At 45.0% G+C, this 57671-nt stretch carries 40 protein-coding genes and 1 pseudogene (2 of these 41 running past the window's edge); 12 read left to right on the top strand and 29 right to left on the bottom strand.

Annotated elements, in window-relative coordinates; translation table 11 throughout:
• A protein-coding gene (locus NX845_RS06895; protein WP_260256706.1) for a RidA family protein crosses the window boundary here: on the bottom strand, nt 1-385 show its 5' portion. 11 nt of this gene lie to the left of the window's left edge; only the first 385 of its 396 coding nucleotides appear in the window; it begins with the start codon at nt 383-385; its stop codon lies off the left edge, out of view.
• Nucleotides 385-693 carry an antibiotic biosynthesis monooxygenase family protein gene (locus tag NX845_RS06890; RefSeq protein WP_229648673.1) on the bottom strand — a complete coding sequence of 103 codons (309 nt, stop codon included), beginning with the start codon at nt 691-693 and terminating at the stop codon, nt 385-387. Before NX845_RS06890 ends, NX845_RS06895 begins: the two co-directional genes overlap by 1 nt.
• Nucleotides 694-807: 114 nt before the next feature.
• Here NX845_RS06890 and NX845_RS06885 point away from each other — a divergent pair, with 114 nt between their 5' ends.
• From NX845_RS06885 to NX845_RS06870, 4 genes are all read left to right on the top strand, one after another.
• Nucleotides 808-1710, top strand: coding sequence for a LysR family transcriptional regulator (locus NX845_RS06885; protein ID WP_260256705.1), 903 nt, complete (start codon nt 808-810; stop codon nt 1708-1710).
• 264 nt (nt 1711-1974) lie between these two features.
• Complete coding sequence (locus tag NX845_RS06880) at nt 1975-2892, top strand: DMT family transporter (RefSeq protein ID WP_260256704.1); 918 nt, start codon at nt 1975-1977, stop codon at nt 2890-2892.
• Between the two features lie 247 nt (nt 2893-3139).
• A complete protein-coding gene (locus NX845_RS06875) occupies nt 3140-3982 on the top strand; it encodes a helix-turn-helix domain-containing protein (protein ID WP_017096162.1) in 843 nt (280 codons plus the stop codon).
• Between the two features lie 101 nt (nt 3983-4083).
• Nucleotides 4084-5430, top strand: coding sequence for an MATE family efflux transporter (locus NX845_RS06870; protein ID WP_004732825.1), 1347 nt, complete (start codon nt 4084-4086; stop codon nt 5428-5430).
• A 110-nt stretch (nt 5431-5540) separates the two neighbouring features.
• Here the strand turns inward: NX845_RS06870 and NX845_RS06865 are convergent, their stop codons facing one another.
• From NX845_RS06865 to NX845_RS06855, 3 genes are read right to left on the bottom strand one after another with little or no spacing between them, the layout of a single operon-like run.
• Nucleotides 5541-6722, bottom strand: coding sequence for an MFS transporter (locus tag NX845_RS06865; RefSeq protein WP_260256702.1), 1182 nt, complete (start codon nt 6720-6722; stop codon nt 5541-5543).
• On the bottom strand, nt 6712-7887 hold the full coding sequence (locus NX845_RS06860) for a phosphotransferase (RefSeq protein WP_260256701.1): 1176 nt from the start codon (nt 7885-7887) through the stop codon (nt 6712-6714). Before NX845_RS06860 ends, NX845_RS06865 begins: the two co-directional genes overlap by 11 nt.
• A gap of 11 nt (nt 7888-7898) precedes the next feature.
• On the bottom strand, nt 7899-8183 hold the full coding sequence (locus tag NX845_RS06855; RefSeq protein ID WP_004732803.1) for a GNAT family N-acetyltransferase: 285 nt from the start codon (nt 8181-8183) through the stop codon (nt 7899-7901).
• A 274-nt stretch (nt 8184-8457) separates the two neighbouring features.
• Here NX845_RS06855 and NX845_RS06850 point away from each other — a divergent pair, with 274 nt between their 5' ends.
• Nucleotides 8458-9204 carry a flagellar brake protein gene (locus NX845_RS06850; protein WP_004732802.1) on the top strand — a complete coding sequence of 249 codons (747 nt, stop codon included), beginning with the start codon at nt 8458-8460 and terminating at the stop codon, nt 9202-9204.
• Between the two features lie 215 nt (nt 9205-9419).
• Here NX845_RS06850 and NX845_RS06845 read toward each other — a convergent pair whose 3' ends face one another.
• Nucleotides 9420-11780 (bottom strand): Lon protease family protein, encoded by a 2361-nt coding sequence (locus NX845_RS06845; protein WP_017077005.1) that lies wholly within the window; start codon nt 11778-11780, stop codon nt 9420-9422.
• Between the two features lie 240 nt (nt 11781-12020).
• On the opposite strand from NX845_RS06845, the gene NX845_RS06840 reads away from it, so the two are divergent.
• Nucleotides 12021-12515 carry a hypothetical protein gene (locus NX845_RS06840; protein ID WP_004732800.1) on the top strand — a complete coding sequence of 165 codons (495 nt, stop codon included), beginning with the start codon at nt 12021-12023 and terminating at the stop codon, nt 12513-12515.
• A gap of 12 nt (nt 12516-12527) precedes the next feature.
• A complete protein-coding gene (locus NX845_RS06835) occupies nt 12528-14156 on the top strand; it encodes an ABC transporter ATP-binding protein (protein WP_065681038.1) in 1629 nt (542 codons plus the stop codon).
• A 305-nt stretch (nt 14157-14461) separates the two neighbouring features.
• Here NX845_RS06835 and NX845_RS06830 read toward each other — a convergent pair whose 3' ends face one another.
• The 9 genes and pseudogenes from NX845_RS06830 to NX845_RS06790 form a co-directional block, all read right to left on the bottom strand.
• Complete coding sequence (locus NX845_RS06830; RefSeq protein WP_065681037.1) at nt 14462-16102, bottom strand: ABC transporter ATP-binding protein; 1641 nt, start codon at nt 16100-16102, stop codon at nt 14462-14464.
• The gene (locus NX845_RS06825; protein ID WP_065681036.1) at nt 16099-17709 is read right to left on the bottom strand and encodes an ABC transporter ATP-binding protein; all 1611 of its coding nucleotides are present in this window, start codon (nt 17707-17709) and stop codon (nt 16099-16101) included. The genes NX845_RS06830 and NX845_RS06825 overlap by 4 nt, the downstream gene beginning before the upstream one ends.
• A 729-nt stretch (nt 17710-18438) precedes the next feature.
• Nucleotides 18439-20619, bottom strand: coding sequence for a TonB-dependent receptor (locus tag NX845_RS06820; RefSeq protein WP_260256699.1), 2181 nt, complete (start codon nt 20617-20619; stop codon nt 18439-18441).
• 103 nt (nt 20620-20722) lie between these two features.
• A complete protein-coding gene (locus NX845_RS06815; protein WP_065681034.1) occupies nt 20723-21691 on the bottom strand; it encodes a siderophore ABC transporter substrate-binding protein in 969 nt (322 codons plus the stop codon).
• 53 nt (nt 21692-21744) lie between these two features.
• On the bottom strand, nt 21745-22698 hold the full coding sequence (locus tag NX845_RS06810) for an iron chelate uptake ABC transporter family permease subunit (protein ID WP_065681033.1): 954 nt from the start codon (nt 22696-22698) through the stop codon (nt 21745-21747).
• Nucleotides 22695-23639 (bottom strand): ABC transporter permease, encoded by a 945-nt coding sequence (locus tag NX845_RS06805; RefSeq protein WP_065681032.1) that lies wholly within the window; start codon nt 23637-23639, stop codon nt 22695-22697. Before NX845_RS06805 ends, NX845_RS06810 begins: the two co-directional genes overlap by 4 nt.
• Before the next feature lie 598 nt (nt 23640-24237).
• A pseudogene (locus NX845_RS06800) lies at nt 24238-25411 on the bottom strand (IS3 family transposase).
• Between the two features lie 367 nt (nt 25412-25778).
• A complete protein-coding gene (locus tag NX845_RS06795) occupies nt 25779-26792 on the bottom strand; it encodes a LacI family DNA-binding transcriptional regulator (protein ID WP_004732795.1) in 1014 nt (337 codons plus the stop codon).
• A gap of 97 nt (nt 26793-26889) precedes the next feature.
• Nucleotides 26890-29988, bottom strand: coding sequence for a non-lysosomal glucosylceramidase (locus NX845_RS06790; RefSeq protein WP_260256698.1), 3099 nt, complete (start codon nt 29986-29988; stop codon nt 26890-26892).
• A gap of 64 nt (nt 29989-30052) precedes the next feature.
• On the opposite strand from NX845_RS06790, the gene NX845_RS06785 reads away from it, so the two are divergent.
• On the top strand, nt 30053-31000 hold the full coding sequence (locus NX845_RS06785) for an aldose 1-epimerase (protein WP_260256697.1): 948 nt from the start codon (nt 30053-30055) through the stop codon (nt 30998-31000).
• A 128-nt stretch (nt 31001-31128) separates the two neighbouring features.
• Here the strand turns inward: NX845_RS06785 and NX845_RS06780 are convergent, their stop codons facing one another.
• From NX845_RS06780 to NX845_RS06740, 9 genes are all read right to left on the bottom strand, one after another.
• Complete coding sequence (locus NX845_RS06780) at nt 31129-33543, bottom strand: GH36-type glycosyl hydrolase domain-containing protein (protein ID WP_260256696.1); 2415 nt, start codon at nt 33541-33543, stop codon at nt 31129-31131.
• Between the two features lie 93 nt (nt 33544-33636).
• Complete coding sequence (locus NX845_RS06775) at nt 33637-34728, bottom strand: ABC transporter ATP-binding protein (protein WP_009846155.1); 1092 nt, start codon at nt 34726-34728, stop codon at nt 33637-33639.
• Nucleotides 34728-36077 carry a GH1 family beta-glucosidase gene (locus NX845_RS06770; protein WP_260256695.1) on the bottom strand — a complete coding sequence of 450 codons (1350 nt, stop codon included), beginning with the start codon at nt 36075-36077 and terminating at the stop codon, nt 34728-34730. Before NX845_RS06770 ends, NX845_RS06775 begins: the two co-directional genes overlap by 1 nt.
• 17 nt (nt 36078-36094) lie before the next feature.
• Complete coding sequence (locus NX845_RS06765; RefSeq protein WP_017077012.1) at nt 36095-36943, bottom strand: carbohydrate ABC transporter permease; 849 nt, start codon at nt 36941-36943, stop codon at nt 36095-36097.
• Nucleotides 36944-36989: 46 nt separating this feature from the next.
• The gene (locus tag NX845_RS06760; RefSeq protein WP_260256694.1) at nt 36990-37976 is read right to left on the bottom strand and encodes a carbohydrate ABC transporter permease; all 987 of its coding nucleotides are present in this window, start codon (nt 37974-37976) and stop codon (nt 36990-36992) included.
• A 66-nt stretch (nt 37977-38042) separates the two neighbouring features.
• Nucleotides 38043-39290, bottom strand: coding sequence for an ABC transporter substrate-binding protein (locus tag NX845_RS06755; RefSeq protein WP_017083012.1), 1248 nt, complete (start codon nt 39288-39290; stop codon nt 38043-38045).
• Between the two features lie 18 nt (nt 39291-39308).
• Nucleotides 39309-40316, bottom strand: a complete 1008-nt coding sequence (locus tag NX845_RS06750; protein ID WP_009846150.1) for a LacI family DNA-binding transcriptional regulator — start codon at nt 40314-40316, stop codon at nt 39309-39311.
• 446 nt (nt 40317-40762) lie between these two features.
• Nucleotides 40763-42781 (bottom strand): methyl-accepting chemotaxis protein, encoded by a 2019-nt coding sequence (locus NX845_RS06745; RefSeq protein WP_260256693.1) that lies wholly within the window; start codon nt 42779-42781, stop codon nt 40763-40765.
• A gap of 199 nt (nt 42782-42980) precedes the next feature.
• Entirely contained in the window at nt 42981-44321 is a 1341-nt protein-coding gene (locus NX845_RS06740) for a carbohydrate porin (protein WP_260256691.1), read from the bottom strand.
• Nucleotides 44322-44374: 53 nt separating this feature from the next.
• On the opposite strand from NX845_RS06740, the gene NX845_RS06735 reads away from it, so the two are divergent.
• Nucleotides 44375-44698 carry a hypothetical protein gene (locus tag NX845_RS06735; protein ID WP_260256690.1) on the top strand — a complete coding sequence of 108 codons (324 nt, stop codon included), beginning with the start codon at nt 44375-44377 and terminating at the stop codon, nt 44696-44698.
• On the opposite strand, the gene NX845_RS06730 is transcribed toward NX845_RS06735, so the two are convergent.
• Together NX845_RS06730 and NX845_RS06725 are read right to left on the bottom strand one after the other, a co-directional pair.
• Entirely contained in the window at nt 44695-46755 is a 2061-nt protein-coding gene (locus NX845_RS06730) for a prolyl oligopeptidase family protein (RefSeq protein WP_260256689.1), read from the bottom strand. The genes NX845_RS06735 and NX845_RS06730 overlap by 4 nt on opposite strands.
• An 11-nt stretch (nt 46756-46766) precedes the next feature.
• Nucleotides 46767-47684 (bottom strand): LysR family transcriptional regulator, encoded by a 918-nt coding sequence (locus NX845_RS06725; protein WP_017081288.1) that lies wholly within the window; start codon nt 47682-47684, stop codon nt 46767-46769.
• A gap of 247 nt (nt 47685-47931) precedes the next feature.
• Here NX845_RS06725 and NX845_RS06720 point away from each other — a divergent pair, with 247 nt between their 5' ends.
• The 3 genes from NX845_RS06720 (at nt 47932) to NX845_RS06710 (ending at nt 54394) form a co-directional block, all read left to right on the top strand.
• Nucleotides 47932-49626 (top strand): L-lactate permease, encoded by a 1695-nt coding sequence (locus NX845_RS06720; RefSeq protein WP_102572307.1) that lies wholly within the window; start codon nt 47932-47934, stop codon nt 49624-49626.
• 344 nt (nt 49627-49970) lie between these two features.
• Nucleotides 49971-51110 (top strand): FMN-dependent L-lactate dehydrogenase LldD, encoded by a 1140-nt coding sequence (gene lldD, locus NX845_RS06715; RefSeq protein WP_017083007.1) that lies wholly within the window; start codon nt 49971-49973, stop codon nt 51108-51110.
• Between the two features lie 428 nt (nt 51111-51538).
• The gene (locus tag NX845_RS06710; protein WP_260256688.1) at nt 51539-54394 is read left to right on the top strand and encodes an FAD-binding and (Fe-S)-binding domain-containing protein; all 2856 of its coding nucleotides are present in this window, start codon (nt 51539-51541) and stop codon (nt 54392-54394) included.
• A 130-nt stretch (nt 54395-54524) separates the two neighbouring features.
• Here the strand turns inward: NX845_RS06710 and NX845_RS06705 are convergent, their stop codons facing one another.
• The 3 genes from NX845_RS06705 to NX845_RS06695 form a co-directional block, all read right to left on the bottom strand.
• A complete protein-coding gene (locus NX845_RS06705) occupies nt 54525-54767 on the bottom strand; it encodes a hypothetical protein (RefSeq protein ID WP_260256687.1) in 243 nt (80 codons plus the stop codon).
• 160 nt (nt 54768-54927) lie between these two features.
• Complete coding sequence (locus NX845_RS06700) at nt 54928-56664, bottom strand: ABC transporter permease subunit (protein WP_260256686.1); 1737 nt, start codon at nt 56662-56664, stop codon at nt 54928-54930.
• 4 nt (nt 56665-56668) lie between these two features.
• Nucleotides 56669-57671: the 3' portion of an ABC transporter substrate-binding protein gene (locus NX845_RS06695; RefSeq protein ID WP_260256685.1), read on the bottom strand. The gene runs 509 nt beyond the window's last position; 1003 of the gene's 1512 nt are visible here — the last part of the coding sequence; the start codon falls outside the window, past its right edge — the gene reads right to left on this strand; the stop codon is at nt 56669-56671.

The raw sequence follows: 57671 nt of genomic DNA, 5'->3' as shown, positions 1-57671 counted from the left end.
TCGCCGCTTCGGCCTCAATTTCAACTTTCCATCGCTCGTCAAAGAGCCCTTGTACAAACAGTAATGTCGTTGGGAGACCACCAACATCGAAAGGCAATCGCTGCTTTGCGGCTTGATAGTCAGGCATATCATTCCGGTCAACTAAGTACAGCCTTACACTGATTAAATCTTCGATATCCATTTGGTTTGCCTGAAGCACACCTCTCAGATTTTTCCAAGCCAGTACAATCTGTTGTTCCGCACCTTCAGCCACCATCCCTTCGCGATCAATCCCTAGTTGCCCAGCGATGTGCAACCGCGTTGAACCTGCGGGGATCAACGCACATTGATGATAATTAGCGGCTGGAGCGGGTACTGAAGAAGGGCTCCATATCTTATTCATCATTACCCCTCAGAGGCTGTGACGATTTTTGACATGACGGTGATAATTGGCATATCCGTAAGCATCGCGCCTAAACGGTCAAAATCACCAATATCTTTGCGCCAAGCAATGTATTCATTAAAGTGAGCGGTACTTTCCCATTCTTCACATAAAACCAAGGAATTTTCTGCCAAATCTTTTTGAAAAAGCTCCGCAGAAAGGTTGCCGTTAAAAGTACGAGTATCTGGCAATATTTCGTTAAAAAACTCACCGATCTCTGCCGTTTTATCTTCAGTATGGCTCAAGGTAAATTGCACTAAAATAGTCATCATTCTCTCCGTTTTCTTATTTTGTTAAGGTACGAGGAGAATCTTACTTGTTTGTTAAAATAGATAAATACAGTAATATTTGAAACATAGTTCGATTTAATAAGACAATAAACCACCATGAAAAACGAATTGCATCGCATGCAAGTGTTCGCCCAAATTGTAGAATCGGGCTCCATAACGAAAGCAGCTGATAAGCTAGATCTCTCAAAGTCTGTCGTTAGCCATCACTTACAAGGGCTTGAGCAACACCTTGGTGTGAAATTACTCACTCGAACAACACGTCGCCAATCCTTAACCGACGCTGGACAACGTTTTTATCAACGATGCTTAGAAATGCGAAAATTAATGTCGCTTGCGGAAGAAGAAGTGCGCGAGTCCTGTTCTGATTTTGCAGGCACTATCACCATCACATCCCCACACACATTGATGACACATCTTATTGGACCTGCAATGTGTGAGTTTATGAAAAGCCACCCTCGTATCGAGCCTCAACTATTGGCCAACGATATGCGCGTAGATCTTATCGAGAGATACATAGACCTGTCGGTCACTGTTGGGGCTCTTCCTGATTCAACGTCTCGTGCAATTAAGCTCGGAGAGCTTCATCAGGTACTGTGCTGTCACCCTGATTATCTTACTAAGGCGCAAATACCGCAGCCAATCATGCCAAGTGACCTCTCCCAATATGACTACATTGCCAATCAGTGGGAAGGAATAAACAGCCAAAGAAGCTTTGAAATTAATAAGGGCAAAGTAAGCACGTATCAATTCAGGGCAAGTCGAATCGGAGATAGCGTTCCGACCATCCGCATGATGGCCTTAAATGGGTTGGGGATTGCCTGTTTACCTAAACAAGCAATTGAAGAAGAGCTGAAAAAAGGGACATTGGTAAACATCTTGCCCAAAGATCAAGTTCTTAAAGCCTCTTTCTATGTCGTACATAATTATGGGTTACAGGTGCCAGCCAGAATTCGCGCCTTTATTGAACACCTAAAACAACACGCTGAATCTTATTCTTAATATCTTTCAACCAAATTGCCATACGTCGCTAAACTGACGATTTATCGACCAACATTAAACCTCACAAAGAATAATGACTTTGCTTAAGTTATCTAAAATAAAATAATTTTCTTCAAAAAACTACATTAGAGATTTAATTTCCACAATAAACTCAAATTAGAGATAAAAAGGCAAAACTTTTCTCCGACTACCTTTCTATACTGTGCCACGTCATTAAGGCGCCACAAGCCTATGATTTAAAATAATTATTAATGAGTAGTCACCATGAATTCGAAGTCGCTAACTATCTTGCTTTTTGTCTCTGTTTGCTTAATTTGGGGAACCACTTGGTTCGCTATGGAAGTGGCATTGCATTCTATCCCACCTATTTTTGCCACTGCGTTACGCTTTTTACTTGCAGCACCTCTGCTTGCGGTATTAGCAAAAGTCTTCAACCAACCTTTGCTTTTCCCTAAAGGTAAACGTCAATGGCTGCTTATTGTGGCACTGATGTATTTTGCTATTCCGTTCACTTTGATGATCTATGGTGAGCAATACATCTCTTCTGGTCTAGCGTCGATCATCTTCGCCAACATGCCAGTCGCTGTCATGCTGATGTCGGGTTTATTCTTAGGTCTACGATTGGCGAAACATCAAATCTTTGGTTTGGTCACAGCTGTTGTGAGCCTATGTTTAATCCTTGGCAATGAAATGCAAATGGGTGGTGATGACTACCTTATTGGCACGGTTTGCTTAGGCCTTGCTGTTGCCATTCACGCAGTGATGTATGTTTTAGTTCAAAAGCACTGCAAAGGAATCGAAGTACTTACCTACAACGCCGTTCCGAGCTTAATTGCTTCTCTATTTTTGTTCGCAGTTTCAGCGATGGGTGAAAGAGTTAATGTTGAATCCTTCACTTGGGATTCAATCTCAGCTGTCGTATACCTAGGTTTTGTGGCGAGTGTTGGCGGCATTGTGGCTTACTTCAAATTAGGACAGGTTTCGACGCCGTTCCAAGCGTCTATCTGCTTCCTAATCTTCCCAGTGGTTGCGATGCTGATCTCTTGCTACATCAATGGTGAGGTTCTATCTGAACAGTCTCTACTTATGATGCTCCCTCTACTTTGTGGCATTTTGCTGACCAAGGCACCAAAGGGAATCTTCAAGCTGCGCTCTTCTTTGAAAACAGTAAGTAGCAACTAAGTTCTATGAATTAACCCTAGAAGCCCGCAATGCGCTTCTAGGGTTCTATTTAGCGACTCAAATCTAAGTTTTAACTCACTCCCCTCTCACACTCCTATCTATTTCACCGCGCCCATTCTTTCACTGCCCATCACTCATTGATAATGGCAAGCGAATGACTTAAAAGTCGCAATCGACTACATTAGAAACGCTGAGAACAACCGACTCTAGTCTTAACTGCACCATCTGTCTTCAACCAAGGAATGTCATGAGAACTCCCATCAAACACATGCGTCTGATTAAAGGTCAACCTTGTAGGGTTGAGGAACTGACTAACAGCGACGACGCATTCTTAGAACCGCACAGACATGAATACTGGGAGTTGGTGTGGTGCGTAGATAGCTTAGGCAGTCAGAGCATTGATTTTGTAGACTATGACAACAAGGTCGGCCGTATTTTTACCATTGCTCCGGGTCAGGTTCACCGATCTGAACTAGTGGGAGAAAGCGCTCGTTTACTGGTGTTTACGCCGGGCTTTGTCAAAACCAACCATCGCAACACACAGCTGGTCGACACCGTTTTTGCCATGCATCAAAGTCGTCCTCCCTACTTAGATTGCAGTGAAGAAGGCAACCGCTACCTACTGCCTATTTTCACTATGATTAAAGAGGAGTGTGCACGAGAAGAGAGCGACTGGGATTTGGTAGAGTCCCTCATGAATAGCTTTTTGCGCTACATATTACGTTTCGCCAGCCAATCATCATTGAAAGGCGAAGTGCGCGACAGCCGAGTAAACCAAGTGGTCGATTTGATTGAGCAACACTACACTACCCACAAACATTGTGAGTTTTATGCGCAAGCGCTATCGATAACTAACAAACGCATCAATGAGATCGTGAAGGCTGAACGAGGTAAGACGGTCACCCAATTGATCCACGATCGAATCATCTTGGAAGCGAACCGAGAATTGATTTTTTCGACCAAGACAATTAAAACCATCGCCTTTGAACTTGGCTTCGAAGACCCCGCCTATTTCAGCCGTTTTTACCGTGGCCAGATGAATGAGTCGCCTGCAGAGTTTCGAACTCGATGTGCAGATAGTGCAACATAACACGCAGATCATCCCTTTTTAGAGCCCAGTTAAGTTCGGATAATGCTCCCTCTTTAATTCATCCACTTTGGTTACATCCAACTTGTTGGGAGCACTCTCGAATGGCCATCAACCTTAAAACCGATCCTATATCTAAATCCTTTTATCAGTACCTTTGGCCAGCGCTAACTGGCATGGTGATCAAGTCTCTCTTCATCATGGGAGACGCATGGTTCGTCGGACGTGGTGTTGGCCCTGATGGGCTTGGTGCTATCGCTTTGACCATCCCTGCTTTCTCAATATTTACCGCTATCGCGATGATGGTTGGCATTGGCGGCGCAGCGCTTATGTCTATCGAAGTTGGTAAAGGCAATTCAGCGTCGGGTCAAACCCTCTTTAGTCAATCAATGCTCAGTACCGCAGTGCTTAGCACCATTTCAGTCAGCATTGCTCTGTATTTTCTAGACGACATGATTGCGTTAATGGGCGCTTCTGGATACATGGCTGAACTGACTCACGATTACCTGGCTGTAATGCTGCCATTCTTTGTGTTGTACTCGTTAGCTTGGGTCATGTCGTGCTTTGTTCGTAACGACACCAACCCAAAACTGGCGACTTACGCGATGTCGATAGGTGCTGTGGTCAATCTAGTGTTGGATTACTTCTTCGTCTTAAAGTGGGGCTGGGGTATGAAAGGGGCAGCCTACGGTACAGCCATTGCGCAAGGTGTTATCGCTTGTATTCTATTGAGCCACTTTGTACGTAAACAAGGCACCTTGGAACTGAGCCTAAAAGGAATTGGTTTGGACAAACTGCCAAGCATCCTAAAAATAGGTACACCGACCTTCTTTATTGAGGTAACCGCCGCGATGACAATCTTGCTGTTCAACTACGTGTTGCTGCATCAGTTTGGTGAGAATCATATTATCGCCTATGGCTTAACGGCAAATATCGGGGTATTCGCTTTGTTTGTGATGGTCGGAATCGCTCAAGCCTGCCAGCCAATCATCAGCTTTAATCATGGTGCCAACCAGCCAAACCGAATCGAAGCGATTTTTCGCTTAGGTTTAAAAAGTGCCATTGGTAGCGGCTTGGTGTTTATGGTTATTGTGTACCTGCTTGCGCCTCAAATCGCAGCCCTCTATTTGGGTGATTCAAGTGATTTGATTGCACTGTCAGCCACTGCATTGACGTTCTTCTTCTTTGCTGTACCACTGATGGGCATCAACTTAGTGATCGCCAACCTGTTTCAGGCAACAGCTAAACCAAAACAAGCGACACTGATATCTCTTGGTCGCGGCTTTGTGTTCGTCGCCTTGGGCATCATGATTTTACCAAAGCTATTCCCAGAGCAAGGGATTTGGGCGAGTATCCTGTTCGCGGAAACCGTAACAGCCATATTCAGCCTGAGTATGTTACGCAGCTACAAGAAGCGCTTTTCTGGCTCATTAGAAAAACAGGCGGCATAGGAAGTAATCCGTTTAGAACGTCACGCCTTTGACTACCAAATAGCACATACAAAAAAGCTCCAATATCGCTATTGGAGCTTTTTATTTATCTCATCAGATTGAAATGAACATTAGCGCCAGCTGAACATCCGGACTTCGTTACCCTCTTCAGGCTTCTTAGGGATGTTTAAAGACAGCGCCAAAGAAACCACTGCCATTGCTGCACCAATGTAAAAAACCGTTGCAGGAGACGACAGCCAAATCACACCAAACGCGACTGGAATAACAACCGCTGCTATATGGTTGATGGTGAAAGAGACACCCGCGGTTGAGGCCATGTCAGCAGGATCCGCAATTTTCTGGAAGTAGGTTTTGATCGCCAGTGCCAACGCAAAGAACAGATGATCGACCACGTAAAGTGCTGCCGCCCACTCAGCGCTTTGCACCAAGCCATAACCAACAAACACACCAATCAAACCCACATACTCAAAGATCAGCGCCTTACGCTCACCCACGACACCAATAAATTTACCAATGCGTTTTGCGAACAAGAAGTTAAACAGATAGTTGATTAAGAACAGTAGCGTGATGTCAGCAGCCGAGTAACCGAACTTCTCGACCATCAAGAAGCCTGCAAACACCGTGAAGATTTGTCTTCTTGCACCACTCATAAACGTTAGCGCGTAGTAGAGCCAGTAACGCTTTCTCAATACCAACTTTTTATTTTGCTGAGTCTTGGTTTGAAATTCAGGGAAACCAAAAGTCATTACCAATACTAAAACGAAACCGATGCCCCCAGTGATGCCATACACCCATGCAAAATCAAGCTTGAGCTGCTCTAGCATCACCCAAATTGAGCCATAAGTGATTAACGAAGCCAACGCGCCAACGGAGATCATCTTACCTAACATCTCTGGCGCTTCTTCTTTACTCAGCCATTGCAGTGACAGAGACTGCTTCAGCGTTTCAAAATAGTGAAAACCCGTAGACATCAAAACCGTAGTCAGCAACAAGCCTGTGAGTGTAGGAAATAAACCTGTAATCGCCGTGCCTACAGTCAGCATCGCCAGCGATATCAACATAAAGCGTTGCTCTCGAATGAAGGCTAAAACAAACACCACAGTAAACGCTAAGAAGCCAGGGATCTCACGAACACTTTGCAGCAAGCCAATATCAGCACCATCAAAGTTCGCTTTCTCAATCACGAAGTTATTAAGCAAAGCCATCCAGCTCGAAAACGCGATCGGTACAACAATCGAAATCAGTAATAAAAAGTTTTGCGGCGTTTTCCAGCTCGCGGTTCTATCGAACATTGACGGACTCCTGTTCGTCTAATTGAGTGAGCACTTGTAAAGTCAATTGCTCAGTATACGGGTTGATCTTCCAATGATCTGGACTCCAACCTTTTACAAAACGTTGAAAATCAGCCCACGCCACATAGAACATTGGTCGCCATGCGGCTTTGATTTCATCAAACGAAAGCTGTGGCTGATAGTACGCCAATGCCTCTTCCAAGTATCGGAAGTAAATCTCTAACATCTGTGATTCAAGCTCTGCGCAATCTTGCGGCCTCACCGCACTGCTCATAAACAGAGCTACGTCTTTCATCGCACAACCATGACCCACATATTGGAAATCGACCGCAGCTGCGCGCTCGCTTTCCGAATCAAAACAAAAATTAGCGAGCTTGGCATCGCCATGGACCAAAGTTTGATATGGACATTCTTTTAGTAAACGGTCGATGTGCTTGGCTTGGTTCTTCAATGGTAAATCAGCCAACGCATTAAACTCATCAGGGCGTGTGTCTAAATGCCAGTATGTGCCGACTTGCCACAATGAGGCTGATTGTTCGTGGTCGATATGGATATGCTTCGCATGAAAATTAGCGAGCCATTTAAGACAAGCATCGCGTTGATTTTGCTCTTTTAGCGTGTAACCAAACGCCAGTTCAGGCAGAGTCTCTTTGGTTGCCAGATCGTCAGCAACAGCAAGCACATCAAACTGAGAAGTTAACGGAAAGCCGATCTCCGCTAAGTCTTGCATCACAATCAGCCATTCATTCTCTTGTAACTCACATTGCAGCCCAATAGGCACAGGGCAACGCTCATCCCATTTCTGAGTGAACGACTGATACCATGCGGTCTCAACTTGGTAAGAGTGCACCTTTCGCTGATGAGATAATTTGGTGTTCCAGCCTTTGGGGTGTTCAGCTTTATCTGGCAGTGCGACATGCTTAACGATCACACTCTTCAGCTCAGCATCGCCTTCTTGAGAAAAGACCAAGCGAACTAACTCGCCATATCCACCCCACAGGCGTTGAATCACTTGGACATCAAACCCTTGGTGACAACCCAACGAGGTCGCTATTTTTTGATAAAGCTCATTTTGATAAAACTCTTGTTGATAAAGCTCTGGCTGACTTTGACTTGAACTCGCTTCAGGTTGAGCCAGATTGTTTGACGATATTGATTGAGACATATTACTCGTTACTATGCTTTATCAGATAGAAGGTGTGACCACTGTGGCTGCCTATTCATGTAGTGAACGACATAGCTACAAACTGGCACAATTTTGAAACCTGCTTGTTCAATTTCAGGCAAGACCGACTCCATCATCACCTTGCCAAAGCCCTTGCCTTGTAGTTCATCAGGGATTCGTGTCGAGGTGATATGTAGTACATCTCCGTCCTTTTGATACTTAACGACCGCGAACTGGTTGGGTTCTAGCTCAACTGTGATCTGGTTCACTTCTTGATCCCATTTTACTGCCTGCATTCTCAACTCCTGCAAATAATTGATACGACAAACAATAAAAGTTTGAAGTATGAGTTCCTTGTAATAGACTAACGCAAGTGCATATAAATAAAACTAAGTACTTACAAACAAAGTAGTTAATTCAGTGCCATCGGCTTAATATAAAAACAGCAATGATAAAAGGCACTCTATAAATCTATGTGAGTACGCCTACTCAATCTAGCACGTAATAACCCCTTGTTAGCAAGTTACCAATATAACTAACAGACGCATGTTGGCGCATGGAGAATATATAATGAACGCACCACTGAAGAAGCCTTTGGAGCATAATCAGGCACTTCAAGACCCTCGTAACCGCACCGTTTCTACGATAAACAGCACCGACGCACTGGCCATGATTGAGCACGGCAGTGAGCTGACATTAAATGTCTCGACTCCGGTTGGCACTAAGTTTCTCGCCACCACCAAATTTATCGGTACGCACAGTGATAACTGTATTGTGGTTGAGGTTCCCGAGGTATCCAATGAAGATCTGAATTTTTTCTTTCAAGAAGGTTTTTGGATGACCGCTCGTGCCTATTCTCTACGAGGTGAAGGCGCACTTATTCACTTTAGAAGCCAAATTCACCATAAGATTGGTGAACCCTTCCCTATTCTTGTGCTTTCGACACCAAGCACGATGCAAGTCACTCAGCTGCGTAAAGAAACACGCTATGAAGTGAACTTGGCTTCAAGAATTATCTTCAACGACCAACGAGCAAACTGTGAGATAAGAGACTTATCTAAAAGTGGTTGTCGTTTTGTGACCTCTCCGACCTCTCGTGCAATTCAGATTGCCGATCGAGTGTCTATCGAGATTACACCTGAAAACTACAATGGCCCTCTTATCCCTCCATTGAGAGGCATCATCTGTAATCTGCAAAAATCGACGCACTACGCTCGATACGGTGTGGAATTTGATGATATTGGCCGCGCTAACGCTAAACACTTGTTGGCAAAATTGAAGTTCGATGGCACCAAGCTCTGCTTACGAAACGGCTAAGATCATTTAACACACTGCGCTCATCAAATTCGTGAATTGACCAAATACAAACCACTCACTCGCGAGCAAAGTCGCAACCAATAAAAAAGCCATCGACTCTATAATCGATGGCTTTTGCGTTTTGGCTGTTTTTATCTGTTTATCTGTTTATCTGTTTATCTGTTTATCTGTTTATCTAGGCATAAACTAGCTAACTATCTAGTCTAGCTATACAGCTATTTACGCAGTGCGTTCAGTTTAGCTTGAGCGATACCAAAGATAGTATCAATTGGATAGCTACCCTCATCACTTGCCTCACCTGCGGCTTTGCCTGTGAACAGTTCAATCGCCTCTGTGACATGGTCAATCGCCCAGATATTGAACTCGCCTTTTTCAACCGCTTTCACGATGTCACCGCGCAGCATTAAGTTATGAACATTCGAGCGTGGGATTATCACCCCTTGTTCGTTTGAACGTCCTTTGATTTCACACACATCAAAGAAACCTTCAATTTTCTCGTTCACACCACCAATTGGCTGAGACTCACCGAACTGGTTCATTGAACCGGTAATCGCAATATCTTGGCGATTTGGCTGCTTAGAAAACGCCGATACCACCGCACAGAACTCGGCCATACTCGCACTGTCACCATCGACGCCACCATACGATTGTTCGAAGGTGATGTTAGTGGTGAGCGGAACTTTGGCTGTCTTACCAAACACTGAAGAAAGATAAGCAGACAAGATCATCACCCCTTTCGAGTGAATACTGCCACCTAGGTCTACATTTCTTTCAATATCAATCACCTCACCGTCACCGTAAGCTGTGGTTGCCGTGATTCGGTTCGGCGCACCAAACATATGATCGGTAGTGCTGAGTACAGAAAGCGCATTGACCTGCCCAACCGCTTGGCCATCAACATGAATAAGCGTTGTACCGTTAGTGAAAGTTTCCATTACGCTGTCTTGCAGTCGTCCGACACGCATCTGTTGGTTAGATAACGCCTGGTCGACGTGCGTTGCACGAATCAAGTTCGATTTTGAGCCTCTCGCTACGTAGTTTGACTCACGAAGCAGATTCGCAATGTGTGCCGAGTGCAGCGACAACTTACCTTGGTCACCCGCTTGACGAGAACTGTGCTCAATGATGCGAGCAATCGCTTTACGATCACAATGCAGCATGTTGTTGTCATGTACGATGCTCGAAATGAAGCGTGCATAATGCATTTCAGAATCCGCAGTACGCTTCATCTCATCTTCAAAATCGGCTGTGACACGGAACAGTTCACCGAACTCCGCATCGTAATGTTGCAGCAGTTGGTAAGTGCGGTAATCACCAAATAAAATGATCTTAACGTCTAATGGAATAGGTTCTGGATCAAGCGATACCGCTCCCGTTAACGTGACCTCTTTTTCTAATGAAGTGAAGCTCAATTGACGCGAACGTAGCGCGCGCTTCAGGCCTTCCCAAACATAAGGCTGTTCGAGGACTTTAACCGCATCCATCAACAACACACCGCCATTGGCTCTGTGTAAGCTACCTGCGCGAATTAATGAGAAGTCCGTAAATACAGTGCCTTTAAAAGTTGCCGTCTCGACATAGCCAAACAGAGAGTGATAATTCGGATTCTCTTCAACCACGATCGGCAAAGTCTCCTCCTTCTGACTCACAATCACGTTAACCTTGTAACGACGTGGCATTTTCTTATCCAAAGAGGCGGTCGCAACTTCTGCTTGCTCTGTGCTCTCTTCCAAGAAAATGTCTGCGTTGTCGACAATGTCTTTACGCAGTGCCGTCAGGTACTTTTTGATATCTGCATATTGGCTGTAATCTTGCTTCAACTGCTTGATGAAGTGCGTGATCACATCTCGCGCCGTATCATCATTAAGCTTTTGAATTTTCTCCGTATACGTCTCTTCAAGCTCGGTCAGTTCGCGAGAAATGGTTCGTAGACCTACTTCCAATCCATCAATGGTTTTATCGAACTGGTCTTGCTCTTCCGGCGAAAGCAGATCAAAGCTCTCTTCGGTATGAAGATCATCCCCATTCATTGCGACAAACTGGTAATCACCCTGAGTGGTAATCGTCAGGTTGATGCCCTTGTCTTTCGCTTCTTGGCTAATTGTTTCGAGTGCAGCTTGTTGCTTCGTGGCCAATTGGTTTTTAAGCCTATCTGCACGGCTAAAGTACATCTCATTGTCGAATGCGAGCGGCATGGCTTTAAGCAATTTACGCATCAGCTTTTCAATGTCTTGCTTTAAGCTGCTGCCCACGCCACGTGGCAACTTGAGTACCTTCGGTGTACGAATATCTTCAAAGTTCGCGATATAACACCAATCAAAAAGCTCTTGGACCTCTTGAGTGTGTCGGTTTAGATAGCGCAAAATCATGGTGCGCTTACCCAAACCATTTCGCCCTATCGCATAAATGTTGTAACCCTTTTCCTTGATTGACATCGCGAACTCAACGGCCTTTTGTGCACGTTCTTGCCCGACGATTTCGTCAATTGGAGCCAGTTCTTTGGTCGACTTACATGGTAGCTTATCGAGTTCCGCTACCTTATACAGCTGTTCTGTATTGAGTCTTTGCATCGCCATCGCCGCCTCCTTAGTCCTTCATTACTTGGGTGTAGATAAAATCAGTGTAGATGTAATTTCCTATAAATTTAGTGACTTACGCAACACCGCTGTTCAACTGAACAAATAACGCACAATTTGAGCCATTTTTAAGAATAACCGGCCATTTTATTTACCAACTTAACACGTGAATGATTTTAATTTGCATTTGATAATAAATATCATTACCATTTTCGAATATTATAAATTGAGGATGTGGATATGGAAATTGAACGATGCTGGATGCACTACCTAAAAGCTGAACAGTTAATGGAACAAGGTCACTGGCCAGAAGCACAGCGCCTGTATGGTGATGTTCTAACGTCTCTTCCTCACCACATCCAAGATGCTGCATACCAAAGCGACATCAAGCCCTGCCAATTTGCCTGTCTACTTGCAGGGCTTCGAGACGCAAGTGTCGCTCAATCAGAGATTTTCAACCGTTTAGGCCATCATCAGCAAGCCTTCGACACCTTGAATCAGTCTTACGCACTGATGCAATTTATCTCTCTCGAAAGCACAGAACTGATCCAACGCACCTATTCACTGCTGGAAAAACAGAGTGAAGATCTACTCAATCATTTGATCGCTTTTTGCAGTGCTCAACGCAGTTCGTATTGGATGCTCGAACTAGAACAAATTCAACGTGCTCATCACCATTTTGGGCAACTTAAAACCACGTCAGAAGTGAAATCTTCACCTAATGTCTTAAATTGATAAGGATATATCATGTCGGACCGGGCCATTCTTAAAGTCAATAACCTCTCCGTTAGCTTCACAACCAATGATGGAATCATTGATGCGGTAAAAAAGGTTAACTTTACCCTTAATTCTAGCGAAACCTTGGCCATTGTTGGTGAATCAGGTTCAGGTAAATCAGTCTCTTCTAACGCACTCATGCGTTTGCTCCCTGATAACGCCATCATTGATGCTCAATCTGAAATAGAATTTGAGGGGCAATCAATACTTGGCAAGACTGAACGAGAAATGCAGTCGATTCGTGGCGACAGAATCGGCATGATCTTTCAGGAACCGATGACCTCTCTCAACCCATACCTGCGCGTGGGCACACAAGTGGCTGAAGCCATTATGTGTCATCGCAATGTATCGAAATCAAAAGCAAAACAGCGTGTGCTAGAGCTCTTCAATCTTGTGCACTTACCAATGCCAGAACAGGCTTACAACAAGTATCCGCATGAGTTTTCAGGCGGTCAGTTGCAGCGCATCATGATTGCGATGGCTTTAATCAACGAGCCCGATATTTTGATTGCCGACGAACCCACCACCGCATTGGATGTGACCGTACAAGCGGAAGTGCTTTCTCTTATCAAAGAAATCCAAAACAAAATGGGCATGGCAATTTTGTTCATCACCCATGACCTTGGCGTCGTGAAACATTTTGCCGACCGTGTTTTGGTGATGTGCAAAGGTGAGCTAGTTGAAGAAGGGATGACTCAAGCCTTATTCGAGAATCCAAGACACGATTACACACGCATGCTGATTAACTCGATTCCTAAAGGCGCTAAGGTTCCTGTTGAGGCGTCAGCTCCAGAACTATTGTGTGCTGACGATATCCGAGTTCAATTCTTGGTTAAATCACATTTCATCAAGAGTAAAAGTCAGTATTTCGAAGCCGTAAAAGGCATTTCGTTGAATCTTAAACAAGGCGAAACGCTAGGCATTGTGGGTGAATCAGGGTCAGGTAAATCGACCCTTGGACGTGCATTAATCGGCTTGCTGCCAAGTACCGGACGTATTGTTTACAAAGGCCAAGACGTTAGCTTATTAAATGATAAAGAGCGTCACAAGCTCAAGAAAGATGTCCAAATGGTGTTCCAAGATCCTTATGGTTCTTTATCACCACGCATGACAGTTGGGGAAATCATCACCGAAGGCTTAACGGTGCATCAACCTCATCTATCCAAGCAAGAACGTTTAGAAAGAGCGCGCAAAGCATTGATTGAAGTTCGCTTAGAGCCGAATTCAATAAACCGTTATCCGCATGAGTTCTCTGGCGGACAAAGACAACGTATCGCGATTGCTCGCGCGCTGATTCTTGAACCTTCTTTCATTTTGCTGGATGAACCGACTTCAGCACTCGATCGCTCAGTACAACTGACCGTGATTGAACTGCTAAAAGACATTCAAGCCAAGCACAATATCGGCTTCTTGTTCATCAGCCACGACCTCTCTGTAGTGAAAGCACTGTCAGATCGCGTATTGGTGATGCAGAAAGGTGAAGTGATGGAAGAAGGGTCTGCAGAAGAGATTTTCAATGCACCGAAAAATGACTACACCAAGAAGTTAATCGCAGCGTCATTCGACTTAGAAAATAAATCGAAAAAAAATGCGGCGTAACGGGAACTAATCAACATTAACAGCGTCTTATAAGTACATTCTGAATAATCTCCTAATGGATTGAAATCTAGAATGGATATAGCAAAACTGGTTTGGCCGCCAAAAGAGAAATGTCGCATGGATGCGACATTTTTCGTTTCTAGCGTATATGAAAAATCAACTCAGTGATTATGAAGGTTTGTTAAAACTGACGGACTTTAAACAGGGTTAGTTGATAGTCGGGTCACAGAGCGGCTTCGTTCAGCTCGTTTTTGGAAAAAAGTTTGTTAGCGGCATTAGTAATAACTAACAGTATGGAAAGCTAGTTAGCTTCGTTTACAATATTGCACACTGTTTTTCCTAAGACGAAGAACATTGACTCTTTGTTTATCAATCGTGAGTTCTAGCGTTGGATGCCAAACTTTCTTGTCTCTGTGTGTTACCACAATAACAGTTGAACCTAATGCTTGAGTTTGTTGTGCTATTTTCTGTTCGGTTACTTCATCAAGTGCAGAGGTGGCTTCATCTAAAATTAGGATAGGTGCTTTTTTTATTAGAGCTCGAGCAATTGCGACTCTTTGTCTTTCCCCTCCAGAAAGCCTTGATCCTTTCTGGCCTACACTTTGGTTTATTCCATCGCCTGATAAGTCAATAAGTTCACTCAGTTGCGCTTGCCTAGCAAAGAGTTCTACTTCAGCATTACTTGCCTCTGGGTTACCTAAACGAATATTTTCGGCCAATGTTCCAGTAAATATTATTGGATCCTGAGCGACATAGGCGATGTGCTGGATTAATATGTCGTATGGAATATTCTGGAGGTTTATGCCACCAAGCGAAATATGACCTTGGTTAGGGTCATCAAACCTTAAGAATAATCCTAATAACGTGCTCTTTCCGCTACCACTTACGCCATTGATTACAACTTTTTCACCTTGTACTATTTCTACATTGGCGTCCTTGAAAAGATCCAAATAGCCAACATGATTTAGTTCGAAATTGTAGTTATTAGGACTAATAGCATTTTCCGGTTTGGGTTCAGGTAGAGTTGGTACATTGGTTAGCTGGTTGTAATCTCTTATTGAGGACTTTACGTCGTTGATGGCGAAACCAGCTAAGGCTAATTCTCCTAGTGGTGCAGCCGCTCTGGTAATTAATATCAGCAGCCCCAAAATCAATAGTGGTTGGGTAACCCCTTCTACAACTAGGTAGATAGTGACGCAGGCCAAAGGGAAGACCGTTGCAAGTGCAGAGGTTAAAGTGGCCATGGATGCAGTTAGGTTGATTCTCGAATGTACTTTTTCTTGTGTACACCAACTTTGGTCAATCCTTTCTATCGCTCGTTCAGGTCCTGCCGTTGAGCGAAGCAAATCAAGGTGATCTATGAGCTCGAGCGTTGATTTTGTGGCTTGAACATCAGCGTTGTGTCTTTCGCTGTAAGAGTTACTGAGGTGATTCTGTGCTTTGTATTGCAGCAGCAATGCGCCTATCAATGAGACTGCACTGATTAGTGCAACATCTGCCCCCCCAACGATTCCGATGCCAGCGATCAAGAATAAGGGTACTAATGGCGTGTGCAAAAATGTTTGTAATTGGTGAGCTGGGATTGACATAAAGCCAGGAATGCCTCGTTCGGCAAGTTGAGTTAGTTGCGTTCGATGCTGATCGTTAAACCAAGAAAGTTTTGCTTTACTAAGAGATTGACCGACTGCCGAGTACAAATCTCCGGCTAATTGCGCACCAGATATAAACCCCGCTCGTGTTACTAGAACCGTCACCAAAATAGCGACAATTGCTGCTGATATGACACCTAGTGGCGGGGCTTGTTTTACCAATGATAGTGCAAGAACTGTGTAGGTTAAGGCTTCGAGTGCCGCAACCAACGCCCATCCAGCTCCCACCCTGTATAAACGATATTTTGCGCTCGCGGGAATGTTTGATTTGGAAGATGGGGTATTTTGATAAGTCATACTTCTTCATCCTGTAATTGAGCATTTTTTTGTAGTGTCAATATAAAGTCGGCTCGTTGGGCTAGCTCTGCATCATGGGTTACCATGATTATGGTTTTATTTTCTTTTTGCGCGAATTCAGTTAGGTTTTTCATGATGGATAAGGCTGTTTTTTTATCAAGTGCACTCGTTGGTTCATCTAACAAGAAAATGCTGGCTTGATTGAGAAATATACTAGCTAGAGCGACGCGTTGCTGCTGGCCACCAGAAAGAAGGCTGGCATCATAATCGAGGTTAATATCTACTTCGGCTAGAGCTAAGGCGTCAAAGAATTCGCTATCGCAGGCATTTGGTGCCGTTAGTTGTAAGTTCTGTCTAACTGTCGTTTTAAGTACCCCTATATCTTGAGGAACATAACGTATCGCCATGTGACGTGACATTTCGGTAAGTGTGGACAGTTCATAACTGCCAAGCATGGTGGTTCCTGAATAAGGTACTTCTTGACCGGCTAAAATACGCAGCAACGTACTTTTTCCAATGCCGCTTGGTCCCATAATGGCAGTGCATGAACCTGTTGGAAAGCAGTGGGTGAAGCTATCGATAATGGTTGTTGTGTCATTAATTACCGAGATTTTTGAAGCCTGTAAAGGAAGTGTTTTTGAACCTACATTGACGTTTCCACAACCTATAGGTGTTTGTTTCAAAAGCTTACCAATGTTCTTAGCTGCATTCTTACCTGCAGTGACATAGTCTAATCCGTGACCAAGCTTTAATACTGGTGAAACGACAGCCAGGCCGAAAAAAAACACAGAAGCCATTGCTGATGGACTTAGTCGGTAAGAAATTGAATAAGCTATAGCAAAAGTAGAAACTGCTTGAAGTAAAGCTATAGCGATGGAAGCTGGAAGTGCCACACTCCCTACCCATTTTATAATGCCATTAGTGAAGCGTTGAGTTGCCCCGTGATAACTCGCGAGCGCACCTGATTGAGTTCCATAAACCCGGTTAACTCTAATTCCTCTGGTGTAGTCATTTACTGCGGTGACTATTTCTCCCATTATGTTCATACGTTCTGCACCATATTTAGCTGCGAATCTAGGCAGAAAGACTAGGTAGTATAATGATGCAATAAAGCCAGGGAGTAAGGTTAAGAGCGCTATAGGACCAGCCATATTTAGCATAATGGTAATGGACATTACCGGAACGATGGCGAAAGTTACAAACTCTGAAGGCAGATGAGCAACCATATGATGTAAAGTATTGATGTCTTCTGAAACCAAGCGGCGAAGTTGATTATCACCATACCGAGAGAGAGTCTTGCTTGGAAGGCGCGTTAAGTGTTGTGCCACCTGACGACGTAATCTTGCTGAAAATAGAGATTCAGCATTGTGTACTAACCAAGAGGACAAAGATGAGAGCAATGCGCTAAAGATCCAAAGCCCGATGGCTCCGTAAACCCATTGGTTAGATAGATCATCGATTAATTGTATTAAACATAGCAATGCACCAATTTTTGCCACTGCAGAAAAAATTTCACTTAGAGTCCCTAAAGTAAGTTTTGCTAATGAAGGTCTTAAGGCTGGTATTAAGGCTGGTGTAACGTAATGTTGGCTGATCTTATTTATCATTTTCGCACCCTAGTTAACCCACAAAGTTGAGATAGAGTGAGTTTTGGTGAGCTTATTGAGCTCTCTCGATATTTCATATAAAGCCTATTGAAATGAGGTTGATAGATTTTAATTATTTCTATTAGCGCAAAATTATTGATAAATTTTAGTATTATTGAGATGTGAAAACTCTCCTGCCATTGACTTTTCAATCGCCACTTTATCACCTTCAGTTAATCGTCCTTTTGAATATAGAAAACATCCAAAAGAGAGTATTTTATTCACTGTAAGCCGTATGTTTATAGAGTTCGATTGGCGCAATACAGACAAATGCTTGGCTAAATTTTTATGATTCCAACTACTTAACGCTTTGCAGTCAATAAGTGCGCTACCGCTATCTCTGTGTAGTCAAGTTTGAAGCAATAGATAAAAGATGCTCTACAGTTTCTATAAGTTTTAGAGATATTTTTCACTACAATCATGCTGTCCGCCTTTTGATTTAAGACTCTTAAGGAATAATTTTTCACATAAATTCAATAGTCTAATTTTAAAAATTCTTATCTATGAATCGATTAAATAACCCCAATACTGCTTCTCAATTCCATTTTCCTCTATTTATAATAAAAGGCAGCTCTAATACGGAGGGACTTAACGTCATGTGAACTCTGTTCGCTAAAGTTAAGTTGAGTTCAAGAGTAGTCGTTCGAAAAAGCCCTTAACCAGAAAGGTCAAGGGCAAAATTGACCGAGATTAAAAATCCGCTGTAGCAGATAGCATCACCGTACGAGGGGCACCCAACGCAAGGCTAGCGTAATGGGTGGTAGTCCAATATGCTTCATCGGTTACGTTGTTGACCGCAAGACGCCAAATGACATTTTGATTGGCGATGGTAGAGTTATAGCGAGCACCTAAATCAAAAATAGTCTGTGCAGACAGTGATTGAGTGTTTTGTGCATCAATATATTGCTCTGACATGTAATTTGCTTGACCAATAAGAGTAAGTTGACGCATCACTGGTAGGTTCCATTCCAATGCTAACTTAGCTTGAAGATCGGGTAGCTTAGTCGCTTGCTTTCCTTCAGTCGTGACATCTGTTGCTTTAGTGATCTCTGCGTCGGTATAAGCGATACCACCAGTCAGCGTGTAGTCCTCTAACACCGTACCGTAGAACCCCCATTCAATACCTCGATTACGTTGCTCGCCACCAAAAGAGTAAATGTTAGTGTCTGGGTCTTGGTATCCGTTGGGCTTTTTGATCTCAAACAAGCTAAAAGTATGAGCAAAGTCGTTCATATCGAGCTTTAAGCCGGCTTCTGTTTGCTTGGTTTTTTGTGGTTCAAACGCTTCACCCACGTTAGCGGCCCCCGAGCCTGCCGTTTTTCCGTTTGTTAGGCCTTCGGTATAGTTACCGTAAAGAGAAACTGAGTCAGAAACTTTATACAACGCAGCAATAGCCGGTGTGTAGGTACTTTCCTTAAGCTTTGTGGTAGGAAAAGCATTTCCATTCCAAGTAACACCTGATTCGTAATCAATACTCTGATGACGTAAACCTAATGTGAGTTGGTATTTGCCATTAGCTAAAGATAAGGTATCGGCTACACCAAAGCTGATCTGTGTGGAATCGACCGGTAATTCATAATAGTTGTCATATGTGGAATCTTCAGGCCCCCACACTGGGTTATATATATTAGGATTCCAGGACTCAGGATTATTGTTCCCTGTCGGAGAATCATTTTTATCTTCTCTAAAGTAGGTACTATTAAGCACCAAATAGTGCTCTATAGGCCCTGTGTCAAAACTGCTACGAATCCCTACCTCACCGGAAGTGCGTTTGCTTTCTAACTTAACGGAGCCAAGAGACACCTCAAGAGTTCCGCTGTCGTCGATGATTTTAACTCTTTGTGGTACATTAGAATCAAAGTCTGTACGACTGGCACCCACAGCACCGTAAGCTGTTACGGAATTACTCAAATCCAGTTCAGCACGAATCATCATGCCTTTATCTTCACTGTCATTGTATGCCCAACTAGGGCTGAGTAAGGTATCTGACGAAGGGGGGGACGGGACGTCAACGCCAGAAGCTATGCTCAAACCTCGATTTGCACCATCAACTCGCTCTGTACTAAAGTATAAATCAGCTTCAATCAACGCAATATCATTACGCCAATCAAGGCTCAGCGATGCGAGTTGCGCTTTACGACTTTGACCATCAACTGACGCATCCCCATCTCTGAAAACCCCATTAAAACGAACCCCAAATTGTTCGTTTTCACCAAAACGGCGACCAATATCAATATGACCGCCAAATTGAGAATCCGACATATAAGTGCCAGTAAAGGATGTGATTGGTGCTTCTTGAGCTCGTTTAGTCACCAAATTGATCGAACCGCCAACTGAACCGTTCGGTGGCATACCATTAAGCAAAGAAGCCGGGCCTTTCAGTACATCGATGCGTTGGTACATCTCTGGAGAGCTACGATAGTAAGGAGCGATTCCATATAAACCATTGAACATAACATCGCCAATATCCGAACTGAAACCTCGGATCTTAAAGCTTTCTTTGTTTAACCCGGTTTCCCCACTGGTAAAAACAGAAGGATCAAACGCGGATATTACATCGGATATATCTTGTGCATGTTGGTCTTGAATGTGTTTGTCTGTGTACCCAATGGCATTAAATGGGGTATCTAGGAAGTCTTTATCGCCGAGCATCCCTATGCTGCTCGCCTTTGAGATTTTACCTGCCGCATACGCCTCATTGGCTTGGCCGTAAACGGTGATAGATTCGTCGGCCTGCTCTTCAGCGTGAGTGATACTGATGGGCAATGCAGACGCGCTGATCTGAAGCGCGACCAAAAGAGCGATACGACTTAGAGTTGGTTTACCACTAAATGATTGTTTTTTATGACAGGTCGCTACCTGATGAGTCATGGTTGATTCCTTTTTATCCTGTTTTAGGCTGGCTCACATCCGCACTGGAAAGCAGTGACGGTTTTTTGCTGGACTACGTTGGTCTAGCTTATTGTTTTGAAATCTAGCTCTGATAACCTTTTATAATGTCGTCAATCACGATTTTCAGTGATGTGATGCTGGCAGAAGTGATGTACCAGGCGTCAGCATCGACAAAGATTACTTTGCCGTTTTTCCATGCTTTGGTTTGTCGAAGAAGAGGGTTTGCCAAATGTTCCGCATCAATAACCGGCTTGCCTTCCATGACCGCTGTGCGATCAATGATGTAAAGAATGTCAGGGTTGGCTTGATTAATAAATTCACTGGAAATAGGCTGGCCATGTAAACTGGCTGCAATTTCAGTACTCGCAGGTTTTACACCCAGTACATCGAAGACAAAGCCATATCGAGACTCGATACCAAATGAGCTAAAAGAGCCATTGTTATGCATCACAACTAAAGCTTTTTCTGAGCGTTCGGCCGTCAAGGCTTGAACCTCATTGACCTTGGCATCGATTTCAGCCACTTTCTTTTGAGCGAGTGTTTGTTTATTAAAGATTTCACCGAGATCAATAACGTGCTGTTTGATTATGTCGACGTGATGCCCATGACTGTTACGGAAATCAATATCAAAGTGTACCGTTGGTGCGAGCTTAGACAGTTCTTCATACTGATTGGCGTGCAGTGGGGTCATCAAAACTAGATCGGGGTTAAGAGCATAGATTTTTTCCATGTTGGGTTGAACGATTGCTCCAAGGTCCGAAATGTCAGGAGTGTTTTTATACTTTGCCAAAAAGTGGGGTACAAAATCTTTCACCATACCTGCAATAGGTACGTTTAACTGATCTAAGAAATCCACTTCATTCATATCGAGAGCTGCCACTCGCTGAGGTCGATTTGAAATCACGGTTTGACCTAGATTATGTTCAATCACGATGGGGGTTTCTAATGGTTGAATAACTTGAGATTGAGCCACTTTTGGTTCGCAACCCGTTAAGGTTACAAGAGAGCTACAGACGATCGCGACAGCAATATTTAGGGTGCTCTTAAACATGGGGATTTCCTTATGTTTCAGTAAGTTGCCAATAAACAGGCGATAAACAGACTTTATAGCTGGCTTCTTGCTCTCATCGTGATGATAAGGAAGTACCCGCCACAAAGGACGTTGACCAAAATAGAGACTGTTGTTTTATAATTAAAAAAGTGTTCAACCATCAATTGAGCAGTTAAAAACATCACAATAGCGATGGTGCAAGCAACCGGTAAGGTGTGTCTGTATTGCGGAGAACCCGTGATGGAATAAGCAATGTTGGCAATGAAAACCCCCATGAACGCAGTTGGTCCAATTAAGCTAGTAGAGATGGCCACAAGAATTGCAATGACAGAAAAGTATTTAGGAATATAGTGCGCATCGTTGAGCCCTAAAGACATTGCCTGATCTCGTCCTAACCCAATCACGTCTAGCTCACTCACCCATTTATTGGCAAAGAGGGCGAGAATACTCAACACCGTGCCAGCAAATAAAAGTGTGGACGGCTTCGCTCTTTCAAACGAGGTGTAACTTAACCCCTGGAAGATAGAGAACTCTCCAGGACTTATTCTAATCTGGATAAATTGAGCAACCGTTGTCAGCACCATGGTCAGCACAAACCCAATCAACAACACTTGATGCATATCATGTTGAAATCGCTTGAGCACCCAGAATTGAATAACGAATGAGTACAACAAAATGAGTACCGCTGATACTACAAAATTACCTACCACACCCAAAACTGCACTACCAGAGGTGCCAACAAATAATAAGAGCAGAGCTTGCCATACAAGATAAATGGACTCGTAACCCATAATAGATGGCGTCAATATGCGATTTCTGGCCAAGGCTTGAAAAATGACAGCAGAGATAGCCACACAACTTCCCCCGATTATGATCGCACTGAGTTTAATGAGCCTTCTTGGGATGATGTACTCAAGGTCAAACCCTGAATTAATGAAAATAAAAGCGATAGATAACAGGATCACGAGTACAACACTCACTCGTAAGTTTAAGTTGAGTGATGTCATGCTTTTGCTCCCTTAAGCAAAAAGGCAAGAAACATAACTCCACCTACGGCACTTGCGGTCAAACCTACTGGTACCTCAAACGGAAAAAGCACAACCCGACTAATGACATCGCAAAAAATCAGTAGCGAGGCACCGCCCAATGCAACAATAGGTAAAGTGTTTTTGAGGTGGTCGCCGTATTTTAGCGCCACTAAGTTAGGGATAACTAGGCCAACAAAATGAATGGCGCCCACCGTCACTACTGTGACTGCAACCGTGATTGAAACGAGTATCAACCCTAATGCGGCGGTCATGGCGTAGCTGATGCCCAAATTGGAGGCTATATCTTCCCCCATCCCCATCACTGTAAATCTATGAGCATAGAGGTAGGTCAACAAGGTTATAGGCAAGATCAAAAAAATGATTTCATAATGCTCTTGAACCACTTTGGAGAAGTCCCCCATCAACCAGCCAGACATACTTTGTAAAATATTGTTTTGATAGGCGTAAAATTCAGCAAGTGCACTGAGTACACTACCAAACATCAAGCCAATCACTGGAACCAACGCAGTATTGCTGAACTTAACCTTACGTATTATAGCGATGTAGACCAAGCCAGCGACAAAGCAAAACAGGACAGCAAAGAACATACGTTCCAATTTGTCTGATGATGGCAGCATCACGATTGAAACCAAAATACCGAGTTTAGCCGCATCAAGGCTGCCTGTAGTTCCAGGTTCAACAAAACGATTTCTAACGATGTGTTGGAGAATAACGCCGCACATCGCCAAGCCGGACCCCGTAAGAATCAGAGCAACTAGCCTTGGTAGCCTGCTGGCTATAATAGGCAACCAAGCTTTCTCATTAAACGTCGGCAATAATGACCACTCGATCTGGTTCGCACCAAAAAAAAGAGATGTAGCGCACAAAGTAAAGAACGCCAGAATCATACGAAAAGTCATTTAGAATGCTCTCCAAAATAGTAGGAATATTGAGACGCATCAAAATTCAGGGAAAAAGCAAATAGAATGAAGTACTCATAAAATAGAATTACCATAATGAAAATGTCGAATTCTAAAAAATGGTAACTATGTTTCTTTTTATTAAAAAATAAGGTCACAACTAAACTCTCAAAATTTTTAGAGCTACTACAGATGTAAATTAATTAGGGTCACAGCAGGGACTCACGACTTTAAGTACAGTTAAATTCACCTTAATGATAATGCGAATTGTTACCAATTCGGAATGATGCTACACTTGGTGCATATTAAATACAATAAGTTCTTGTGAATTTATAATAAAAACATGTAATTACTAAACTATGACTCGGGACTAACATGCTTAACTTCAAGAAAAAACCTAAAACTAACCTGTCAAATTAGTAAATAATTTATTCAAGAGTCTATTGGCAATTCTATAAATACTGGAAGCGACAAGACGAAATAACCGAATTCCACGTGACTTTTTACATCAGATGGGACCATCTCAAAAACATGGTCTTCTTAAGCTACGGTTTAGAGGAGTTAATAAAAATGGTGGGATGATGAATAAAAAGTGTGGTCAACTAAAATTGGCCTCGGTTTTAGAGTTTCCCAATATAATCGTTCCGATTCATTGGGAGTTAGGCCACCGTTATACTGATGTGGCGTGAGTTGACAGTAATATCCGATAATGTAGCGGGTGATCTCTTGTTTAGTCTCAACGAAGCTACGATAACCCACAGTTGGCACCCATTCCGTCTTCAGACTTCTAAAGAAGCGCTCCATTAGTGCATTATCCCAGCAGTTTCCTCTGCGAGATAAACTCTGTTTGATTTGAAAACGCCACAGTAATTGGCAGTATTTACGACTGGTATAGTGACTACCTTGATCGCTATGGAACACGACACCTTTAGGCTTGTCGAGATACTCATAAGCCATTGAAATAGATTTACTTGTTAACCGAATGCCCGGTGACGAAGACATTGACCAACCGATCATTTTTCGGGTAAAAAGATCGATAACAACCGCTAAATACATCCACCGATTACCTGTCCAAATATACGTAACATCGCCTGCCCAGACTTCATTCGGTGCGGTAACAGCAAACTGCCTACCTAAGTGATTTGGAACTTGAATATGTTCCCGTGAAGCTTTTCGGTAACGATGTTTTGGTACTTGGCAGCTCACTAAACCAAGAGTTCTCATCAGTTTTGTTGCTCGGTATCGGATCAGCTTTACGCCCTAACTTGTAATTATATCTGCGATGGTTCTCGCTCCCGCAGAGCTATTACTTGCAGCGTGAGCTTTATTAACTAAGCTGCGAAGTTTTACTCTATCGGTATTAATTACCGTTGGACGTTTAAGCCAATAGTTATAACTGCTTCGATGAACATTGAAGACTTCGCATAATGTTTATACGTTGTGGCTATGCTTGAGTTTCTTGATTATCAATAATTGTTCAGTGAGTCCGACATCAACAGAGCCGTGTTTTTTTAATATTTCATTATGCTCTTCAAGACGAGCTAGCTTCTTTTTCAATTCCCGAATTTCTATTTGTTCAGGGGTCATAGGTGCAACTTTGGGCGTTTTTCCTTGGCGCTCTTCTCTGAGCTGGCGAATCCACTTATCCATCGTGGACTGCCCACGTTCATGCCTTGAGCTGCCTCAGTCACTGAGTAGTTCTGATCTAGGACTAACTGCGCTGCTTCTAACTTAAATTCTGCGCTAAATAGTCGTCTTGTGCGTTTTGTCATAGTGTCACCTGTTTACTTATGAGGTGATGATATCACCTCTAACTAAGTGACCAAATTCACTATGCCACTACAATATAAGCAGTTCATGTGGAGTATGAACAGAAAATTACGGAAAGGGCCACCTATAAACTAAGAACTAATCATTATATATTTGACCAACTTTGGATTGTAAGAGCATCGGTGAAAAACACCCTAAGAAGGTTTGGGGCAGAAGTGTTTTAACTTACCTGCTCCATATTGAACAATGTGAACGCGCAAATATAAGCAGCAAGATCGCTAGTTTAACTCACGGCATTCCTTCACCATGGTTCGCATTGACATCAATGTGAATCATCACAGGCGTACCACCTTGATGCTTGTCTTGAAATTAACGATACAAAGACTTGGTCGACTCTCTAACAATTAAATCAATGGGTGGCAATCTAGCTTCATGCCGTTCGCCAGATAACAGATTCAGAATCGATTGAGCACATACCTCTCCAATTTCTTCAATAGGCTGTCTCAAGGTCGTTAATGCTGGCGTGAAGTACTTAGAGGTCGGCAAGTCATCAAACCCAATCACAGACACATCTTCTGGCACTTTATAACCGTGGTCAGACAGCGCCTTAATCGCCCCGTAAGCCGTTTGGTCATTAGCAGCAAACAAGGCTGAGAAGTGAACCTTAGATTCAATCAACTCTACCGTTTTCTCGTAGCCAGATTCACTACTAAAATCACCCTGTTTAACGAGTTTTGGCATCACTTTAATACCCGCCTCTTGAAGTGCTTTCTTATAGCCTTCAAAGCGATTTCCCGAATCAGGTTGACTTGAAAGCCCCTTAATATGAGCAATATTCACATGCCCTTGTTGCAGTAAATGTAAGGTTGCCATGTAACCGCCCAACACGTTATCAATGTTGATGGAGCGGACGTTATTCTCAACAAAATCGTAGCCAACCATCACGATAGGAATGTCTTGTGCATACTTGGCAATTTCTTCCTGAGTAATGCTTCCTGTCACGATGATCATGCCATCCACGTTACTTTTTGCGAGATACTCCAACGCGTGCATTTCTAACTTTTTCTGCCAATGCCCTGTCGCGATTACTAACGAATAACCTTGAGCGATCAGTGTTTTCTCCATGTCATTGAGAATACGACTGGTATAAGGGCTGTCAGGGTGTTGCACCAACACACCAATGGTGAGTGAACGTCGGTTGGTGTTTTCTTGCATTTGGAAGTTAGGTTTGTAGCCCGTGTCTTTAATGGCTTGCTCAATATTTTGGCTTTTATCGTCAGACACATAAGTGGTTCGATTAAGGAAGCGAGACACGGTGCTGGGAGAAACACCAGCCAGTCTTGCTACATCGTATACTGTTGTTTTTTTTGTTTTAGTGCGCATCTCGAATCCCTAATCAAGTGACATTTGGGGAGCCCAAAAGCCCCCCATCAGTTTCTACCTGCATACCACTGCTTTCGTTAAAACTCGTGTCATTAAGTTAATACATGTAGGCGAAGATCATCCCCGGTCTGAAGTAACGACCAGCCGTATATTTCAAGCCAGTACTCAGTAACCATTTGTGTAAGCCTGCCAGCTTTTCTAACGGAATTTCACCGCTCACCATTTTAACAAAACTATCAGTATCTTTCGTCAATGTTGGATTGATACGACCGTCAGACAGCACACAGTTTTGACATTTAAGTACACTTAGCCAGTTTTTCGCATCATTTTTCGTCAATTTAAATGCTTCTATAAGATCTTTCTCATGGACAGACACAGAGCAATTGAACCCTTCTGGCGCTGCAAATGGAATTTTTGAATAGTCATAGAGTGCGGTATACACGGTATCCATCAATGTTTCTGCTTGCTGGTTTTTACCTGCCAGACTCAACGCCGTTGCGACACTAAACTGCACACCAATCCACACATCTTGAGCCTGAAATGCCTCATGCGGTGAACCGTCGGCTAACGTCATATTCGCAACCCCAAGCTTAGGGCTGTTAATCTCAAAGTTGTGCTTATAAACATAGTCCAATGCGCGTTGGATGTTCTCTTGCGGGAAAATACCGTCTAAGCCGATGAGCTTTAGGTAGCTGTCGGCCAACAAGGCATCACCAAAACTGTTGTCAGAATCTGGCACTAAATCTAAGTATTCTTGAGTAAAGGCTTGTGGCGCCGTCTCACTCAGCAAGCGTTTCTTAGAGACTCTTTGAGATACCTTACTGATGCTGATGGAAGTATCCGTTTCATTGAGATAGGTATTGAGCGTGTTCTTGTCAGCAATCGCATCGCCAGTCAATGAAAGTCCTAAGGTTTCCAGAGCTTGATAGCCTTCACCTGTTAAATGCTTGGCCTGAACTGGCGTCACGAAGAAGTGGTAGTAACCCTCTTTGTCATCCCACAAGCTTTGCTCAACCGTGGCTAACGCCTTTTTAGAACGTGTTAAGTAACCGCTAGCTCGCTCGCTTTCACCCATCAATTGTGCAAGTTCGCTCGCGGCTTGCAAGCCAGCAACCCAAAGACTCGCACAGTAAATTGAAATGCCATGAGAAGCGAGGTTATCAAAGGTATCGTCTGTACCTCGGGTTAGTGGTAAATCGTCACCTTCAGCGATCAAATTCGATAAGAAATCGATGCTTTCAGTTACTGCTTGCCAGCACTCTTTAACCACAGAGATATCTTGGGTGTTTTGGTAATGGCGGTACACCATCAGAATGTATTTCGGCGCTAAGTCCTTCCACTCTTTCACGTTGTGCCAGCTATAAGCATCGGGCTGGATGTCGAATGGGCTGCCTAAGTCGTGGATTACCGCACCTCGAATGGCACGTACGCCTTGGTACTTTTCATCAATCAGTTCGGCATTGGGCGTCGCTTCGTATTCCCAGTATCGGCGCTGAGTGAAGTCTTCCGCCAAAATGGCTTTCGAGAACTCTTTCATCACACAGCCATCAAGCTCTGGCAGCAAGTAAAGCAGAGAGAATGAGCCGTAGAAATACACATCCAGAGAGTTAAAGAACGGGTAGTCGACACACTCTTTCACCAAGAACTTATCTTCTTTATCCCATACCGTTGATTCGGCTAGGAAAGACAGTGAATTCATCGCCATCGTCGCATAGCGCAGTGCCGATTCAGGCTGCGAGATTTTGCTTTGAGCTTGCTCTAGGAAGGCCGTTTGTTGCGCGACGATCTGTTGTTCAATCGCTTCTAGCTCAGGCAACATGTCTTCTAACATCGGCAGAGCCGGTTGCGTTTGAGGGTAGAATTGCGTGTAAGCCTTGTCTGAATGCCAGCCATTAAGCATGACTTTGCTGTGAGCCATCACCTGAGCAAAACGCAGATCAACAGACTCACCCGCTTCCAATTCAACCTGAACCACAACCAATGCGCTCAACGCTTCACGCCCTGTGTAAATTCCCGTTTGGAATTCAGCGTTGGTACGGCCTGTTTTCAGTGCGAACTCTGTTTGTTCCGCTGTCTTAGAGCTATAAAGCGTTGGCTTGACAGAAATCGAAACCTTGCCAGATTCTGTCAGTTGATTATCCGCTTGAACACCAAACACCACTTCGCCTTCAATATCGCTTCGATAAGGCGATTGGCTAGACAATTGAACACCCGTAAAACTGTGACTTTCGCCTTTTAAGTTAACCACTTCATGCTGCTGAGCAATCGGATTTTGAGACAAGGTACATGCCGAATCCTGAATGCCATCACGGCCTTTTTGGTAGGTAGAGCCAATCAAGTTTTGTAGCGGCTGAGCAAGCGTAATCACGCGTGGTTGCAATGAATTATTGGTTAATTCGAAGTGATTCCAGTGCATCGGTAAAGAACACAGGCGTTTGTTCTCTTTAACGATCGGAGAGACTACCTTACGCTTTATATTAATATCGTCGAAGCTATTGTATTTATATTCAGCTAGTGGATATAAAGCTTGGTATTCTATATCCCTGCCATTAACACTATCTATATCGCTGCCACTGATACTATCCATATCATTATTATCACCCGCAGTGAGTGATAATAATCTCGTTGTATCATTTATTAATAAACCATTAAAGAAATCTAAGGCTACATATAATTGACAAATAGGTGAACCTGAATCTTCTACAATCAACAATTGAGTCTTATTTGAAAATTCAACGTTCCATTTTGTAAAGTTAGCTTTATTTTCTTGGTAGAAGCGACCATTTTTCAATGCTGCTTGAATGAGACTAATCGCATTCGACATTTCTCGACTTTCAATCTTTTTGCCATCGAACAAAGCCGGATAAAAGTTCAGGTGAACGCTTAACTCTTGTTCATTAAGAACTTTCAGCGTGTCGATGGTTGGCACATTCATCACTGACGCATAAAAATCATTAAAATTAATAGCTTGCTCTGAACAATCGACAAATATTCCCGGAATAAAGCTAAAGTTCGGCGTGTTGCCGTTTGGTGTGAGTGTAAATGTGTTACCAATTCCGCCGACTGCCATACCGGTATTTTCTGGTGTAGTCGAAATTGGCGTGTACCAAGGTTGAATAAATTCAACTGCATCACCTTTTTTACACAAGTGTTCTGAATTTCCTGAGTAGCTCGTATATGGAATTTTATTATTCATTTTAAAACCGCCATTGAATATTTTTTTCTTCTTGTTAATATCTTTTAAAAATGGAGACATCAACATGTTTAAAATTATAAATGAAAAATTTGGAAATATTGACTCTGTCACATTAATAAACCACCAACATGGTATAGAACTTCAAATAATCAATGGATTTGGTGCTGTTATTAATAAATATATCGTAAATAACAGTCCATTCTCTTTTATTTGTGGTTATCAGAATTATGATGAACTGATCAACCAACATCCGTTCTTTTCCCGCAGTGCTAAATTATTCCCTTTTCCAAACCGTTTAAACTTAGGTCGTTACAGTTTCGATAACCAAAACCATCAACTCCCAGCTAACTTTCCTTGGTCTGATCACGCCGTACACGGCCTGCTCTACAACCAACCTTTTTCAATCACAAACAACGTAGCCACTGAAGAATCCGCCAGTGTGACGTTGCAGTATCAAACGTCGTCATTGCACCCTGCTTTCCCGTTTGCGTTCAACCTTGAAGTGACCTTCACTATCGACATCACGGGTAGACTCTCTTCCTCAACGACCGTCTCTAATCTGGGTGATTCAGCCTTCCCATTCGGTGATGCTTGGCACCCTTACTTTTCACTCGGCACTGAGCTAGCACAATGTGGACTCGCTATGTCGCCTTGCTCTGAGGTCATACACGAAAACGACTTACCCAATGGTGAAAAACACGCTTTTGACCGTTTGTCTTTGGACGATTCACTGACCAATCAAAGCTTAAATCACTGCTTTGAATTTGATTCCAAGACAACCAACCAACTTGCGTTTACGCGCTCAGATTCGTCTGCCGCAATTCGCTACCAACAAGATGAAAGCTACCCATTCGTTCAGCTTTACACGCCAACTAGCGAGCAAAGTATTGCAATAGAACCAATGACTTGCCCAGCTGATGCGTTCAATAACCAGATCGGCTTATTGACACTTAGCCCGAACCAATCTCAGACCTTTACTTGGCAATGCCAAGCCAACTATCAACCCAACTAAGGCAAGCAAAGTAAGACAGCCGCTGAATGCGAAATCAGCCCCCAGAGAACGCATTGCTAACGAAAGAGCCAAACTAGAAAACCAAACGAAAGAAGCAATAAAGGGCGCATAAAGCGCCCTTCTCTTTGTTAACCTAAAATCACCTCGATGGTGTGCTCACCAGAGGTAAACACTGGCGCTTTATTACCTGAAATTAGGTCACCGTTGACCTTCATCTCTGCCACTCCCTTACACACGTTATTTGGGTTGGTAACATGGATATTGTAGGTCGCGCCACGGAACTGACGACGCACTTTGAATTCAGGCCACTCAGCAGGAATACATGGGTCCACCAGCAAGCCATCCACTTCAGGACGAACACCCAGAATCCACTGCGTACCCGCAACGTATGTCCAAGATGAAGTACCAGAAAGCCACGCATTTCGGCCTAAACCAAACTGCTTATGTTCATCACCCAAAATGTTTTGTGGGTAGCAGTATGGTTCAGATTCAAAGGTATCAATGTCGTCGTTCTTAGAAGCAGGATTAATCTGACGGTAGTACTCGTAAGCACGTTCGCCGTTACCCATTTTCGCTTCTGCGATCATCACCCAAGGGTTGGAATGCAAGAAGATACCGCCATTCTCTTTTGCACCTGGTGGGTAAGTTGAAACACCACCTAGCTGCGGGTCAAAGCCGTTGTAACCCGGTGTTGAAAGCTTAATGCCATTCGCTGTATTCAGCTTGTTGTAAACCGAATCTAGTGCTTGCGTTGCACGTTCTTGAGTCGCGAAACCAGAGATCACAGGCCAGCTTTGACCGTTAGTGTAGATCTGCCCTTGCTCATTTTTATGAGAGCCGATTGGCAAACCTTGTTCATCAAAGTAACGAACAAACCATTCGCCATCCCAACCGCACTCATTCACCGTACTCTGCATCTGTTGGTACTGATCGTTAAACTTAGCTGTCAGTTGCACTTCGCCGCGCAACTCACACAAATCCAACATGTCGAGCAGTGCTTTGCCGTACATGTTAGCCACCATCATCGATTCAGCACCCGTTGGCAGGTTCACCGTGTCATTCCAGTCAGCGAAACCTAACAGCGGTAGGCCGTGCTCACCAGTATTGGTGTAGGTAAATTCAATCGCGCGGCACAGGTGGTTCCAAACCGTTCCCGTTTCAACTGGGTTGCCCGCTTTGTCTTTTTGATAGAACGGGATCTCTTTATTCAAGAAGTCTGCATTGCCCGTTTCTTTCACATATTGAGTGACCGCGTAGATGATCCACAGGTGATCATCGCCGTAATAATCAGGGCGATCTTCCTCTTCACGTGAGTCACCCGCGTTCGCTTCCATCGTTGATGGGAAGAACTGATGCATCGCAGAACCGTTGGTGTTTTGCACAGATAACAGACGCTCAATGAACTCACGCGCTTCTTCTGGCATGTGAGTAATTACGCCTAAAGTATCTTGAGACGAATCACGGAAACCGATGCCACGTGCGCCATAGCCAAGCTGATACAGAGACAGGTAACGAGACCAGTTTTTGGTGGTGTGACACTGACGTGGGTTATGTACATTAAGCATTGAGTTCATTGCAGGATCTGGCGTTTCAACCTGAACTGCTTGTAGGTAACCATTCCAATGTTCAGCCAGTTCAGCGAAAGCTGAATCAACCACTTGATGGTCACGATATTTAGCCAGCAGAGGCAATGCTGCTTCTAGGCTCTGTTCTTGTGCGATTTGTACAATCGTACGTTCTGTCTGCTCTGGAGATAACCAACCTAGGCGCAGGTTAAGTGCACCAATGTTGTCACCACGCAAACACTCAGTATTGCCTAATTCATCATTGTTTAGTGCTTCTGGTGCTGCCCATGTGCCGTAGCCCAAACTCCCTAGGAACGATTGGCGATCACCATCAAAAGACGTCGCAGGGCGATCCGCTGTCATCAGGTTCACCGCGTAGTCACGCTTCATGAAAGCATACTGCTCAAGCACGGTGTAACCCGACTCTTGCTGGTGTGCTTTTAGCGTCATGGTTTGTGGCACCCAGTCCGCATTGAGTAGCTGTTTAAGCGCATCGAAGTGTGTGAATTCATACACAGGCACCACATCAACGTGCAGTGCTTTGTCTGAAATATTGGTCACTTTAATGTCTTGCAGCAGTACTTGGTCAGCTTTCGGTACAAAGAAAGTCGCTTCACAACGCACACCAAAGGCTTCTGCAATGATGGTGGTGTATGACAAACCGGTGTGGTTTTCAAACTTATCTAACGGCTTCAAGGTTGGCGTGTAGAAAGGTGAGAACACCTCTACGTTGCCAACTTCGTCACGCACCTTGAGGTACATGGTCGAGCCTTTGAAATCTGAGTTTGGCAATTGAGCAATGTACTTAGTGATGCGGTTGAGTGCAGGATCGCCCTTACACAACAGCACACCACCGTTGCTATCAACAATGCCACCGAAATCTAATGTGCCGACATAGTTACACCATTTGATCGGCGTACACGGCGTGGTTGCTACGTATTCTTTGTTTTTATCGTCAAAATATCCGAATTTCATCATCACTATCCCTAGCCCCTCCCAAATAAGGAGGAGCCAAAACAATTTGTCGTAAGTTGGTTGGTGTCAGTTCAATGACTGATTTAAATTGATTGACTAGCTCGCTAGCGAGTTCTCACTGAGAGCATCGAACAAGTGGAAAGCATCCAAATCCAAGTAAAGCGTCAGATCTTTTACATCGACTTCAGCCGCTTGGGTTTCAACCATCAACGGCTGACCGCCAATTTCTGTTTTCAGAAGAATGCTCGCGCCCAGTAATTCCTTGTCTTTAATTTTCACAGGGAATGGCAGCACGCGGTCGTGGTCAACTTGCTCGGCACGTAGGTGAATATCTGTTGGGCGAACACCAAAATGCAGAGCTAGGTTCTTAGATGCCAGAGACTTAAAGCGCTCAGGCAGTGGGATATGAACATCGCCGATTTCAACGAAGTACTCGCCTTCTTTTTCAATCAGTTTTGCTTCCAACATGTTCATTGATGGGTTACCAATGAATTGCGCGACAAACTTGTTTGCCGGACGCTGGAACACCTCAGTTGGTGTACCAACTTGAGCAACATAACCGTCTTTCAAGATCACGATGCGATCCGCCAGTGTCATTGCTTCGATCTGATCGTGGGTTACGTAGATCGTTGTGGTTTTAAGTTCACGGTGTAGGTGTTTGATCTCTTCACGCATCACGCCACGAAGTTTTGCATCTAGGTTAGATAGCGGCTCATCAAACAAGAAAACCTTCGGCGTACGAACCATTGCACGCCCCATTGCCACACGTTGACGTTGACCACCAGAAAGTTCTTTAGGCTTACGATTCAGTAGTGGGTCAAGCTCTAGCATTTTCGCTGCTTTTAGCACTTCTACGTCGATTTCTGCTTTAGGCATGCCCTTTAGCTTCAGAGCAAACGCGATGTTCTCGTAAACCGTCATGTGCGGGTACAGTGCGTAACTTTGGAATACCATCGCCAAGTCACGGTCTTTAGCGTCGACTTTATTCATCAGCTTGCCGCCAACCACGATGTCACCAGAACTGATACTTTCAAGGCCAGCAAGCATGCGTAGCGTTGTCGATTTACCACAGCCAGATGGGCCAAGGAAAACCACGAACTCACCGTCTTCAACCGTGAAATCAAACTCTTTGACGACTTCAACATCACCGAATGATTTTTTGATGTTCTTAAATTCTACTTTAGCCATTATCTGTTCTCCTCAGCGCGCTCTAGCAACATATTTCTGTACGCAATTGCGCTCTGTTTCAATGTTCTTTCTTGGGTGGTGTAGTCAACATGGACGATGCCAAAACGCTGGCAGTAGCCGAATGCCCACTCAAAGTTATCCATCAGGCTCCAAGCGAAGTAACCGTCGACTTTCACACCCACTTCAACGGCGTTGTGAACCGCTTCGATATGACCTTGGAAATAGCGAACACGTTGGTCATCCATCACTTGTCCGTTGACACGCTCGTCGTTGCCTGCAGCACCGTTCTCTGTGATGTAGATAGGCGGCATGTTTTCGTAACGCGCATCCAGTCTTACCAATAAATCGGTTAAACCTTGTGGGTTAATCTCCCAGCCGATGTAAGTGTGTTCTGCTTCAGTTTGCTTCACCGATTCAATATCGCCGTTCTCATTGAAGCGAGCGACATTGCGTGTGTAGTAGTTGATACCGATGTAATCAACTGGTGCGCTGATGATGTCTAAATCACCTTCAAGGATCATAGGCATGTTCATCGCTTGGCGTTCAACCACCAGCTGTGGGTACTCGCCTTTTAATACTGGGTCGATGAACCAGTGGTAGTTCTCCGCTTCGCAGTAGTCGGCTGCCGCTTGGTCTTGTGGCGTCAGCGGGTAAGCTGGCGTCGCGTTGAATACCACGCCATGCTTAGCATGAGGTGCATTCTTGCGAAGGATCGGCATTGCCAAACCGTGTGCCAGCATTAGGTGGTGAGACGCTAGGTAGCCCTCTTTTTCACCCTTGATGCCTGGCGCATGTTCGCCCCAGCGGTAGCCTAGGAATGCAGACACAAACGGTTCATTCAGCGTGGTGTACACATCGATGTTGTCACCAAAGTATTTGCTCACTACTTCTGCGTATTCTGCGAATTTGTAAGACGTTTCGCGGTTTAGCCAGCCGCCTTTATCTTCAAGGTATTGCGGCAGATCCCAGTGATACAGAGTCACATACACTTTCATGCCACGAGCATGACACTCGTCGATGATCTGACCGTAAAACTCTAGGCCTTGCTGGTTCACCACGCCGTCTTGTGGCAGGATGCGCGGCCATGCAATAGAGAGACGGTAAGCATCAACGCCTAAACCTTGAATCATCTCGATATCTTGTTCCCATAAGTGGTAGTGGTCACACGCCACATCACCATTGTCGCCGTTATCGACCTTGCCCGGCGTCTTACAGAAAGTGTCCCAGATAGACGGTGTACGACCGCCCTCTTCAACGCCGCCTTCAATTTGGTATGAAGATGTCGCGACACCGAATACAAATTCCTTACTGCGTAACTTTGAATCACTTGGAAGTTGATATTTATTCATTGTTATAACCCTTAAACCTAACCTTTGACTGCGCCGGACGTTAAACCACTGATCATCTGTTTCGATGCGAACAGGTAAGTAATCACGAGCGGTAAAATAGAAATTGTGGTGCCTAGCATTACCGCGCCCCATGGCGTATTCGGAATACCTTGAACGCTTCGTAGCGCCTGTGTAATCACGTAATTATCTGGGTTGTTAAGCACCACGAGAGGCTGCATAAACATGTTCCAGAAGAAAACGAACTGAACGATAGCCAGTGTTGCTAGTGCTGGTTTCATCAGTGGCAGTACCACACTCCAGTACGTTCTGAACTCACCAGCACCATCCAATTTCGCCGCTTCAAGTAGCTCTTTTGGAATCGATGCAATCACGTGCTGACGCATCAAGAAGATACCAAATGGTGTGGTGGTGAACGGTAGCCATACCGCCATGTGGTTATCCAACAAGCCTAAGAATTTCACGATCATGAAGTAAGGGATCAAGCTAAGCACCGGCGGAATCGCCATTGAGCCAACCAGCATGCCGAACAACACGTTCTTACCGCGGAACTTAAACACAGCAAACGCGTAGCCACCCATGCTACAAAACAGCAGCGAGATGGTGGTGCCTAAGAAAGCCACGTAAATCGAGTTAAACATCGCTTTCCAGAACGGCATGATTTCAAGCAATTTGGCGTAGTTAATCGCCAGGCTATCGCCAATCGCAAAGCTAATGCCCGTGCCGAAAATTTCAGAACGGTCACGAGTTGATAGCAGTGCCGACCATACAAATGGAAAGACTGTAATCAGCGCTGAAACAACCAGTAAGATGCCTAACATGACCATCAAGATCTTAGTCAGAATGTACATGCTGCGTTCGCTTGGCATCAGTCCACTTAGTGGTGAGGTATTTGTCTTAATTGATGTCGACATCTTAATGTTCCCCTAAGCCTTTCTTACCGAAGAGTAAAAATTGAACCAATGTACAAGTCGCGATGAGTGCAAACAGTAACCACGAGATAGCAGATGCTGTGCCCATTTCTAGCCATTCCCAACCCACTTTGTAGAGGTACATCGAGATAGTTAAACCAGATTGGCCAGTACCACCTGTACCACGTGTTAGGACGAACGGTTCTTCAAACATTTGCAGGTTACCGATGATGGTCATCGTGATAGCAAAGAAGATGAATGGACGAATCATTGGTAGTGAAATGTTCCAGAAGCGGCGGAACGCATTGGCACCATCCATACGTGCAGCTTCTAAGATGTCTTTAGGAATCGTCATTAAACCTGTGGTGTAAAGGACGATGTTAAAACCGGTGTATTTCCAGAAAACCATGATTGCGATAGACGGCTTCACCATAGTGGCATCGTCTAACCAACGGATGGGTTGGAAATCGTTAACCCAAGCGAATGCCCAACCAAACAGCGTGCTATCGGCCAGAGCCATCAGCGTTTGGTTAATAATTCCTGAGTTAGGAGAGTACATATTGAAGAAAATCAGTGACGCTGCGACCGTTGATGTAATGAACGGTAGAAAGTACGCCGATGTTAGCCAGTGACGCATACGGTCACCCATTGAAACCAACATGTAAGCCACTGGAATTGCGACTAAATGCTGAGCCACGCCTGAAGTGATCGCTAGCCAAAGCGTGTTCTTCAATGAACGCCATAGCCATGGGTCCGTTAAAGCAATGTGATAGTTCTCAAAACCAACGAACTCCATCGCATCCATGCCTCTTACTGGGTTCCACTCGTGGAACGACAGGTAAACAGAGAACAACAGCGGGAAGATCCCAAATACAGAAAAAATGATCAGAAACGGCAGAAGAAATCCATACGGTGTAAGCGCTTTCAAATTTAGACGAGAAAAAAGGCTTTTGTCCGCAGGTTCTATCGTTGTGCTCGCTGTATTATTCATAGTAACGACCTCTTAAAAAGGAAGCGCGTTATCCACGCTTCCTCACTTACTTAAAGTAAAAACAAATTAAAGATTACGCGTGCGACGCTTGATTAGACGCTCAGCCTCTTTAAGCGCAGTCTTGATGTCTTTACCTTCATCAAGTACTTCCATCAATGCGTTCTCTAAGATAATAGAACGTGCAACGTGGTCGCCTTGTGCTGGAGAGACGGGTTTGATGTTTTGCGCCACTTCAGCAAAAAGAAGACGGGCTTTTTGTCCGCCTAGGAACTCCATCTCTTCTTGGAAAAGCTCATCGTCATACGTTGTGATGTTCGCAGGGAAAGCAGCAATCGTTTCGAAGTGCTTAAGCTGTACTTCACGATCCGTCGTCATGTATTCAATAAGCGCCCAAGCTTCATCTGGGTTGTCTGATTGAGTTGGAATTGAAAGGAATGAACCACCCCAGCTGCCGTAGATACCATCAGGTAGGTTTTCTACTGCCCATTTGCCTTTAGTTTCAGGAGCAATCCAGTTGTTTAGGTGACCAAGAAGCCAAGCGCCAGAAAGTTGAGTTGCAAATGTGCCGTTGCGGAAGCCTTCGTACCATTCGTTAGACCAAGCCAAAATGCGGCCGTCTAAGCCTTTGTCGCGAATCTCTTTTGCTACTTCAAAAGCGTGAACAAAACGCTCTGATGTCACCACTGGGTTGCCATCTTTATCGAAGTACAGACCTTCACCTTCAGGAACGGTCGTGAAGATAATCGCTTGTGCCACGTCGGCTGCCGAAGCGATAAGTTGTACGTTTTGCTCTTTCAGTTTTTCACCAGCAGCGATGTATGAATCCCAATCTTTGATTGCTTCTTCTACATCAATGCCCGCTTTTTCGAATACGTCGGTACGGTAGTACATAACACCTGGACCTAGGTCGACAGGGATGCCGTACATATCGCCGTCAGCACCTTTACCTTGCGCCCATGCGTAAGGTGCAAATCGTTCTTCGTACTTATCTGCACCGTAGTTTTCAGACAGGTTAACTAGGCCGCCAGAGCCAACAAATGGACCAATTTTCTCAACGTCGACAACAATCACATCACCGGCACCAGAACCCGTTGCAAGGTTCGTTGTGAGTTTCGTGTGGTGGTCACCGTGGTTGTTCATAAGGTAATCAACTTTGATACCCGTTTCCTTTTCGAAATCAGGCAGTAATACCTTCAGGCTGCTATCGAAATCAGGGAAACCGTCGAAACGAATTTCTTTGTCTGCTGCATTTGCAGCTGTTGTACCTAATCCTAAAGCAACCGCGCATGAAAGCGCTAAGGTCTTAAATTTCATGTTCTATCCTTAATATTTTTATAGGGTAACTGGTAAATCCGATACCGAGTTTCTAGTGACCAACGTCGGCAGCAATTTAAAGTTCACGTCATGTTTTATTTTTTTTAGCTTCTGTAGAGTGAGCTGTACTGCTTCAACGCTCATCTCTTCAATAGGGAAATTAATGGTGGTCAAACTAGGGGTCAGATAGCGCGCGAAGATGGTGTTATCGAAGCCCACCAGTGATACATCTTTAGGAACAGACAGTCCCTCTTGATGCAACACCTCGAAGGCGCCAAATGCCATGTGGTCATTCGAAGCAAATACTGCTGTGAAATGACACTTACGATTAATCAGCTTCTTCATAGCACTGATGCCCGTCTCTTCAGTAAAGCCCGCTTCCGAGACTAATGCTTCATCGTATGGCACACCCGCTTCTTCCAAGGCCTTTCGATACCCCTGCAAACGCCCCCTAGCATCTGCTTTATCTAAAGGCCCGGTAATACACGCGATATCTGTATGTCCCTTTTGCAAAAGATATTGAGTAGCGAGTAGCCCCCCGACTTCGTTATCAATATCAATGCAACTCATCGCCATTTCTGGGATGAAGCGGTTAATTAAAACCACAGGGGTCCCCTGTTCTTCCAATTCAATTAAATAATCATCACTGAGCAGTTGAGTATGAAGAATCAAAGCATCAACACGACGCCCCAACAGAAACTCCACAGACTCACGTTGCCCTTGCTCAGTATTCGAACCCGCTGTAACCACAGCGTGGTAACCAAAGCGGCGTAGGTTCTCTTCTATGCAATGCAAAATGCCTGAATAGAAAGAGCCGCCAAGTTCTGGAACAACAACACCCACACTACCAGTACGACTTGAAGCCAAGGCTTGAGCGATAGAGTTCGGGCGATAACCCAGCTCCTTGATCGCTTTTTCAACCTTTAATTTCTTGTCATGACTGACTCTGCTAGTGCCATTAATAACCCTAGACACTGTCGCCTGAGACACACCTGCATGTTCTGATACGTGTTTAATTGTTGCCACTCGAACCTCGATACTTCATTAGCTTGTAACCGCTTACAAAACGATTATTAAAGAAAGGCGTCTTGGCTGAAGTGAGTGTCATCACACTAAAGTTGGAGGTAAAAAGGCCAGTTGTGGAAATCATGAAAGCGCTTACAGATTACCTTCACACCATGAAACTGTTTCATGGAATTATTGTTCATATTATCAAGATGGCGCTCGGTTACTTGTTCGTCAGATCAAACAAGTCCGCCTAAATCCATTTTTTGAAAACGTCATTTGATGATGAATCCGCAGCTGACGGCAATATACACGGGGAAAGTGACCTTGTTATTTCAATGGCCTTTCGAAATTGTATGAGAACATTTCACGGTGATTTTTAGCTCAAAGCCTTTTCATCAAAAAACCAGATACGAAAACGCCCAGCGGAAGGCTGGGCGTGAAATCATGGAAGAAATTAACTGGCTCTAATCTTTGTGATTAGATGATTCCGCTAACTTAAACTCTTGAGTTAATGAGAATTGCTGTTGCGACATGGTTTCAAGCTGTTGACCGTGGGAAAAAAGCACTTGGGAACGTTGCGAGTTATCTTCAGCCAAGGTGTGTATCTGACTGATATTTTGAGTGACTTGAGAGGCAACGACTTGATGCTCTGTCGTCGCGGTCGCGATTTGATGACTCCTTTGCTCAACCTCATTAAGCAGATCAGACACCGTCGATATCGAGTGATTCACTTCGCTGGTTTGTTCTACGCATTGAACCATACCCACCACGCACTGATTGATCTGTTCAACCGCCAGTTTAGAGCTAGTTTGCAACTGCTCGATCTTGTTGTGTATCTCTTGTGTAGAAGCATTAGTTTTGGCCGCTAACACGCGAACCTCATCCGCAACCACAGAGAAACCACGCCCTTGCTCTCCAGCTCGCGCGGCTTCTATTGCCGCATTCAACGCCAGTAAATTGGTTTGCTCAGAGATCCCAGATATCACATCCAGAATGGACCCAATACTGGCGCTTTCACTTTCAAGCTGACCAATGGTCGCCGTTGATTCCGCCAGCTTACTTTCTAAGCTGCCCATCAATTCGACGCTTTTATCCATGGTCTTTTGCCCATCACTGGAACTGGATACCGCTTCGGTCACTAGCGTTAGAGTTTGGTTGGCCGCCTGAGTGATCTCCGTTACTGAGCACTCAATTTGTTCCATCGCTGTCGCTACCATCACCGTTTGATTGGTTTGTTCTTGCATCGCTTCACTCAGAGAACGACTAGTGCTTTGGTTCTCAAGGGAAGCTTCCTTTAAACGTGTTGAGGAGTGGCGCATGTTGTCAATCATTTGGGTCAGGTGACTGATCACCAAATTGACTTTATCGCTCACAAAACCAAATTCATTATTGGCTTGATACTGAACCATCACGCTCAAGTCTTTTTTGGCGACTTGGTCTAGCGCACTTTGCAGTAATTTACTTGGCTTGCGAATCCCTTGAGCGATGTTCAGCCCGATTAGCAGCGCAATAAAAACCGACCCAATAGCAATGATGGCCTGCATCAACAGTGCTTGATGAGAGAAGTCCATCGACTCGTGATATAAACGTTTAGCCGTGTCTTCCGCATACATAGAAAGCTCATCAAAATGGCTTAACTGCACATCAATGAGCTGTTCGATCTCCACTCTTTGCTGAGCAATGCTCTCATGTAGCTTCACGGTTTCCATATGTGTTGACACAGATCCTTGCGCTGAAAATACATGTGAAGCGAGCAGTGATAAAGACTGTTTACTGCGGCGTAGCAAAGACGAGTCCAGATTATCCAAGTCTGATACAGCTTGTTCGAATCGCTCTTTACGGCTTTGTAGGCGACGCTCAACACCACGAACCTCCGATGACGTTTGCAGCGAGAAAGCTTCATTTGCTTCTGCAGCAATCAAACTCAATTGAACCAATAATGCTTCTACCGCTTTTTGCGTTGCATCTGAGCTTGCGCTCGCCAATTGATTCACCAAGGTGTTATTGAGTTGTCCTACCACAGATTGAAATTGTTCCTGCTCCATCGAACCGAGATCTTTACTATCCAAATAAGAGACGTATAAGTTTAAGGACTGCTCTACCTTATTGATGGTGGCAACGCCCGTTTCTTCAATATTTTGGAGTATGGGTTCAAGTGGTGAGCCCGATTCAGCCTTGCCATCAAACCAATTTAACTGCTGCTGATATTGCTCGATATTACTCAAAACGGTTTGTTTCAGCGGTTCGAGCTCATCAATGTAGTTCGCGGATAAATAGGGAGTAGTGCTGCGATTAATGTCCAAAAAACGAATGGTGAGCGTGGAGGATTGGAGCATTAAAGGAGTGGCTTGTTGAGTTATGGTTTCGATGTGTGAGGTTATGTTCTTGTTGCTGCTAATACTCAACCATGCGCTACCCAGCATGATTACTATCAGCGTAAAGAAACCTAAATAAACTCGAGACACGATGGAAGAAAGTCTCATCGTTATTCCTTGATCTAGTGGCGAAAAAAAGGGCACAAAAATGTGCCCAAGAATGGAGTTAATTGAAACGTGCCCTAATCAATCTGCCTTTAGGGCTAAAATGGACAGTATTACGTGCTCTTAACAAGCATAGATATTTGAAAGCATGGCTCCTTGAAAATATGCCAAATTCAAAGAGCACCGCTTTCTATACCTGTGATTACCACCAAGCTTCAAACATCGCGCCGAACGACAATGTATCAACATTGGTTGTCTTCACTGTGTTGCCTTTCGTTTCTACATCACCCACAGTTGTGTAGAAGCGCAGCATTGGACGGCTCCAAGGTAAGCCACCTAGAGAAACGTTTTGAGACAGAGTGACTTTCCACGCATTCTCTTCACCGTCGTCATCGTAATCAACCATGCCGTAGCCAGCTTCTAACCATGTAGAGTGAACATCATCCCATTGGTACTGTGGACGAACGATACCCGCGTATTCAGTATTCTCACGATCTAAGTCTGAGCCAGAATTGTCTTTGTAAGACACTAAGTAATCAATGATGAACTGTTCAGATGCAGCGTAGCTACCCTCAACACTTGCATACAAAGTCTGGTAATCACCTTTAAGGTCATATACCGATGAATCGGCACCGTCACCGTACTTAACAACCAACTTGTTAGACTCACCCAAGCCTAATGTTGCACCTACTAGGTAGGCCGTTTCATCACTGACTTTTTGTCCTTGAGTCACGACAGGCTGCATTGAATCTGTCACTGGATCGTATACGTACTCAGTCGTCGTAGACGTATCCGCTTCGCTCGATGCAAAACCGTAGTTCGCGTAAAAATCCAGATTACCAATACCTGCGTCAATACTGTGTAGCTTCGCGGTTACAGCGTATCGACCATTATCATTGACGAGGCCGCCTTTCACTTGGCCTACAAAGCCCATATCTAGCTTCGCGCCACCGAAATCTAGGTTGTTAAAGCCAGCGCCTTGACCATCGTGTGTCATCCAGAAGTAATCGTTCAAACCTTGTTGCGGACGTTGATGGAAGTCGCGACCAGCCCACATATAAAGTTCTGGTTGGCTTTCAAATACATTGGTTACACCAGCGTACATTTTTTTCATGCTCAAGCCGCCGTCGTCAGCCCAAGCGTCAGCTTCCCAGTGGTCAGCCATGAATACGATGTCCCAGATAGCGCCATTGTCAGCTTCGAAAAGCTTAGCTAACTGAACCTCACCACCATTAGCTTCGTTACCTAAACGGCCGACAGAACGACCTGTTGTACCGATGTCTACGTAACGTTCATCACCGTTCTTGTAATGAGCGCCGTAACGAGCATAACCAGAGAAGACAATGCCATCTGGCACATTTGTTTCAGCCGTTAGAACCGCTTGTTGTTGGTCATCAACATACTTGATGTCACCAACTTGAGATTCTAACTCTAAGATTCGTTGTTCTAGAGCAGCAAGATCCGTTTCTGCAGCAAAAGAAGAGAGTGAAGCAAGCGAAGCCGCCACTGCGACCGTTATTGGCAAAAGCTTAAATTTTTGCATTGTAATTCCCTATTATTTTTTTGAGTTTTCATCGAACAGGGAAATATTAAGCAATGAATGAGTTGAAAAGTTGGTCGCTGTTCACACTGATAAACCAGCTTAAATGTCATGAAACTTTTAGAGAATTCACGGAGAAAACTACTGCATTTAGATCAATAAGTTATGAGAAAACATGCCTGATATTTCAGCTTGAAATCGCTTTCATTTCATCAGTAATGGTGGCGGCTATCACGGAAAAGGGTGTAGGAAAACAAAAAGAATTGGATGTGAATTTGATTGATTTTCATATATATGAAAAGCCTCAAAATCTAAGGCGGATTTTGAGGCTTTTTGGGCTGAGTCAAATACCCAGTTATCTAAAATTAAATATTTTCTAGATTGAATCTAGGGACTCTATTACCATATTGAACAGGGTAAATGCGTAGATATCAGCAGTGAGGTCGATAGCTTTACTCAGCGGCATACCTGCCCCATGCCCTGCATTAACATCAATACGAATCATCACAGGCGCGCCACCTTCATGCTTATCTTGCAGCTCTGAGATGAATTTATAAGAGTGAGCAGGCACCACGCGGTCATCATGATCAGCGGTCGTCACCAGTGTCGCCGGATAATCAACGCCGCGCACCACATTGTGAACCGGAGAATAACCAAGCAGGTATTCAAACATCTCTTTATTCTGCGCTGATGTACCGTAGTCGTACGCCCAGCCTTCACCAGACGTGAATGTGTGGTAACGCAACATGTCCAACACCCCAACCGCAGGTAAAGCCACTTGGAACAACTCAGGCCTTTGTGTCATGCAAGCGCCAACCAGTAAGCCGCCATTAGAACCGCCGCGGAGCGCTAACTTATCGCTGCTGGTGTAGTTCTCTTCAATTAAGAACTCGGCAGCAGCAATGAAGTCATCAAATACATTCTGTTTTTGTTGTTGTGTACCGGCTTTGTGCCACGCCTTACCGTATTCGCCACCACCACGTAAGTTTGGCACCGCATATACGCCACCCAGTTCTAACCAACTGCCCACCGTGCCCGAGAAAGAAGGCGTTAGGCTAACGTTAAAGCCACCATAGGCGTACAACATGGTTGGATTATTGCCGTCTAACACTAATCCCTTCTTGTAAGAGATAAGCATCGGAACCTTGGTGCCATCTTTCGAGGTATAGAAGACTTGTTTAGACTCAAATTGATCCGACTCAAACGGAGACTCAGAGCGTTGGTAGATTTCAGAGTTTCCAGATTCAACATCAAAAGAGAAAATCGTTGGCGGCGTAACATAGTTGGTAAAGGTGTAATGAAGCTGGGTTTGCTCGTTTTTACCCCCTAAGCCGCTGGCCGTTCCGAGACCAGGTAAGTGGATTTCACGAACCAGATTGCCTTGGTAATCCAGCTGCTCAATCTTAGACACCACATCGACCATGTAATGAGCAAACAAGTAACCACCACCAGTGCTGATATCTAACGGCTGTGGCTTTTCAGGAATGATATCGAGCCACTGTTGACTGCGAGTATCAAAGCTCACCACCTTGCCATTAGGCGCATCGAGATTGGTGTATAAAATGAAGACTTCATCTTGGTTATCGATGAGGTACGTATCGCTATCCACATGATCAATCAGCGTGTTCAGCGATTGTTCATGTGAATTTAAATCGATATAGAACAGTCTGTTACCCGATGTCGACTCTCGCCCTAGAATGGTCAAGTAACGGTCGTCTTCGGTGGTGTAACCCGACACATAGCGGTGCTGCTCGGCGTTATTCTCACCAAAAACTACTTTGTCGTTAGCTTGCTCTGTACCCAACTCATGGAAGTAAAGTTTGTGCTGTTCGGTACGTGCAGAAAGCTGACTGCCGTCTGGCTTGTCGTAACTAGAGTAATAAAAGCCGCGATTACCTAACCAAGAAATGCCGGTAAACTTAGCGTCGGTGATTTCGGCTTCAAGCTGCTGTTTAGTCTCGGTATCAATAACAAAGATCTTACGCCAGTCGCTACCACCCTCTGAAATACTGTACGCCACTAGGCTGTAATCTTTAGAAAACGACACCGAACCCAGTGATGTAGTGCCATCTTCCGAGAAAGTGTTCGGATCTAGGAAAATTTCTTCTTGTTGCCCTTCTTTGTGACGATAGAGAATGCTGTGATTTTGCAGGCCATCATTCTTATAGAAATAGGTGTAATCTCCGCGCACAAACGGTTGCGAGCTCTTTTTGTAGTCTTGTGCTTTCGCTAATCGCTCTCGCAGATCATCGCGATACGGAATTTGAGCAAGGTAACTGAACGTGACTTCATTTTGGCTCGCCACCCACTGCGCAGTTTCGTCGCTTCTGTCGTCTTCTAACCAGCGATAAGGGTCTTCAACTATGTGATCAAAATAGTCATCGCTGACGATCTGTTTGTTGGTGACTGGATATTGATACTCTTTTAAATAGCTCATCGTGATCCTTATTAAAAATAATGTGAAATCGTCAGGTAACGCGTTCTGATGTGTTCAATCAATAACTTAATCTTGTTCGGTGGCTGGCGCGTAAAGGGGTACACCGCATAAATACCGAGCTTCTTGCCGACTAAATCAGGGAAGATATCCACCAGCTGGCCGTTACGAATGTCGTGATAAACCAAACAGCGCGGTACATACGCGACCCCATGACCGCCCAACGCCGCCTTTCTTAATGCCGTCGCATTATCGGTAGAAAAAGAGCCCGAGACGCGCACTATGTATTTATCATTATCAGTAAAGCCATCTTTACTATGCAGAAATTGCCACTCACTGGCACCCGTTGTTTGATAAGCGTATTGCAGACAATTGTGCTCAACCAAATCCTTGGGCTGCATCGGCTTACCATTCTTGGCGATATAAGACGGAGAAGCACATACCACCCATTGAGAGTCCAATATATGACGGGCAATTAAGCTGGAGTCTTCCAAGTAGCCGGTACGAATCACCAAGTCGAGGCCATCATCAACCAGATCCACAAAGCGATTGTTCAGAGACATATCGACCGTTAAACCTGGGTGCATATTACAAAACTCGGCAACAGCGTCTGCCAGAATCAAATCTCCGGAGATAGTAGGCACTGACATTTTGATATGACCACTGACATTTTCCCCAAAGCCTGAAACTGCGTCCATAGCCTCTTGGGCCGCCTGCTTCACATTTTTGGCTCCGTGTAACATTGCCTTACCCGCCTCGGTAAGCGTCAATTTTCGCGTGGTTCGATATAATAGCTGCACGCCAATCTCTTCTTCCAAACGCGCAATTCTCTTACTAACTACCGAATTTGTAAGGTTATTTTGCTCTGCCACCTTACTAAAACTGCCCAGCTCTACTACCTGTGAAAACAGGATCAAATCGTCTGCTCGCATCTGATTATGCCAATTTTGGAATTAATTATTTTCATTATTTCCCTATATCAATAAAAAATAAAGGGGTAAATTCACGCCAAATTAACAAAAAAATTACAAAAACAGCTTTTGCAATCACATCGGTTACAAATAAAGCGACTCTAATTACAACAATTGAATCCTCGAGATTCAGATTACACCTACAAAACTAATGACGTGTTATTCACTTCAAACATGAACGTTTGAAAACAAGTACGAGGAAGTACCCATGAGTGAAACTCTACTAGCATTATTGGCCTTTTCGCCAATAGTTGTTGCAGCGATTCTGCTGGTTGGCCTTAACTGGCCTGCAAAAAAAGCGATGCCAGTGGCATTTGCATTAACCGTTGCTATCGCCCTATTCGCATGGGATATGTCTAGCACTCGCGTGCTGGCTTCAGTATTCCAAGGCTTCGGCATTACCGTGTCGGTTCTCTGGATTGTGTTTGGCGCCATCTTCTTATTAAACACTTTGAAACACACCGGAGCTATCACCACCATCCGCAACGGCTTTACTGACATATCAGCAGACCGTCGTGTGCAAGCGATCATCATCGCTTGGTGTTTTGGTTCATTCATTGAAGGTGCATCCGGCTTCGGCACACCCGCTGCAATCGCCGCTCCCTTACTCGTTGCAATCGGCTTCCCAGCATTAGCTGCGGTACTGATGGGCATGATGATTCAATCTACGCCGGTATCGTTCGGCGCGGTTGGTACACCTATCATTGTTGGCGTAAACAAAGGTTTGGATACGCACAACATCGGTGAAAGCCTGATTGCCAATGGTTCAACATGGGATGCTTACCTACAACAGATCACATCAAGTGTTGCGATCATCCACGCCTGCGTTGGTGTGATGATTCCTGTATTGATGGCGATGATGCTGACTCGCTTCTTCGGTAAGAACAAAAGCTGGACTGAAGGTCTTGATATCCTGCCATTCGCACTGTTCGCCGGTGCTGCTTTCACTATTCCTTACGCACTAACAGGTGTTTTCCTAGGTGCTGAGTTCCCATCACTGATTGGTGGTTTGGTTGGCCTTGCGATTGTTGTAACAGCAGCAAAACGCGGCTTCCTAGTCCCTAAATCAAAATGGGACTTTGAAAGCGAAGACAAATGGCCAGCAGAATGGCTAGGTTCTTTGAAAATCGATCTTGATGACAACAACCAAAGCCATAAAAAAATGAGCATGGCGATGGCATGGGCACCTTACGTTCTGCTCGCTGTCACTCTAGTTGCTAGCCGTGTGAGCCCTGAGTTCAAAGGCCTACTTAAGAGCGTTAGCCTTTCTTTCAGCAACATCCTTGGTGAGACAGGCGTAAGCACAGCGATTCAGCCTCTGTATCTACCTGGCGGTATCTTGGTCTTCGTCGCACTGGTTGCTGTTCTAATGCAATCACGCAGCGCAGCTCCACTGGCTAAAGCCTTCGGTGAATCGAGCAAGACTCTGATTGGCGCAGGCTTTGTGTTGGTGTTCACCATCCCAATGGTTCGTATCTTCATTAACTCTGGCGTGAACGGCGCTGATTTAGCAAGTATGCCAGTAACAACGGCCAATTTTGCAGCTGACTTAGTCGGCAGCGCATTCCCAGCGTTAAGTGCCACGGTTGGTGCGTTAGGTGCCTTCATTGCAGGTTCGAACACCGTTTCAAACATGATGTTCAGCCAGTTCCAATTCGAAGTAGCACAAACTCTGTCTATCTCTAGTGCTGTGGTTGTTGCTCTGCAAGCCGTTGGTGCTGCAGCAGGTAACATGATTGCGATTCACAACGTGGTAGCCGCATCGGCGACCGTAGGCTTGCTAGGACGCGAAGGCGCAACACTACGTAAGACAATCATCCCAACATTCTACTACTTGGTGATGACAGGAATCATCGGCCTAGTGGTTATCTACGGCTTCAAAATGACAGACGCACTTATGTAAACCATAAGTCGTTACAAAAGCACTTGGCGTTAATACTCAATTCCCCGACTGCAACACCGTCTAATAAGACAGTTGATGAGTTTCGGAATGGATACTAAAACACATCAACACCCCGGGTATTAACGCCATTTTATTGCTTAACTGTTTCACTGTTTATTTGCTTCACAGGTTAATTGCTTCATAGGTTAATTGCTTCATAGATTAATTGCTTCACTGGTTATTTTATTTATCGATGAGTTGCTTCACCGATTAAGAAACAACAAACGCTTACTTTTCAAGAATTAAAGCAGCCCAAGCCAAGCTCTCAGAGAAGGGCAACATCCCAAGAATTTAGGACTGAAATTATGATCATATCCGCATCGACTGATTACCGCGCCGCAGCAAAAGCGAAATTACCACCGTTTCTTTTCCACTACATTGACGGCGGTTCTTACGGAGAACATACCCTACGCCGCAACACCGCCGATCTTGCAGAGATCGCGCTCAAGCAACGTGTCCTCAATGACATGTCAGACCTAAATTTGGAAACCGAGTTGTTTGGCGAAAAGCTGGCGATGCCGATTGCATTAGCTCCAGTTGGCCTAACAGGCATGTACGCACGACGTGGCGAAGTCCAAGCGGCTAAAGCGGCTGACAACAAAGGCATCCCTTTTACGATGTCGACCGTATCGGTATGTCCGATTGAAGAAGTCGCGCCTAAGATTGAGCGCCCAATGTGGTTCCAACTTTACGTACTAAAAGATCGTGGCTTCATGAAGAACGTATTGGAACGTGCCAAAGCGGCTGGCGTAACAACACTGGTCTTCACGGTGGATATGCCTGTACCTGGCGCTCGCTACCGTGACATGCACTCAGGAATGAGCGGCCCAAATGCAGCAATTCGTCGTGTATTTCAATCTATGCGTCATCCTAGTTGGGCCGTTGATGTTGGTCTATTGGGTAAACCACACGATCTTGGCAATATCTCTACTTACCGAGGTTCTCCAACCAAACTGGAAGACTACATCGGTTGGTTGGGTGACAACTTCGACCCGTCGATTTCATGGAAAGACCTAGAGTGGATCCGTGATTTCTGGGATGGCCCGATGGTCATCAAAGGCATTCTTGATGAAGAAGACGCAAAAGACGCCGTGAGATTTGGCGCAGACGGTATCGTAGTTTCAAACCACGGCGGCCGTCAGCTGGATGGTGTTCTATCGAGTGCCAAAGCATTGCCTGCAATTGCAGATGCAGTAAAAGGCGATACCAAGATTCTGGTCGACTCTGGTATTCGTACTGGCTTAGATGTAGTTCGCATGATGGCGATGGGTGCAGACTGCACCTTGCTTGGCCGCTCTTTCGTCTACGCGTTAGCAGCGCAAGGACAAGCAGGTGTTGAGAATCTACTCGACCTTTACGACAAAGAGATGCGCGTTGCGATGACTCTAACTGGTGCGAAGACAATCAAAGACTTAACTCGTGATTCTCTGGTGGGGCTAGATTAAGCGGCCACGATTCAATTTAGGTTCAGACTAATGCTTTGGTCTACTTAGACTGAAGTTCAATCGGTGTCACAGCAATTCCACTGCCGTTGTGACACCGTTTAAGCACTGGAAAATAAAATAAAAAGCTAGGGCGTGTTGATCTTTCGAGCTGATTTTTGCAGCGAGTTGCTGGGTATTTATACAAGGCAGAGGCGTCGATGTGTAGCTAGCCTACATAAGAAGCCGATAACGTAGTAGAAATGGCCAGCAAACGCTGCCCGAAGGGTTCAGCTAAAAGCGTTTTACTCTTTGTTGAGGGGGATTTGCTTAGAGTGACTAGGCTACTTCCCCCTCGCCGCGATTAAAACGCTTTTATCTCGAACAAAATTTAATCACGAAAGGTCAACACGCCCTGAACAGTGCCAAATAAGAAGCACAAGGAAGCAAAGATGGAGACAACCACATCCCATGAGCGAGTAATAGACGCACAAGCTTATCAGCAGCTTGAAGCGATACTGGCTCAAAAAATAGAAACAGAACGCATTGTCACGCAAGAGGCAAAGCGATTGGCTTACGGCACCGATGCGAGTTTCTATCGCTTGGTGCCGAAAATGGTTCTAAGGCTCAAGAACTTAGACGAAGTCATATTCACCATTCAAAGCTGTCGCGAACTGGGCATTCATTTTACCTTTCGCGCCGCGGGCACCAGCCTGTCAGGACAAGCCGTTTCAGACTCGGTACTCATCACACTGACCGACGACTGGCGTGGCCATGAAATCGTCGACAATGGTAATCAGATCATCCTGCAACCGGGTGTGATTGGCGCTGATGCGAACAAATACCTCGCCCCTTTCCAACGTAAAATCGGCCCAGATCCAGCCTCAATCAATACCTGTAAAATCGGTGGTATCGCCGCGAACAACGCCAGTGGCATGTGTTGTGGTACTGCGCAAAACTCTTATCGCACCGTTGAGAGCATGAAAATCGTATTGAGTGATGGCTCCCTGCTTGATACGGCAGATAACGCAAGTGTTGAAGCATTCAAGCAATCGCACAAAGAGCTGTTTGAAGGCATTGTCGAATTACATCAACAGACAGCGTCAAACCAAGAACTCGCAGACAGAATTCGCCACAAGTACCGCCTCAAAAACACCACTGGCTACGCTCTGAATGCCTTGGTCGATTACCACGACCCAATTGAGATCATCAAACACTTGATGATTGGCTCAGAAGGCACGCTAGGCTTCATCGCAGAGATCACCTACAACACGGTTATCGAACACCCAAACAAAGCCTCGGCTCTGTTGGTGTTTGCCGACATCGAGCAAGCCAGTAAAGCCGTTACTACGCTATCAAAAACACCGGTTGCTGCGGTTGAATTGATGGATGGTAGAGCGCTGCGTTCAGTGGCTGATAAACCGGGTATGCCTGCATTTATGCCAAGCTTGGACTTGGAAGCCGCGGCTATTTTAGTGGAATCACACGCCAGCTCCCAGCAGGACTTAGATTTACAATGTAAATCAATTTTGGACGCATTGACTGAATACACAATTGTTGAATCGGTGCCTTTCACTTCCGATCCAAAGACAGTCGCAACTCTGTGGGGCATCCGAAAAGGCATGTTCCCAGCAGTTGGCGCCGTGCGTGAAGTCGGCACTACCGTTATCATAGAAGACGTGGCTTTCCCTGTCGAAAACCTCGCTAACGGCATTCGAGAGCTGCAAGAGCTGTTCGACAAGTACGACTACAGCGAAGCTATCATTTTCGGCCATGCCCTCGAAGGCAACCTGCACTTTGTATTTACTCAAGGCTTCGACAGCCAAACAGAAATCGACCGCTACGGCGGTTTCATGGATGACGTTGCCGAACTGGTTGCGGTGAAATACCAAGGTTCTCTGAAAGCAGAACATGGTACTGGTCGTAACATGGCGCCTTATGTGGAATTGGAATGGGGCAAAGATGGCTATGCCTTGATGCAACAGATCAAAGCGCTGTTTGACCCAGAAAGACTGCTCAACCCCGGCGTTATCATCAACGACAACCCGAATTCACACATCACCAATTTGAAGCCAATGCCTGCTGCTGACGACCTTGTCGACCGCTGTATTGAATGTGGCTTCTGTGAGCCTGTTTGTCCGTCTCGTACGCTGACTCTATCACCACGCCAACGCATTGTTCTGTACCGAGAACTGCAACGCCGCCGAGCTGCGGGTGAAGAGATAGAAGCAAGCGAACTAGAGAAAACCTTTGAATACCAAGGCATTGATACCTGCGCCGCAACCGGCCTGTGTGCTGAACGTTGTCCAGTGGGAATCAACACTGGTGATTTGATTAAGAAGCTTCGTATTGCCAAGTACGAGAAATTTACACCAATCGCAAAATGGACAGCGGATCATTTCTCGACCACCACAAAGCTGACCAAAGCTGGGCTCAAAACCAACCAAGTGGCAAGCAAGGTTCTAGGAGCGAATACAGTCGGCAAGTTAACCAATGGCTTACGCTCTATCACCAAAGGCGCGACACCCGTGTGGATGCCTGAGATGCCGCAATCCAATAACCACTCGCTAGTCTCATCACCAGTGACGGCAGAATCCTCAAGCAACCACAAGAAGGTGGTTTACCTGCCTTCCTGTGCGAGTCGCACCATGGGACAACAAAGCGATGCGGGCGACCAACGTCCTCTAACTGAAGTGACCATGTCTTTGCTTAACAAAGCAGGATTTGAGGTAATTCTTCCGAAGAAGCTAGACGACCAATGTTGTGGCATGCCTTACGACAGCAAAGGGATGACCGATTTAGCCCAATCTAAAGCGCAACAGCTCGAAGAAGTGTTGTGGCAGGCCAGTCGTCAGGGTGAATACCCAGTCTTAATGGATACCAGCCCATGTGCTAAGCGCAGTATTGAACAGTTCACCAAACCGTTAGAGGTATTAGAGCCGACAGGGTTTGTGAATCAATATTTGCTTGAGCACCTGACACTTGAGCCGCTGCAAGAAACCGTGATGCTGCATGTGACTTGTAGCTCTCGTCGAATGGGCTTGGAAGGCGCGATGTTGAGCCTTGCTAAAGCCTGTACCGAAGAGGTCATCGTTCCTGAGCATATTCAATGCTGTGGTTGGGCAGGTGATAAAGGTTTTACCACTCCAGAACTGAATGAAGCGGCGGTACACCCACTCAAAGAGCAAGTGCCGAGCAACTGTACTCGTGGCTTCAGTAACAGTCGAACCTGTGAGATCGGTTTGTCACATCACAGTGGCATTCCGTATCAGTCAATCTTGTACTTGGTTGACGAAGTGGCGCAATAGCCCCAATTTCACTACTTAAGGTTTCGAGCAAATAGCTTAAACCTGAAACGAAAAATGGCAGCCCAATCAGGCTGCCATTTGTTTGTTCGTTTGATAAAACGTTATTTAGCTAGTTGTTAAGAGCTGACAGTTAGAGAGCTAGGCGCATCAACTCTTCTGGCGAGTAGTGTTCTGCTTCTGCACCTTTGGCGATCAAGTCGATCACTTCGAATTCGCTCATGTCACCAAACTCTTTGGTTAAGTAATCACGAAACGCTTTCTCATTCGGCCATTTACCTCGCACGATATAGCCATCTTCTTTGTCAAAGTCTTCCGTTTCAAAAAAGGAAAAGTCGGTCATACCAATATTGTGGCAATACAAAACGAGATACATGTTGAACCCTTAACGCTGAACACTTAAGTAAGCTAAAAACCGATCGACAACCGATCCGAAAGCCAATTCTAAAAAACAGGCTCAAGGTTACAACATAAAAAGCAAATCGAACACTCAATCGAATAGCACGTCGAAAACTTAAGCAGCCTGTTCTTTTTCGTTAATCATCAAACATCATGTTAATTGCCGCACCTAACAGAATCAGCCCAACGATTGGCCCCATGACTGCCAATGGTGCGCGTTCAATGTAGGGCAAGTTTTCTGCAATCATCAAACCCCATTCCGGTGCAGGCGGTTTCGCACCTAAACCGATGAAGCTTAGCGAGGTCAGGCTCAATGTGATTACTGGCAGCCTCAACATCGCGTGCCTTAGCAAAGGTGGCAACACATAAGGAAGCAAGTAGAAACGGAAGATTCGAAGCTTGCTGGTGCCCCACAATGGCGCGAGATGCGTATAAGGTTGAGCCTTGGCTTCTACGATCAAGCTTGAGCAGTGGGCGGCTAACGGCGCCCACGACACCAATACAATCGCGATCAATGCGCTGTTCGGATTCATCCCCGTTAAACCCGCAACCAACAGGCCAGCAATGATGTAAGGAATACCCTTAGTGATCTCGATAAGACCTTGGCTAAAGCGAGTATTGAAGCCCATGATGATGCCCGTCACCAAACTCAAAAACGTCGCCAAGATACCGGCTTGGAAGGTCGCGACCATACCTGAACCGATTCTCGCTAACAGGTCTCGGCCAATGCCATCGGCGCCTAATGGTGCTTGCCAACTTGGATCCGCTAAGCGAGCAAATTGACTGGTGTATGGGTCACGAAATGCAGCCCAAACCACGATTGAAATCAGGAATGAGAGTATTGTAAAAGCAACAGCACGCTTGGTGCGGCTTTGTGTAAAACGAAACGAAGAGTGGCTACTAATCAGCTTACCGCTTTTCAGGCTGTGACCCAGAATCAACTGCTGAACAAACAAGCTCATGCTGCTCACAGCAATTGAAAATAGCAGCAATACCAATAAGCCTCCCTGCAGCATTGGTAAATCTTGCGCCTTAGCTGCGCCTAAGATCATGCGCCCGATACCCGGAATCGAGAAGATAAGCTCAACCGCGACCGCGCCACCAGTCAAACCAATCACGATCATCGCGATTTGTGGGATCAGGCTGCTCAGCGCTCTTTTCAGCGCAAAGCGAATAATTTGGTTAGAGTGAACGTTGGCACTGAGCCAAGTAATCACCCAAGGTTCATTGAGAACGCGTTGTAAACTGTCTCTGAGTAGGCGACTAAACAGGCCACTGGCAGGCAATGCAAGCGCTAAGCTCGGTAGCCAGATGTCTTGCCAACCTTGCCAACCATATGGCGGCAGCCAACCTAACCAAATAGAGAACACCAGTATTAATACCGAGGCTACTACGTACTCTGGCAACGATATTAATACCGTACTTAAACTGCTGTAACTCTGCCCCAGTTTGCCCTTCTTCCAACTGCGTAAGGTAGCAAGTAAGCCTGCACCACACAGTACGAAAGTCATCACAAGTGCACTCGACATCAGAAACAGAGATGTCGACGCTGTCTTTTGAATGCCTAATGCAACCGAAGAGCCGTCAATCCATGATTTCCCTAGGTCGCCTGAAAAAGCACTTCCTACCCAGTCAATCAGGCGCTCGCTTGCCGAACGGTCAAGCTGAAGATCAGCTCGCACCGCTGCTAGAGCTTCTGGCGTCAGCAGGTGTTGTTGCCCCGCTCTCGCGCGTAGAATAGATTGACTTGGGTCGATCCCCGCAATATCGGGCATCAAGCCAACAAGAATCACCACCACAATTAGTGAGGCAATTCTTGATAGCCAAGGCGTCAAGATAAATAAGGTTCGACGCAGAGTCTCAGCAGATAGCATCTATTTAGTTAGCCTGTTTCGCTTGTTTGATCTGTGTAGTTTGGTCAACTAAACGGCGCTCACTTGGGTCACGAACCACATTGCTCACGCGCTCGCTTTCACCTTGAATCACACGTTCGTGAAGCAGTGGAATAGCCGCGAAGTCGTTCAAGATTTTTTGCTCAGCTTCGATGATCGCTTGCTGACGCAGTGCACCTAATGGTTGCAGATCAGCGTGAGTCAGAGCTTGGTCTACTTCTTGAGAACAGAATTGACCAAGATTGAATGAACCCTTACAACCAAAGTCACTCATCATGTAAGCCACTGGGTCACCTGAATCTAGAACCGTTGCACGAGAAAGGATGAACGCATCAAACTTGCCTGATAGCGCATCGTTTTCGATCTGAGCGTATTCACGGATATCCAGCTCAACTTTGAAACCAGCCACTTCAAGTTGTTGTTTAAGCAGTGCTGCTACTTCTGGAAGCTCTGCACGGTCGGTAAAGGTACCGATAACAATGCTTTCACCGTTCGCTTTTAGCGTCTTGTCTACTGCTTGACCTTCCGGTCGAATTGGTTCAGCCCAAGCAAGAGCAGGACCTAATAGACCTTGTGCGATATCCGCGTGGTTTTCATAAACGGTATTCACGATTTGCTCACGGTCTACCGCAGCAGCCGCTACCTTACGCAAGTTAATATCGCTGAATACGCCTGACTTGTTGTTTAGGTAAAACGTATTGGTACGAGGCATTGCCACTTCATAAAGTAGGTTCGGATCAATGGTCGCGATTTGTGAAACGGGCACTGCTTCAACGATGTCTGCCGTGCCTGTTCTTAGAGCTGCAGCACGAGCAAAACCGTTAGGAACGTATTCTGCAATCACAGATTCAACTTGCGCTTTTTCGCCCCAGTAGCCGTCAAAACGTTTTAGCTTCGCGCTGGTTGTACCGTTAATTTCAGTCAACTCAAACGGGCCCGTACCTGCACCCATTGGGCTAACACGGCCATCTTCTTGGTAAGCACTTGCT

Origin of the sequence: Vibrio sp. NC2, assembly GCF_025195005.1 — a bacterium.
GTDB classification, from domain to species: Bacteria; Pseudomonadota; Gammaproteobacteria; order Enterobacterales; family Vibrionaceae; genus Vibrio; species Vibrio splendidus.
This window is presented reverse-complemented; position numbering and strand designations above follow the sequence as displayed.

Coding starts and splice junctions, on each gene's coding strand:
- NX845_RS06705 (WP_260256687.1), bottom strand. CDS start 54,767: ATGTATCTCGTTTTGTATTGCCACAATATTGGTATGACCGACTTTTCC.
- NX845_RS06860 (WP_260256701.1), bottom strand. CDS start 7,887: ATGTCTCAATCAATATCGTCAAACAATCTGGCTCAACCTGAAGCGAGT.
- NX845_RS06805 (WP_065681032.1), bottom strand. CDS start 23,639: ATGACTTTTCGTATGATTCTGGCGTTCTTTACTTTGTGCGCTACATCT.
- NX845_RS06720 (WP_102572307.1), top strand. CDS start 47,932: ATGAGTGAAACTCTACTAGCATTATTGGCCTTTTCGCCAATAGTTGTT.
- NX845_RS06740 (WP_260256691.1), bottom strand. CDS start 44,321: ATGCAAAAATTTAAGCTTTTGCCAATAACGGTCGCAGTGGCGGCTTCG.
- NX845_RS06765 (WP_017077012.1), bottom strand. CDS start 36,943: ATGCCAAGCGAACGCAGCATGTACATTCTGACTAAGATCTTGATGGTC.
- NX845_RS06770 (WP_260256695.1), bottom strand. CDS start 36,077: ATGAATAAATATCAACTTCCAAGTGATTCAAAGTTACGCAGTAAGGAA.
- NX845_RS06875 (WP_017096162.1), top strand. CDS start 3,140: ATGAGAACTCCCATCAAACACATGCGTCTGATTAAAGGTCAACCTTGT.
- NX845_RS06725 (WP_017081288.1), bottom strand. CDS start 47,684: ATGCGAGCAGACGATTTGATCCTGTTTTCACAGGTAGTAGAGCTGGGC.
- NX845_RS06730 (WP_260256689.1), bottom strand. CDS start 46,755: ATGAGCTATTTAAAAGAGTATCAATATCCAGTCACCAACAAACAGATC.
- NX845_RS06845 (WP_017077005.1), bottom strand. CDS start 11,780: ATGGCGATGCAAAGACTCAATACAGAACAGCTGTATAAGGTAGCGGAA.
- NX845_RS06700 (WP_260256686.1), bottom strand. CDS start 56,664: ATGCTATCTGCTGAGACTCTGCGTCGAACCTTATTTATCTTGACGCCT.
- NX845_RS06745 (WP_260256693.1), bottom strand. CDS start 42,781: ATGAGACTTTCTTCCATCGTGTCTCGAGTTTATTTAGGTTTCTTTACG.
- lldD (WP_017083007.1), top strand. CDS start 49,971: ATGATCATATCCGCATCGACTGATTACCGCGCCGCAGCAAAAGCGAAA.
- NX845_RS06825 (WP_065681036.1), bottom strand. CDS start 17,709: ATGATAAATAAGATCAGCCAACATTACGTTACACCAGCCTTAATACCA.
- NX845_RS06835 (WP_065681038.1), top strand. CDS start 12,528: ATGTCGGACCGGGCCATTCTTAAAGTCAATAACCTCTCCGTTAGCTTC.
- NX845_RS06830 (WP_065681037.1), bottom strand. CDS start 16,102: ATGACTTATCAAAATACCCCATCTTCCAAATCAAACATTCCCGCGAGC.
- NX845_RS06850 (WP_004732802.1), top strand. CDS start 8,458: ATGAACGCACCACTGAAGAAGCCTTTGGAGCATAATCAGGCACTTCAA.
- NX845_RS06820 (WP_260256699.1), bottom strand. CDS start 20,619: ATGACTCATCAGGTAGCGACCTGTCATAAAAAACAATCATTTAGTGGT.
- NX845_RS06775 (WP_009846155.1), bottom strand. CDS start 34,728: ATGGCTAAAGTAGAATTTAAGAACATCAAAAAATCATTCGGTGATGTT.
- NX845_RS06815 (WP_065681034.1), bottom strand. CDS start 21,691: ATGTTTAAGAGCACCCTAAATATTGCTGTCGCGATCGTCTGTAGCTCT.
- NX845_RS06735 (WP_260256690.1), top strand. CDS start 44,375: ATGAATGAGTTGAAAAGTTGGTCGCTGTTCACACTGATAAACCAGCTT.
- NX845_RS06785 (WP_260256697.1), top strand. CDS start 30,053: ATGTTTAAAATTATAAATGAAAAATTTGGAAATATTGACTCTGTCACA.
- NX845_RS06780 (WP_260256696.1), bottom strand. CDS start 33,543: ATGATGAAATTCGGATATTTTGACGATAAAAACAAAGAATACGTAGCA.
- NX845_RS06790 (WP_260256698.1), bottom strand. CDS start 29,988: ATGAATAATAAAATTCCATATACGAGCTACTCAGGAAATTCAGAACAC.
- NX845_RS06865 (WP_260256702.1), bottom strand. CDS start 6,722: ATGTTCGATAGAACCGCGAGCTGGAAAACGCCGCAAAACTTTTTATTA.
- NX845_RS06755 (WP_017083012.1), bottom strand. CDS start 39,290: ATGAAATTTAAGACCTTAGCGCTTTCATGCGCGGTTGCTTTAGGATTA.
- NX845_RS06880 (WP_260256704.1), top strand. CDS start 1,975: ATGAATTCGAAGTCGCTAACTATCTTGCTTTTTGTCTCTGTTTGCTTA.
- NX845_RS06885 (WP_260256705.1), top strand. CDS start 808: ATGAAAAACGAATTGCATCGCATGCAAGTGTTCGCCCAAATTGTAGAA.
- NX845_RS06810 (WP_065681033.1), bottom strand. CDS start 22,698: ATGACATCACTCAACTTAAACTTACGAGTGAGTGTTGTACTCGTGATC.
- NX845_RS06870 (WP_004732825.1), top strand. CDS start 4,084: ATGGCCATCAACCTTAAAACCGATCCTATATCTAAATCCTTTTATCAG.
- NX845_RS06840 (WP_004732800.1), top strand. CDS start 12,021: ATGGAAATTGAACGATGCTGGATGCACTACCTAAAAGCTGAACAGTTA.
- NX845_RS06855 (WP_004732803.1), bottom strand. CDS start 8,183: ATGCAGGCAGTAAAATGGGATCAAGAAGTGAACCAGATCACAGTTGAG.
- NX845_RS06890 (WP_229648673.1), bottom strand. CDS start 693: ATGATGACTATTTTAGTGCAATTTACCTTGAGCCATACTGAAGATAAA.
- NX845_RS06795 (WP_004732795.1), bottom strand. CDS start 26,792: ATGCGCACTAAAACAAAAAAAACAACAGTATACGATGTAGCAAGACTG.
- NX845_RS06710 (WP_260256688.1), top strand. CDS start 51,539: ATGGAGACAACCACATCCCATGAGCGAGTAATAGACGCACAAGCTTAT.
- NX845_RS06760 (WP_260256694.1), bottom strand. CDS start 37,976: ATGAATAATACAGCGAGCACAACGATAGAACCTGCGGACAAAAGCCTT.